This window comes from Cellulosimicrobium sp. GQ32 (genome assembly GCF_059758455.1).
Window position 1 is genome coordinate 1 of record NZ_JCAXEP010000017.1, and the last position, 57306, is coordinate 57306.

At 74.6% G+C, this 57306-nt stretch carries 50 protein-coding genes and 4 pseudogenes (1 of these 54 only partly in view); 37 read left to right on the plus strand and 17 right to left on the minus strand.

Annotated features, from left to right (window positions below):
- The first annotated feature begins 165 nt into the window (after nt 1–165).
- Nucleotides 166–522 (plus strand): iron chaperone, encoded by a 357-nt coding sequence (locus tag AC6CH9_RS19755; protein ID WP_498156419.1) that lies wholly within the window; start codon nt 166–168, stop codon nt 520–522.
- Nucleotides 523–618: 96 nt separating this feature from the next.
- Complete coding sequence (arfB, locus tag AC6CH9_RS19760) at nt 619–1056, plus strand: alternative ribosome rescue aminoacyl-tRNA hydrolase ArfB (RefSeq protein WP_498156420.1); 438 nt, start codon at nt 619–621, stop codon at nt 1054–1056.
- A 111-nt stretch (nt 1057–1167) separates the two neighbouring features.
- Here the strand turns inward: arfB and AC6CH9_RS19765 are convergent, their stop codons facing one another.
- Nucleotides 1168–1797, minus strand: a complete 630-nt coding sequence (locus AC6CH9_RS19765; protein WP_498156421.1) for a putative glycolipid-binding domain-containing protein — start codon at nt 1795–1797, stop codon at nt 1168–1170.
- 62 nt (nt 1798–1859) lie between these two features.
- Between AC6CH9_RS19765 and AC6CH9_RS19770 the strand changes: the two genes are divergently transcribed.
- Together AC6CH9_RS19770 and AC6CH9_RS19775 are read left to right on the plus strand one after the other, a co-directional pair.
- The gene (locus tag AC6CH9_RS19770) at nt 1860–2279 is read left to right on the plus strand and encodes a VOC family protein (protein WP_047233433.1); all 420 of its coding nucleotides are present in this window, start codon (nt 1860–1862) and stop codon (nt 2277–2279) included.
- 53 nt (nt 2280–2332) lie between these two features.
- Nucleotides 2333–2560, plus strand: a pseudogene (locus tag AC6CH9_RS19775) (helix-turn-helix domain-containing protein); the annotation flags it as partial.
- Nucleotides 2561–2814: 254 nt separating this feature from the next.
- Here AC6CH9_RS19775 and AC6CH9_RS19780 read toward each other — a convergent pair.
- The 5 genes from AC6CH9_RS19780 to AC6CH9_RS19800 all read right to left on the minus strand — a co-directional run bounded on the left by AC6CH9_RS19780 (nt 2815) and on the right by AC6CH9_RS19800 (nt 6292).
- Nucleotides 2815–3396 carry a TetR/AcrR family transcriptional regulator gene (locus AC6CH9_RS19780; protein ID WP_498156422.1) on the minus strand — a complete coding sequence of 194 codons (582 nt, stop codon included), beginning with the start codon at nt 3394–3396 and terminating at the stop codon, nt 2815–2817.
- A complete protein-coding gene (locus AC6CH9_RS19785; protein ID WP_498156423.1) occupies nt 3396–3923 on the minus strand; it encodes a dihydrofolate reductase family protein in 528 nt (175 codons plus the stop codon). The genes AC6CH9_RS19780 and AC6CH9_RS19785 overlap by 1 nt, the downstream gene beginning before the upstream one ends.
- 89 nt (nt 3924–4012) lie before the next feature.
- A complete protein-coding gene (locus tag AC6CH9_RS19790; RefSeq protein ID WP_498156424.1) occupies nt 4013–4453 on the minus strand; it encodes a protein-tyrosine phosphatase family protein in 441 nt (146 codons plus the stop codon).
- 386 nt (nt 4454–4839) lie between these two features.
- Nucleotides 4840–5289, minus strand: coding sequence for a DUF1801 domain-containing protein (locus AC6CH9_RS19795; protein ID WP_498156425.1), 450 nt, complete (start codon nt 5287–5289; stop codon nt 4840–4842).
- Between the two features lie 301 nt (nt 5290–5590).
- Nucleotides 5591–6292, minus strand: a complete 702-nt coding sequence (locus tag AC6CH9_RS19800; RefSeq protein ID WP_498156426.1) for a helix-turn-helix transcriptional regulator — start codon at nt 6290–6292, stop codon at nt 5591–5593.
- Nucleotides 6293–6523: 231 nt separating this feature from the next.
- Here AC6CH9_RS19800 and AC6CH9_RS19805 point away from each other — a divergent pair, with 231 nt between their 5' ends.
- From AC6CH9_RS19805 to AC6CH9_RS19870, 14 genes are all read left to right on the plus strand, one after another.
- Complete coding sequence (locus AC6CH9_RS19805) at nt 6524–8350, plus strand: fatty acyl-AMP ligase (protein WP_498156427.1); 1827 nt, start codon at nt 6524–6526, stop codon at nt 8348–8350.
- Complete coding sequence (locus tag AC6CH9_RS19810; protein WP_498156428.1) at nt 8347–8613, plus strand: acyl carrier protein; 267 nt, start codon at nt 8347–8349, stop codon at nt 8611–8613. Before AC6CH9_RS19805 ends, AC6CH9_RS19810 begins: the two co-directional genes overlap by 4 nt.
- On the plus strand, nt 8610–9587 hold the full coding sequence (locus AC6CH9_RS19815; RefSeq protein ID WP_498156429.1) for a 3-oxoacyl-[acyl-carrier-protein] synthase III C-terminal domain-containing protein: 978 nt from the start codon (nt 8610–8612) through the stop codon (nt 9585–9587). The genes AC6CH9_RS19810 and AC6CH9_RS19815 overlap by 4 nt, the downstream gene beginning before the upstream one ends.
- Nucleotides 9584–11071 carry a preATP grasp domain-containing protein gene (locus tag AC6CH9_RS19820; RefSeq protein WP_498156430.1) on the plus strand — a complete coding sequence of 496 codons (1488 nt, stop codon included), beginning with the start codon at nt 9584–9586 and terminating at the stop codon, nt 11069–11071. Before AC6CH9_RS19815 ends, AC6CH9_RS19820 begins: the two co-directional genes overlap by 4 nt.
- Nucleotides 11068–12384 (plus strand): type III PLP-dependent enzyme, encoded by a 1317-nt coding sequence (locus AC6CH9_RS19825; protein WP_498156431.1) that lies wholly within the window; start codon nt 11068–11070, stop codon nt 12382–12384. Before AC6CH9_RS19820 ends, AC6CH9_RS19825 begins: the two co-directional genes overlap by 4 nt.
- Before the next feature lie 72 nt (nt 12385–12456).
- The gene (locus tag AC6CH9_RS19830; RefSeq protein ID WP_498156432.1) at nt 12457–12747 is read left to right on the plus strand and encodes an acyl carrier protein; all 291 of its coding nucleotides are present in this window, start codon (nt 12457–12459) and stop codon (nt 12745–12747) included.
- A 1-nt stretch (nt 12748) separates the two neighbouring features.
- The gene (locus AC6CH9_RS19835; RefSeq protein ID WP_498156433.1) at nt 12749–13696 is read left to right on the plus strand and encodes a hypothetical protein; all 948 of its coding nucleotides are present in this window, start codon (nt 12749–12751) and stop codon (nt 13694–13696) included.
- Nucleotides 13693–14508 (plus strand): acyl-CoA dehydrogenase family protein, encoded by an 816-nt coding sequence (locus tag AC6CH9_RS19840; protein ID WP_498156434.1) that lies wholly within the window; start codon nt 13693–13695, stop codon nt 14506–14508. Before AC6CH9_RS19835 ends, AC6CH9_RS19840 begins: the two co-directional genes overlap by 4 nt.
- Nucleotides 14505–15662 (plus strand): acyl-CoA dehydrogenase family protein, encoded by a 1158-nt coding sequence (locus tag AC6CH9_RS19845; protein ID WP_498156435.1) that lies wholly within the window; start codon nt 14505–14507, stop codon nt 15660–15662. The genes AC6CH9_RS19840 and AC6CH9_RS19845 overlap by 4 nt, the downstream gene beginning before the upstream one ends.
- Nucleotides 15646–17418 carry an MATE family efflux transporter gene (locus AC6CH9_RS19850; protein WP_498156436.1) on the plus strand — a complete coding sequence of 591 codons (1773 nt, stop codon included), beginning with the start codon at nt 15646–15648 and terminating at the stop codon, nt 17416–17418. The genes AC6CH9_RS19845 and AC6CH9_RS19850 overlap by 17 nt, the downstream gene beginning before the upstream one ends.
- Nucleotides 17415–19328: a hypothetical protein gene (locus AC6CH9_RS19855; RefSeq protein ID WP_498156437.1), complete on the plus strand. Its 1914-nt coding sequence runs from the start codon at nt 17415–17417 to the stop codon at nt 19326–19328. The genes AC6CH9_RS19850 and AC6CH9_RS19855 overlap by 4 nt, the downstream gene beginning before the upstream one ends.
- A complete protein-coding gene (locus AC6CH9_RS19860; protein ID WP_498156438.1) occupies nt 19325–20113 on the plus strand; it encodes an HAD-IA family hydrolase in 789 nt (262 codons plus the stop codon). The genes AC6CH9_RS19855 and AC6CH9_RS19860 overlap by 4 nt, the downstream gene beginning before the upstream one ends.
- A complete protein-coding gene (locus tag AC6CH9_RS19865) occupies nt 20110–20877 on the plus strand; it encodes a 4'-phosphopantetheinyl transferase family protein (RefSeq protein WP_498156439.1) in 768 nt (255 codons plus the stop codon). The genes AC6CH9_RS19860 and AC6CH9_RS19865 overlap by 4 nt, the downstream gene beginning before the upstream one ends.
- The gene (locus AC6CH9_RS19870) at nt 20874–22211 is read left to right on the plus strand and encodes a condensation domain-containing protein (RefSeq protein WP_498156440.1); all 1338 of its coding nucleotides are present in this window, start codon (nt 20874–20876) and stop codon (nt 22209–22211) included. The genes AC6CH9_RS19865 and AC6CH9_RS19870 overlap by 4 nt, the downstream gene beginning before the upstream one ends.
- On the opposite strand, the gene AC6CH9_RS19875 is transcribed toward AC6CH9_RS19870, so the two are convergent.
- A complete protein-coding gene (locus AC6CH9_RS19875; RefSeq protein ID WP_498156441.1) occupies nt 22198–23001 on the minus strand; it encodes a thioesterase family protein in 804 nt (267 codons plus the stop codon). The two genes, AC6CH9_RS19870 and AC6CH9_RS19875, sit on opposite strands and share 14 nt — an antisense overlap.
- 154 nt (nt 23002–23155) lie before the next feature.
- Entirely contained in the window at nt 23156–24118 is a 963-nt protein-coding gene (locus tag AC6CH9_RS19880) for an ArgP/LysG family DNA-binding transcriptional regulator (protein ID WP_498156442.1), read from the minus strand.
- A gap of 52 nt (nt 24119–24170) precedes the next feature.
- On the opposite strand from AC6CH9_RS19880, the gene AC6CH9_RS19885 reads away from it, so the two are divergent.
- Nucleotides 24171–24848 carry a LysE/ArgO family amino acid transporter gene (locus tag AC6CH9_RS19885; RefSeq protein WP_498156443.1) on the plus strand — a complete coding sequence of 226 codons (678 nt, stop codon included), beginning with the start codon at nt 24171–24173 and terminating at the stop codon, nt 24846–24848.
- Nucleotides 24849–24989: 141 nt separating this feature from the next.
- On the opposite strand, the gene AC6CH9_RS19890 is transcribed toward AC6CH9_RS19885, so the two are convergent.
- The 3 genes from AC6CH9_RS19890 to AC6CH9_RS19900 all read right to left on the minus strand — a co-directional run bounded on the left by AC6CH9_RS19890 (nt 24990) and on the right by AC6CH9_RS19900 (nt 33918).
- Nucleotides 24990–25250 (minus strand): hypothetical protein, encoded by a 261-nt coding sequence (locus AC6CH9_RS19890; protein WP_498156444.1) that lies wholly within the window; start codon nt 25248–25250, stop codon nt 24990–24992.
- A gap of 317 nt (nt 25251–25567) precedes the next feature.
- Entirely contained in the window at nt 25568–26128 is a 561-nt protein-coding gene (locus AC6CH9_RS19895) for a hypothetical protein (RefSeq protein ID WP_498156445.1), read from the minus strand.
- Nucleotides 26129–26268: 140 nt separating this feature from the next.
- Nucleotides 26269–33918 (minus strand): CLIPPER-2 domain-containing protein, encoded by a 7650-nt coding sequence (locus AC6CH9_RS19900; protein ID WP_498156446.1) that lies wholly within the window; start codon nt 33916–33918, stop codon nt 26269–26271.
- Between the two features lie 349 nt (nt 33919–34267).
- On the opposite strand from AC6CH9_RS19900, the gene AC6CH9_RS19905 reads away from it, so the two are divergent.
- Nucleotides 34268–35887: a helix-turn-helix transcriptional regulator gene (locus tag AC6CH9_RS19905; protein WP_498156447.1), complete on the plus strand. Its 1620-nt coding sequence runs from the start codon at nt 34268–34270 to the stop codon at nt 35885–35887.
- A gap of 88 nt (nt 35888–35975) precedes the next feature.
- Here AC6CH9_RS19905 and AC6CH9_RS19910 read toward each other — a convergent pair whose 3' ends face one another.
- Nucleotides 35976–36845 carry an MBL fold metallo-hydrolase gene (locus tag AC6CH9_RS19910; protein ID WP_498156448.1) on the minus strand — a complete coding sequence of 290 codons (870 nt, stop codon included), beginning with the start codon at nt 36843–36845 and terminating at the stop codon, nt 35976–35978.
- A gap of 79 nt (nt 36846–36924) precedes the next feature.
- Between AC6CH9_RS19910 and AC6CH9_RS19915 the strand changes: the two genes are divergently transcribed.
- From AC6CH9_RS19915 to AC6CH9_RS19930, 4 genes are all read left to right on the plus strand, one after another.
- Entirely contained in the window at nt 36925–37443 is a 519-nt protein-coding gene (locus tag AC6CH9_RS19915) for a VanZ family protein (RefSeq protein ID WP_498156449.1), read from the plus strand.
- A gap of 136 nt (nt 37444–37579) precedes the next feature.
- Nucleotides 37580–38554: a LacI family DNA-binding transcriptional regulator gene (locus AC6CH9_RS19920; RefSeq protein WP_498156450.1), complete on the plus strand. Its 975-nt coding sequence runs from the start codon at nt 37580–37582 to the stop codon at nt 38552–38554.
- 171 nt (nt 38555–38725) lie between these two features.
- Nucleotides 38726–39763, plus strand: a complete 1038-nt coding sequence (gene glsA, locus AC6CH9_RS19925; RefSeq protein WP_498156451.1) for a glutaminase A — start codon at nt 38726–38728, stop codon at nt 39761–39763.
- A complete protein-coding gene (locus tag AC6CH9_RS19930) occupies nt 39760–41400 on the plus strand; it encodes an MFS transporter (RefSeq protein WP_498156452.1) in 1641 nt (546 codons plus the stop codon). Before glsA ends, AC6CH9_RS19930 begins: the two co-directional genes overlap by 4 nt.
- A gap of 5 nt (nt 41401–41405) precedes the next feature.
- Here the strand turns inward: AC6CH9_RS19930 and AC6CH9_RS19935 are convergent, their stop codons facing one another.
- Nucleotides 41406–42566 (minus strand): YihY/virulence factor BrkB family protein, encoded by a 1161-nt coding sequence (locus AC6CH9_RS19935; protein WP_498156453.1) that lies wholly within the window; start codon nt 42564–42566, stop codon nt 41406–41408.
- 162 nt (nt 42567–42728) lie between these two features.
- Here AC6CH9_RS19935 and AC6CH9_RS19940 point away from each other — a divergent pair, with 162 nt between their 5' ends.
- The 10 genes and pseudogenes from AC6CH9_RS19940 (at nt 42729) to AC6CH9_RS19985 (ending at nt 49845) form a co-directional block, all read left to right on the plus strand.
- Complete coding sequence (locus tag AC6CH9_RS19940; protein WP_498156454.1) at nt 42729–43973, plus strand: OmpA family protein; 1245 nt, start codon at nt 42729–42731, stop codon at nt 43971–43973.
- Nucleotides 43974–43998: 25 nt separating this feature from the next.
- A complete protein-coding gene (locus AC6CH9_RS19945) occupies nt 43999–44592 on the plus strand; it encodes a DUF3060 domain-containing protein (RefSeq protein WP_498156455.1) in 594 nt (197 codons plus the stop codon).
- Nucleotides 44593–44633: 41 nt separating this feature from the next.
- Nucleotides 44634–44909: a DUF4190 domain-containing protein gene (locus tag AC6CH9_RS19950; protein ID WP_498156456.1), complete on the plus strand. Its 276-nt coding sequence runs from the start codon at nt 44634–44636 to the stop codon at nt 44907–44909.
- Nucleotides 44906–45640, plus strand: a complete 735-nt coding sequence (locus AC6CH9_RS19955; protein WP_498156457.1) for a response regulator transcription factor — start codon at nt 44906–44908, stop codon at nt 45638–45640. Before AC6CH9_RS19950 ends, AC6CH9_RS19955 begins: the two co-directional genes overlap by 4 nt.
- Nucleotides 45637–46599, plus strand: coding sequence for a sensor histidine kinase (locus AC6CH9_RS19960; protein ID WP_498156458.1), 963 nt, complete (start codon nt 45637–45639; stop codon nt 46597–46599). Before AC6CH9_RS19955 ends, AC6CH9_RS19960 begins: the two co-directional genes overlap by 4 nt.
- 365 nt (nt 46600–46964) lie before the next feature.
- Nucleotides 46965–47234 carry a hypothetical protein gene (locus tag AC6CH9_RS19965; RefSeq protein WP_498156459.1) on the plus strand — a complete coding sequence of 90 codons (270 nt, stop codon included), beginning with the start codon at nt 46965–46967 and terminating at the stop codon, nt 47232–47234.
- Nucleotides 47235–47725: 491 nt separating this feature from the next.
- Nucleotides 47726–48277, plus strand: coding sequence for a DUF5979 domain-containing protein (locus AC6CH9_RS19970; RefSeq protein WP_498156460.1), 552 nt, complete (start codon nt 47726–47728; stop codon nt 48275–48277).
- Nucleotides 48278–48364: 87 nt separating this feature from the next.
- Nucleotides 48365–49036, plus strand: a pseudogene (locus tag AC6CH9_RS19975) (AbgT family transporter); the annotation flags it as partial.
- Nucleotides 49037–49559: 523 nt separating this feature from the next.
- Nucleotides 49560–49625, plus strand: a pseudogene (locus tag AC6CH9_RS19980) (hypothetical protein); the annotation flags it as partial.
- Between the two features lie 97 nt (nt 49626–49722).
- Nucleotides 49723–49845: a hypothetical protein gene (locus AC6CH9_RS19985; protein WP_498156461.1), complete on the plus strand. Its 123-nt coding sequence runs from the start codon at nt 49723–49725 to the stop codon at nt 49843–49845.
- Here the strand turns inward: AC6CH9_RS19985 and AC6CH9_RS19990 are convergent.
- From AC6CH9_RS19990 to AC6CH9_RS20005, 4 genes and pseudogenes are all read right to left on the minus strand, one after another.
- A complete protein-coding gene (locus tag AC6CH9_RS19990) occupies nt 49810–50958 on the minus strand; it encodes an AI-2E family transporter (RefSeq protein WP_498156462.1) in 1149 nt (382 codons plus the stop codon). The two genes, AC6CH9_RS19985 and AC6CH9_RS19990, sit on opposite strands and share 36 nt — an antisense overlap.
- A gap of 68 nt (nt 50959–51026) precedes the next feature.
- A complete protein-coding gene (locus AC6CH9_RS19995) occupies nt 51027–51485 on the minus strand; it encodes an SRPBCC domain-containing protein (protein WP_498156463.1) in 459 nt (152 codons plus the stop codon).
- Between the two features lie 163 nt (nt 51486–51648).
- Complete coding sequence (locus AC6CH9_RS20000) at nt 51649–53022, minus strand: PP2C family protein-serine/threonine phosphatase (RefSeq protein ID WP_498156473.1); 1374 nt, start codon at nt 53020–53022, stop codon at nt 51649–51651.
- 138 nt (nt 53023–53160) lie between these two features.
- Nucleotides 53161–53313, minus strand: a pseudogene (locus AC6CH9_RS20005) (substrate-binding domain-containing protein); the annotation flags it as partial.
- Between the two features lie 162 nt (nt 53314–53475).
- Here AC6CH9_RS20005 and AC6CH9_RS20010 point away from each other — a divergent pair.
- The 3 genes from AC6CH9_RS20010 to AC6CH9_RS20020 all read left to right on the plus strand — a co-directional run.
- The gene (locus AC6CH9_RS20010) at nt 53476–53850 is read left to right on the plus strand and encodes a carboxymuconolactone decarboxylase family protein (RefSeq protein ID WP_498156464.1); all 375 of its coding nucleotides are present in this window, start codon (nt 53476–53478) and stop codon (nt 53848–53850) included.
- A gap of 50 nt (nt 53851–53900) precedes the next feature.
- Complete coding sequence (locus tag AC6CH9_RS20015; RefSeq protein WP_498156465.1) at nt 53901–56135, plus strand: winged helix-turn-helix domain-containing protein; 2235 nt, start codon at nt 53901–53903, stop codon at nt 56133–56135.
- A 197-nt stretch (nt 56136–56332) separates the two neighbouring features.
- Nucleotides 56333–57306: the 5' end (the start) of an arylsulfatase gene (locus AC6CH9_RS20020; protein WP_498156466.1), read on the plus strand. 1393 nt of this gene lie beyond the right edge of the window; 974 of the gene's 2367 nt are visible here — the first part of the coding sequence; its start codon is at nt 56333–56335; its stop codon lies beyond the right edge, outside the window.

The window sequence follows — 57306 nt, forward strand, 5'->3', positions numbered from 1 at the left end:
GAGAGTGTAGACAGGCATGGTTCCTCAGGTTCCTTCCGTCGGTATGCAGCCACGCTAGGACCTCGACCACGGTTGAGGTCAAGGTGGGCGCACTGTGATCTTGCAGGTCGGACGGACCGTTCCGCTCGGCGAGCGGTCCCGCGACGGGGGCGCGACGATGGCGGGATGGGGACCGTCACGGACTACCTGGCCGGCGTCGACGAGCCGGACCGCGCGACGCTCGCGCGCGTCGTCGAGGTCGCGCGCGACGTCGTCCCCGGCGCCACGGAGGGCACGAGCTACGGCATGCCCGCGCTGCTCTACCGCGGCAAGGCGCTGCTCAGCGCCATGGCCTCGGCGAAGCACCTCGCGGTCTACCCGTTCAGCCCGGCCGCCGTGACCGCCGTCGACGCGCGGATCGACGGCTTCTCGCGCGCCAAGGGGACCGTCCGGTTCTCGAGCGACCACCCGCTGCCCGACGACGTCGTCCGCGACCTCGTCGCGGCCCGCGTCGCGGAGATCGACGCGCAGCTCGACCGCTGAGGACGTCGTCGGCGGGCGACCTGCCGGTCGACCGGTGGCGCGCGGTGGGGCACGAATCCGCTGGGCCGAGCAGGCGCCGTCGGGCACGATGGACGGATGCCCGACGACGCCCGCCCCGGCCTGCGCGTGACGACCACCCTGGTCGTCCCCGACGCGGAGCTGTCGTGGCGGTTCTCGCGCGCGTCCGGGCCGGGCGGCCAGGGCGTCAACACGACCGACTCGCGCGTCGAGCTCTCGTGGGACGTCGCGCGGTCGGCGGTGCTCACGGAGTCCCAGCGCGCACGGGTGCTGGACCGTCTGGGCCGGCGGGTCGTGGACGGCGTCGTCACGGTCGTGGCGTCCGAGCACCGGGAGCAGCGGCGCAACCGGGAGGCCGCGCGGACGCGGCTCGCCGCCCTGCTGGCCGACGCCGTCGCCCCGCCCGGGCCGCCGCGCCGCGCGACCCGGCCCACACGCGGGTCGGTCGAGCGCCGGATCGGCGCCAAGAAGCGGCGCACCGAGGTCAAGCGCCTGCGCCGCCCGCCGCAGGACTGAGCCGAGCACGACGTCACCCGCCGTCGAGCACGACCTGACGGACGGAAAGGGCCGGAGAACGACCTCCATGTCGTGTTCGGCGGGAGGGCGGGGGGCCGGGAGCCCGGTGGGTCAGAGGCGGCGTGCGAGGTGCGGGTAGTCCACCACCAGGCCGTCGGCGTCGACGGTGAGGTCTGCCGTGAAGTCGCGCGTGGCGCTCGTGTACGTGACGACCCCCTGCCCGGTCGTGGGGTCGAGCGGCTCGCGCGCGGCGTAGACCTGGTCGCTGCGCAGGACTGCCAGGGACGGCAGGTCGACCCACGCCATGACCAGGCGCGTCTCGCCCGACGGCGGGCGGTCGCCGAGCAGCCCGAGGCGCAGGATCGGCATCGTGTTGGTGACCGGGCACAGCGCGACGTCGCAGTCGAGCGCGCCGTCGAGCGAGGCCGGGTCGGCGATCCCCGGCGCGGCGAGGCCCGACGGCGGCGTCCCCGACTCGCGCACGTCGGCGCGCCACGCGCCGTCGGGCGTCCGGACGAGGTCGAGGTGGCGCGACCACCCGAGCCCGCGCACGGAGACGTCGAGGTGCTCGGTCACCCAGCCGGGACCGGTGCGCAGCGCCCACGCGGTCGCGTACGAGTTCGCGCGCGACGTGCCGAGCGCCGCCAGCCGGTCGTCGCGCACGGTGACGGTCGCGGCCTCCAGGCGGTCCGGGTCGTCGTCCCAGCCGGTCCACGCGACGTGCCTCGTCGATGCGCTCACGCGCGCCAGTCTCGGCCGAAAAGGCGGTGCCCGCGCGGCGAGGGCGTGGCAGGGTCGCGCCCATGACCTCTCGCATCTCCCACACCACGTTCGACGCGCGCGACTCCTACGCGCAGTCCGTCTTCTGGGCCCAGGTCCTCGGGTACACCGACGTGCCGGGCGACCCCAACCTCCCCGGCCACGAGGAGTGCATGATCATCCCGCCGGCCGACGCCGCGACGCCCGTCGAGAGCAGGGGGCACGTCCTGTTCGTCGAGGTGCCCGACGACAAGGAGCTGAAGAACCGCGTCCACCTCGACCTGCGGCCCACGGACCGCACGCGCGAGGAGGAGGTCGAGCGCGTGCTCGCGCTCGGCGCGACGCAGGTCGCGGACCGGCGCACGCCCGACGGCGGGGGCTGGGTCGTGCTCGCCGACCCGGAGGGCAACGAGTTCTGCATCCTGCGCAGCGACGCCGAGCTCGCAGCGGCGGCCGCCCGCTAGGTGTTGGGTCATGACGTTGGTGACGCGGGGCTGGGCGTGAGGAAAGGGTAGGCCTGGATGGACGCCTGCGCTTGATCGAGCGCTGCCAGAGTCGTCCGATCGCTCACGTCGCTGCTGAAGCGGACATCTCGCGCGCTTGCCTGTCGACGTGGAAGCACCGCTATGACCGGCTCGGGGAGGCGGGCCTGCATGACCGGGCGAGCGTCCCGCACCGGTCCCCGACCCAGCTCCCGGACGACGTCGTGGACCGGATCGAGTTCCTCAGCCATGACTCAGCCTGGCACGTTGCGCGGTTGGTGGACGTGAGAACCCGGAACGGCTTGACTTGAGAGTTGGTGGGCGCCACGACTCCTCCGGCGCCCTCACCCCCCACGAGACCACCGTGCATCCGAACGTAGCCGGACACAGCGGCAACACGCAGCCGCGACCTCGACGACGGTCCGCGGCCGCTCTCGAATCCAGTGCAACCAGCTGCACCGTTCGTCGGCGTCGCGCGGTGGACGGCGTCAGGTCGCTCTGGAGGGTCCCGCGGCGCTCAGGCTCGATAGGGACGCAGGAGCTGGGTGAACGCTGTCTCCACGGAGTGGACGAGGTGCCCGTCGCGGTGGATGGCCCAGCGGATCATCGCCCCGTGGTAGGTGATCTCGATGAGTTCGGCCAGGCCGTCGAGGTCGACGTCGGGCTTGAGCTCTGCGTTCGCCGCTGCTTCGCGCAGCCGCTCGAGGATCTTGGCCCGCAGTCGCACCGCACCGTCCTTCGTGGACGCGTGGAACTCGCTGTCCGCCAGGCCGATCTGGAGTAGAGACACCGAGTTGGCCATCTCCTCGCCCGTCATCCTGGGATCCACCGTGTACATGATCCCGGCGACGAGCCGGCCCAGAGCCGATCTCGTCTCTGGCACGGCGTCCATGCCGGCGACCCAGCGCTCGACTGCCCATCGGTCGGCGGCGAGCAGGAGCGCACGCTTCGACCCGAACCGTTGCACCAGCGTCGAGGGCGACAACCCCGTCTGCTTCCCGGCCGCTGCGAGCGTGAAGCGCTCGGGGCCGATCCTCTGCACGAGGTGGAGGACCTCGACCAGGATCGCCTCGTCGCTGATGACCTTGGGCCGGGGCATCAGCGGGTGGGGAACCGATAGACGGACTGCACGGCGCCCTGGTCGGTCGCGTGCGACGCGACCAGCTGCGCCTGCACCGTGCCTGCGAGGCGGCCGAAGAGCGGGATGCCGCCCCCGAGCAGCACGGGAACCCGGGTTACCGTCAGGTCCGAGAGGCGCCCGGCCGCCAGGAACGCCTGCACCGTGCGCCCCCCGTCGGCGTAGGCGCGCTCGATGCCCGCCTCTTCGAGGCTCGCCTGCAGGGCAGGGATGTCGCGGTGGACCTGTACGGGCGAGCGACCCATGTCGGGCCGTACCCCTGGAGCGAGCATGGAGGACAGGACGTGGATGGGCATGCCCCGGTAGTAGTCCGGAGCAGACTCGAGCATCACCTCGTAGGTGCCGCGCCCCATCGCCAGCGCCTGGACCGAGCCGAAGAAGTCCTCGTAGCCCGTGTTGTCGAAGGACGTCAGCCAGTCGAGCTCGCCGTTCGGTCCGGCGATGTACCCGTCGAGACTGCAACCGAGGAATGCGTGGAACGTCGTCATGGGTGCGATAATAACTGCACGTGCGTTTACATACACCGGCGGCGCAGCGCGACAGACGGCGCCTCAGCCCCACAGGTCCGTGCCCACTGTCATGCAACGGTCCGGGCCCCGGTGCGGCGCACCCACCGACGTTGCCACGGCGTCTCGACGGCTCGAGCCCGGAAGTGGGCGCGGACCCAGGCCACGGCGTCGTCCGGGCAGACGCCGCCCCAGACGGCGAGGAGCGCGATCGCCGTACCGGTCCGACCGTTCCCGCCGCTGCACGCGATCTCGACACGCTCGTCCGTGGCCCGCTCGTACGCCTCTCGCAGCACCGCAACAGCGTCCGGCGTGGACTGCGGCAGAGCGAAGTCCGGCCACCGAACCCAGCGCGATTCCCACGCCGTTGCCGGCGGCGGCGTCCCGGTGAGGTAGACGCCGAGCTCCGGCATGTCACCCGGCCCAGTCGTCCCGAACCGGATCCCGCGACCTCGCACCCGTCGCCCGTCCGGCAGCTCGACGACCCCGTCGCCGTTCTTCCACGTTCCCATGCGCTCCTCCCCACCGACAGGTATGCCGACGCGGTGCGCGATCGGCACGCCGAGTGCCTGCGCCCACGCGCGAGCAGCGGCGGCGCACGACTCGGACGACGTACGCGATCCCGAGCAGGCCGACGACGACGCCCTTCTGGTCTGTCCAGATCGAGGCCTCGGTCTGGTGCTTCCGCGCGCCGAGACTGCAGCGGAACAGACGAGCGCGGTGTCCAAGACGCTGCTGCCGCACGCCGTCAGGAGAAGGACGCGCCCGGCGGCCACACCCCTCGACGCCGGCCGGCACCAGCTGCTGACCTGGTACTGCTAGACCGCCCCGCCGCGCCAGGACCCCTCGTCTCCCTCTCCAGGACTCAAGGACCCTCGTGACACTGCAGGGGCACGTCTCAGCCCGCCGCCTGCTTCACCAGTGCGGCGAGCCGCTCCCATGCCTTCTCGCTCACGTCCGTCAGGGCGTACGACGTGGCCCACAGTCCGCTCGGGTCGTCGAGCTTGGCTGCGGCGTTGAACCCGAACGTGGAGTAGCGCTCGCCGTCCGCCTGACCGCTGCGGAAGAAGCAGACGACCTTGCCGTCACGGGCGTAAGCGGGCTGGCCGTAGTACAGCTTCGGGGCCAGGCCCGGGGCCACGTGCGCGACGATCTCATGGACCCGCTCAGCCTGTGCGCGGTCCGGCTCGGGCATCTCGGCGATCTTCGCCAGCACGTCAGCCTCGTCACGTGCCGCCTTGGCCGTGCTGCGGCCTCGCTTGGCCTGGGTCCTGAGTTCCGCAGCGCGGTCCTTCATCGCGGCTCGCTCCTGGGCGGAAAACCCCTCTCCCGTCACGTCCGTCGCCATGTGGTCGCTCCTCTCGTCGGGCCGTGCATGGGGCCGTGTCATGTCGCACTGCGACGCTAGGGACTCTCGCGGCAGCGCTGCTTCTCGATTCCTGACCAGTCCGCCAATCAGCGTAGCCAGACAGATCACCTGGTCAGGAATCGAGAAGCACGGCCCGAGAAGCCGGCCGTAGCGTTCCGGGCATGGACATCAACATCCACACTGCGTTCCTACTCCCCCCGACGCCGAGGCCGCCCTCAGTTCTCTGCCGCGACGCTCTGGGGTTCGAGGGCCGCCCGGACGTCGGCTACGCGGACATGCGCTAGCGGTCGGTGATCCGGATCCAGCCGCGCTGGGCGGCCCGCGCCCCGGCCTCGAACCGGCTCGTCGCGCCGAGGCGCCCCATGAGCCCGGCTGCGTGACGTCGGACCGTCCGCGGCGACACCCCGAGCCGCGCCGCGACGGCGGTGTCGGTCTTGCCCTCGGCGAGGAGCCGCAGCAGCGTGTCCTCGCTCGGGGCGAGCGCGTCGTCGGCCGCCCGCGCCCGGTCCCACTCGGACTCGGCGAGGGCCCGCAGCGCGAGGACGGCGTCCCGGTCGGTCACGGCCCGCGTGCGGTCCGGCCGGGCGACGAGGACGACCGTGTCGTCGAGGGCGACGAGCGACAGGGGCAGCGCGGGGGCCACCCGGTGCTCGACGGCCGGACCGGCGCCCGGCACGTCGCCGGGGGTACCGGAGCGGCGGTCGGCTGCGGGTGGCGGCGCGTCGAGCGGACCGTCGGCGAGAGTGTCGTCCTCGGGCGGAACGTCGTCGGTCGGCCCGACGCGAGGCGGCCCTGCCGGCTCGACCGTCACGACCCGCACGCGCGCCTCGCGGCGGGTCTGCTCGTGCACCCGCGCCCACAGGGGGTCCGGGTCGTGACTGCTGCCGTCGTCGAGCACGAGGACGTCGCGCGCTCGACGCAGCGCGACGGCCCGCGCGGAGCGCCTGGCGCCGAGGACCGGGTCTCGCTCCGACGACGTCACGCGGTGTGACTCTAGTCGACCCCCGCGCGGCGCTCCCGGGCCGTCCCGGCGGGCGGACCGATGTGACGAACGCGGAGATGAGCGGGCATTTGTCCTCTTCCGGACACGTCGGATTTGTTTACACCGCGTCCGTCCGCTGCCAGGCTTCCCCCGGACCGCCGGGTCGGGCTTCGTCCTGCCCGGCGTCCTCCGCGCCGGGACGGTCCCGGCGCCGGTGACGGAGGGGGCCCCATGGGCGCGCAGCCCGACGACCTGACCCTCGTGGACCTCGTCCACGAGCACGCACGCGAGCGGCCGGACCACGCGGCCGTCGTCGTCGTGCCGGAGGTGGGGGAGCGGCGCACGCTGACCTACGCCGAGCTCGACGCGCAGGCGGCGGCGCTCGCGGCCGTCCTCGCCGCGCGGCACGAGCCGGGCGACCGGGCACTGGTCCTCTACTCGGCGACCGCGTCGTTCGTCGTCGGGATCGTGGCCTGCTTCTACGCGGGCCTGATCCCCGTCCCGTCCCCGCTCCCGGGCGGGCAGGCGTACCAGCGCGAGCGCGTGCGCGGCATGCTCGTCGACTGCGACGCCGCCGTCGTGCTCGTCGACCCGACGGCCGCGACCGAGACGACGGAGTGGGCCGAGCCGCTGCGACGCGCCGACGGCGGCCCCGTCGTCGTGACCGTGGTCGACGGCGCCACGGACGGCCCGGCCCGGCGCGGCCGCCCGGGCCCGCAGGACGCCGCGTTCCTCCAGTACACCTCCGGGTCCACGAGCAGCCCCAAGGGCGTCGTCGTCTCGCACGCGAACGTCCTGCACCACCATGACGCCTTCTCGACGACCCTCGGCCTCGTCCCGGAGGACGTCTTCTGCAGCTGGCTGCCGGGGTACCACGACTTCGGCCTCGTCGGGATGCTGCTCGTCCCCCTGGGCCTCGGCGCGACGGCCGTCATCGTCCCCTCGACGGCGTTCCTCAAGCGCCCCGTCCGCTGGCTCTCCGCGATCACCGAGACCGGGGCGACCGTCACGGCGTCGCCGAACTTCGGCTACGACCAGTGCGCTCGGCGCGTGCGCGACGACCAGCTCGCCGAGCTCGACCTCACCCGCCTGCGCTGGGCGCTCGGCGGTGCCGAGCCGGTGGACCCGGCCGTCCTGGACGCCTTCACGCGCCGGTTCGAGCCCGTCGGGTTCCGCGGGTCGGCCCACGGACCGGGGTACGGCCTCGCGGAGGCGACGCTGACCGCCACGTACCCGGACCGCCGGCTCCCGCTCGTCGTCACCGCGGACGAGGCGGCGCTCGCCGACGGCCGCCTGGTCGTGCTCGAGGAGGCGTCGTTCCTGACCGCGCTCCCGGACGCCGCCGCGCAGGGTCGGGGCAGCGTCCCGGGCGCGCGGCTCGTGTGCTGCGGCCTGCCGAGCGGGGTGGAGCTGCGCCTCGTCGACGACCAGGGCACCGAGGTGCCTGACGGCACGGTCGGGGAGGTCTGGCTGCGCGGCGGCACCGTCGCAGCAGGGTACTGGGGCGACGCGGCGGCGGGCGCGACGGCCGAGACGTTCGGCGCCGTCGCCGCCGACGGCACCGGCCCGTGGCTGCGGACCGGGGACCTCGGCGCGCTGCACGGCGGCCAGCTCGTCGTCACCGGGCGCATCAAGGAGCTCCTGATCGTCGCGGGGCGCAACCTGTACCCCTACGACCTCGAGCGCGAGCTGCGCCGCCTGCACCCCGGCGCCGAGGGCCGTCCGGGCGCGGTCTTCGAGGCGGAGGGCCTGCCGGGCACGCTGTGCGCGGTCCAGGAGTTCCGGCCGACGCCGGGCGCACGGCTCGACGGCGCGAGCGCCGAGGACGAGCTCGACGCCGTCGTGCGCCAGATGGCCTCCCACCTGGCCTCCGTCTCGGGCGCCGCGGTGCACGACGTCGTCCTCGTGCGTCCCGGCCAGGTGCCGCGGACCACGAGCGGCAAGATCCAGCGCGGTCGGGCGCGCGACCTGCACGGCCGGGGTGACCTCGCCGAGCTCCACTCCCTGCGCGCGTCCCGGGACCGCGCGCGCACCGAGCTCGCAGGGACCCGCTCATGACCGCACCGCTGCCCGACGCTCTCGACGACCTCGTGCTGCGCCACGTCGCCGCCGCCCTGGGGGTCGCCCCGGCCGACGTCGACCCGACGGGCGACCTCGCCGGGCTCGGCCTCGGCTCGGTCCAGGTGCTGGCCCTGCTGGGCGACCTGGAGGACGCGCTGGGCGTCGACCTGGACCCGGAGGCCGTCGTCGACAACCCGACGCCCCGCGCGCTCGCCGAGCACCTGCGCAGCGTCGTGGACGTCCCCGGGACCGCGGCATGACGACCCTCGTCGACGTCGGCGCGCACGTCCCCGCGACGCGCGTGCCCATCCGCGACCTCGCGGACGAGCTGGGCCTCGACCACCTCGAGCTCGGCGTGTTCGAGCGCTTCTTCGGGCTCCGTGAGGTGTGCACGGCGCCGGACGAGAGCCTCACCGACCTGCTCGTCGCCGCGGCGCGCGCCGTGCCCGGCCTCGCCGGCAACGAGCACCGCGTCCGGTACGTGCTGGGCGCACGGACCATCGCGACGGTCGCCCCGGTCGGGGTCAACCCCCTGCACGACGCCGCGGACCGCCTCGGGCTGGACCACGCGGTCGTGTGGACCCTCACCCAGCACGCGTGCGCGTCCGCGCTGCTCGCCGTGGACGTCGCGGGGCGCCTGCTGGCCGCCGACGGCGACCCCGACGCGCTCGCCCTCGTCCTCACCGGCGAGAAGGCGTTCAGCCCCGGGTCCCGCCTCATCGAGGGCACGACGATCATGGGCGAGGGCACGGCGGCCGTCCTCGTGGCGGCGGACACCACCGGTGGGGTCGCGGCACGGGCGGGCAGCCCGGTGCTGTCCTACGCGACGCGCACCTTGGGCGAGTACCACCAGGTCCCGCTCCCGGAGGACCTGGCCGGGCCGTTCGGCGTCGCGTACACCGAGGTGCTCGCGGAGGTCGTCGTCGAGGCCGTCGAGCGCGCGGGTCTCGTGCTGGACGACCTCGCGCTCGTCCTGCCGCACAACGTGAACCGCGTGTCGTGGCGACGCCTGTGCTCGCGCCTCGGGCTGCCGATCGCGCGCGTCCGGCTCGACGACGTGCCCGTGACCGGCCACTGCTTCGGGGCCGACTCGTTCATCGGCTACGCGGCCGCGCGCGCCGAGGGTCGGCTGCGCCCCGGCGACCCGTTCCTCATGGTGGCGGTCGGGCTGGGTGCCACGTTCTCCGCCATGGTCCTGCGCTACGCGCCCCACGAGACGGAGGAGCCCGCATGACGGTCGAGCAGGTGGCGGAGGCCGCCGCCCCGGACGCTGCCCCGGATGCCCTGAAGGCGGACGGCGCCGAGCCGTTCCTCGCGCGGACCAAGCGCGCGCTCGCGGGTACGCCCGACGCGCCGCTGGTGCTGCTCGGGAACTTCGAGGTCGAGGACGCGTGGGCGGTCGGGGAGGTCGGCCTGCCCTCGGTCGGGGGCGCGTCGGCGACGGCCGCGCTCGTCAACCGCATGGACGAGCTCGCACTCCTCCTCGCGGGCCCGGACGACCACGTCGTGCTCAAGGCCGAGCCCGACCCGGACCACCTCGCCCACCTGGACGCGCTCGGCGTCGGGCTCCCGACCGTGCACGTCGCCGAGTCGAGCGACCCGCTGCGCACCGTCACGCACGACGCGCTCGACTCGCCCGTGCTGCTCGCGCACCTGCGCGACCTGGCGGCAGACGGCGTGCGCCTCCTCGCGCACGGGACGTCGTCGGCGGAGGAGGACCTCGCCGTCGCGACCGGGCTGCGCTCGATGCTCACCGACGCCGCGACGACCAAGGCCGTCAACAGCAAGGTCTACAGCCGCGGGCTGTGCGACGAGCTCGGGATCGAGCAGGCCCGCGGCTGGGCGTGCCGCACCGTCGAGGACTTCGAGCGTGCGTGCGCCGAGGCGGCCCGGCTCGTCGCGGACGGCGCGACCGTGGGCGTCAAGGACGCGTACGGGGTCTCCGGCAAGGGGATCCTCGTCGTGGACGACCCGCGCCGCCTCGACCAGCTCGTGCGCATGGTCACGCGCCGGGCCGCCCGCTCGGGCGACGACCGCCTCGCCGTCGTGGTGGAGGTCTGGGCGGACAAGGCGACCGACCTCAACTACCACTTCACGGTCGCGCAGGACGGCTCGGTCACGTTCGACTTCGTCAAGGAGGCGATCACCGAGGGCGGGGTCCACAAGGGCCACCGCATCCCGTCGCGCCTGCCCGCCGAGCAGGTCGACGCGCTGGCCGCGCTGTCGGGCCGGCTCGGCGCGCGCCTCGCCGCCGACGGCTTCCACGGCCTCGTCGGCGTCGACGCGCTCGTGCGGACGGACGGCTCGCTGCTGCCGGTGCTGGAGATCAACGCGCGCAGCAACATGTCCACGTACACCGTCCCCCTCCAGGAGCGGTTCCAGCCGGAGGGATGGGTCGCGCTCGCGCGGCAGTACCCGCTCGTGCTCGACGTCCCGCTGTCGTTCGCGGCGCTCCACGACGTCCTCGGCGACCTGCTCCCCGGCGCGGCCGGGCAGGCGGGCCTCGTCGTCCAGGGGACGGGCACGGTCAACGCGGGCGCGTCGTCCCCGACCCCGGGCGGCACGTTCGCCGGCCGGCTCCACGGCCTGCTCGTCGCACCCGACGAGGACGCGCTCACCCGCCTCGACCGCGCCGTGACGGAGCGGCTGACGGATCGGCTCGCCCCGCGCACGGCAGCGCGGGCCGCCGCGACCCCGACCGAAGGAGACCCCCGATGACCACGACGCCCACGCGGCCGACGCCCGGGAGCGCGGACCTCGCCGCGGTCGCGGAGGAGTTCGGCACGCCCGTGTACGTGTACGACGGCGACGTGCTCGCCGCGAACTACCGCGCCCTGCGCGAGCGGCTGCACCCCGCGCTGGGGATCTTCTACTCGCTCAAGGCGAACCCGAACGTCAGCATCTGCGGGCTGCTGCACTCGCTGGGCGCGAACGCCGAGGTGTCGTCGCTCACCGAGCTGCGCACCGCGCTCGCGGCGGGGGTCGAGCCGCAGGACGTGCTGTTCCTCGGACCGGGCAAGAGCCGGGACGAGCTCGTGGCGTGCCTCAACTCGGGCGTGCGCGCGATCATCGTCGAGTCGCTCCCGGAGCTGGCGCTGGTGGACGAGCTCGCTCGCGCGACCGGGCGGCCCGCGCGCGTCGTGCTGCGCGTCAACCCGTCGTTCTCCGTCAAGGGCTCCGGGCTGACGATGGGGGGCAAGCCGCGCCAGTTCGGCATCGACGAGCAGCAGCTCCTCGACGCGCCGGACCTGTGCGCCGGGCTGACGACGGCCCGCGTCGTCGGGGTCCAGGTGTACATGGGCACCCGCATCCTCGACGAGGGCACGATCGTCGAGAACACGACGCGCATCTTCGGGCTCGCGGAGCGCCTCGCGGACCGGCTCGGGTTCCCGCTCGAGCTCGTCGACGTCGGCGGGGGCCTGGGCGTGGCGTACTTCGAGCGCGAGCGGGACCTCGACGTCGAGGTCCTCACCGCGGCGCTCAACCCCGTGGTCGAGGCGTTCGTGCAGCGGCACCCCGCGACGGACCTCGTCATGGAGCTCGGCCGCTACCTCGTGGCGCTGTGCGGCACGTACGTCGCCCGCGTGCGCTACGTCAAGGAGTCGATGGGCGAGCGGTTCGCCGTCGCCGACGGCGGCACCAACCACCACATGGCCGCGGTGGGCATCGGGTCGTTCGTCAAGCGCAACTTCCCGATGCGCAAGGTGGGACCGGCGACCGGCGCCGAGGACGTGCCGTGGAACGTCACCGGCCCGCTGTGCACGCCCAACGACACGATCGGCAAGGCCGTCCCGCTCCCGGCGGACCTCGCGGCCGGCGACCTCGTCGCCGTGGACCGGTCCGGCGCGTACGGCGCGACCGCGTCGCCCGTGCACTTCCTCAGCCACGGCTACCCCGCGGAGGTGCTGACGCTGGGCGACGAGTCGTTCCTCGTGCGGCACGCGGACACGCCCGACGACCTCCTGTCCCGCCAGGTCTTCCACGACCTCGGCGCGCGCGTCGCCCCGGCCGAGGCCGTCGCCGCACCCTGACCCGCCGGCCGTCCCGGCCGGCACCAGCCACCCGCTCCCGCGGGCGCCCGACCCACACCCCGGAGGAACATCGTGAGCACCAGCACGAACACCGAGTCCCAGGAGGCCCTCGGCCGCGAGCGCGTCGTCGGCGCGGTCGTCGAGGCGCTGTCGAGCGTCCTCGGGCGCCCGCTGCCCGACGTCACGGACGGGACCCGCCTGTTCGACGACCTCGACCTCGACTCGACGAGCGTGCTCGGCCTGCTCATGGCCCTCGAGGACTCGCTCGACATGGAGGTCGACCCGGAGTCGCTCGAGCAGCACCACCTCGAGAGCGTGGGCTCGCTGACGGACTTCGTCGTCGAGCACTCGACCCGGAACTGACGTGACGCTCGGGGGCGGGAGCAGCGCGGCATCCTGGGCGACGCCCGGCGGCGCCGTCCTGCGGGTGCGGGGCGTCGTGGACGTCCCGGTCGACGACCTCGTCCCCGTCGGGGACGGCACGCGACGGTCGGTCGCCGAGGACCTGCGGTACGTGTACGGGGAGGACCAGCCGACCGACTGGCTGGAGACCGGCCCGGGCCGGGACTACCCGACGATGATCCGCGCGGCGCGGTCCGCGCTCGCGGGCCGCGGCCTGCTCGACGACGTGCGCCTCGTCGTCCTCGTCGTCACCACCCCCGACCTCCAGCACGAGCGCCTGCTCGGCGGGTTCGTCGCCGACCTGTTCGACGACCGGCCGTACACGTTCTGCGTGACCGAGCAGGGGCTGGCCGGACCGTTCACCGCGCTGCGCCTCGCGCACGAGGAGCTCGCGCACGGCGGCCCGCAGGGTGTCGGGCTCGGGGGAGACGCCCTCGTCCTCGTCCTGGAGCAGTGCACGCTGCCCCCGACGACGACGCGCGCCCCCGCGCGGGACCGCGTCGTCGCGCTCGTCGTCGGGCACGACGGCGCGGGGCGGCCGGTCGAGGCGCTGTCGGTCGTGCGTGCGCCTCGCGGGCCCCGTCCGGTTGCCGCGGCGCACGACGTCGCCCCGGAGGCGGGGCGTGCGGCGTCGCCCGGCGCCCGGCGCGTCGTCCTCGGCGTCGACGTCGACGCGGGCGAGGTCCCCGACGCCGACGGTGGCGTCGTCCTGCACGCCGACCCGGGCGCGGCGGCGACGGGCGTCTGGGAGGTCCTCGCCGCGTGCGACGACGTCCCGCACGCGCCGGTCGTCCTGCACGAGCGGTGCCTCGAGCTGGGCTACCGCTGCTCGCTCGTCCTCGGCCCACGCGCTGTCGCGGCGACCTCCCCGGGCGCCGACGACCTGTCCCGAGAGGCGGTGCTCGCATGAGCACGGACGTCGTCGCCCCCGCCCCCGTCGGCGCCGGCGCGGTGCTGCCCGAGGAGGGCGGCGCGGAGGTCCGCGTGGACGGCCCCGCCGACCTCCGCACCGTCGCGCGCGAGCTCGGCGCGGTCGCGGCGCTCACCGCCCTCGGGGGTCTGCTGCCCGTCGCGGCGCTGCCGGGCGAGTGCGTCCTGCTGCCCGACGACGTCCCGCCGCCTGACGGGTGGGCGCGGGTCGGTGAGGTGGCGTCGGACGTCGGCACGCTGCTCGTGTGGCGGGCGCCCCGCGCCGCCGTGGCACCCGGGTCGGCCGCGCGTGCCGCCGAGGTACCCGGAGCTGTCGCACTCGCCGCCCGCGCGGGCGCCGCGACCGGCGCGGCCGACGCCGCCTGGCGCGTCGGGGTCGCGTGGGTCCGGACCGGGCTGTGCGAGCGTCTGGCCGACCGGGCCGTCGAGCGGCTGCGCGGCCGGACGGTCGGCGGCACGGCGACGGTGAACCTGCCGCCCGTCCGTCTCGTCCTCGCCGACGCGGCGCTCGCCCACCTCGAGGCGCAGTCGCTCCTGGGCGGGGTCGCCTCGCGGGACGAGGCCCCGGCTGCCGGATCGCCGGATCGACGCCCCGTGGTCTCCGGGTCCTCGCTCGCGCGCGTCACGGCGGTCCTCGACCGCTCGTCGCGCGCCGTCCACAACCTGTTCGGCGCGTCGGGGTACGTCGACGGCGACGCCGCGCGGCTCGCGCGCACGATCGACCTGCTCGGCCACGCGAGCGGGACGCTGCCGACCGGTACCGCCGGCGGCCGGGAGGGGCGGGACGCATGACCACGGTCGACCTCGTCGCGCTGCGCGACCACCTGCGGCCCGTCGGCGTGGCGCTCCGCGAGCACGCCCTCGCGATCGACGCCGACCCCGCCGCGCTCCAGGTGCTCCTGGACTCCGGTGCCCTGCCGTACCGGCAGCTCGGCGGGTTCCCGCCCGGCTACCTCGACGACCCGCTGCGCGTGCGGGGCGTCCCGGTGCACGTGCGCACGTGCGTGGAGCGCGTCGTCGTCGCCGAGGCGCTCGCGTGGGGCGACGCGTCCGTCGTCGTCGGGGCGCCCGGGCCGTCCATGTCCGGGGTCGTCGTGGACGACCTCGCGGACGACGAGCAGCGCGACCGCTTCTACCGTCGCGTGGCGCAGCCGGGCACGTGGACGTTCTTCGGCCTCACCGAGCCCGACCGCGGCTCGGACGCCGCGGCGCTGGAGACGGCGGTCGTCGAGGCCGACGGCGCTCCCGTGCTGCGCGGCCACAAGAAGTACGTGGGCAACGTCGCGCGCGCGAGCCTCGGCGTCGTGTTCGCGCGGCACCGCCCGGGCCCGCTGGGCGTCGGTGTCTACCTCGTCGACACCGACCGGCCGGGGTTCGACGCCGCGCCGCTCGTGACGACCGGGATGCGCGCGGTGCAGCTCGGCGAGGTGCGGCTGCACGACGTGCCCCTGCTCGCGCAGGACACGCTCGGGCGGCACCTGTCGCCGTCGCGCCGCGGCCTCCTCGGGGCGGTGCGCACCTTCAACCGGCTGCGCCCCGTCGTCGCGTCGCTCGCGGTGGGCGTCACGCAGGCGGCGCTCGACTACGTGCGCGCCGAGCGGTCGTCGTTCGCCGCCGACGAGCGGTGGCGCCTGGAGACGTTCGACGACCGGCTCCACGCCGCGCGCGCCCTCGTGAACCAGGCGGCGCGCGCCGCCGACGCGGACGCGGCGGACGGGACGCTGCCCGCGGCGGCCAAGGCCACCGCGCTCGACCTCGCGGAGGAGGTCACGCACACGGTGCCCGCGCTGCTCGGCCCCGGCGCGCGGTGGGAGCACCCGTACCTCGACAAGCTGGTCCGCGACGTGCCCGGCCTGGAGATGATGGAGGGCACGCGGACCGTCCAGCGGCTCACCCTCGCGCAGGGCTGGTTGCAGGGCAGGGCACGGCATGCCGAGCTCGTCTAGGGAGGCGGCCGCGACCCCGGTCGCGACCGCCTCGCCGCGACCGGAGGCGCTGCCCGTGCCGCCGCCACCGGCCGCGGGGCCGACGGTCGGGGCGCTGCGGCGCCGGGTCGTGCGCCTCGCCGCCCCGATCTGCGCGGCGCTCGTCGTGGGGGCGCTCGCGCAGCTCGTCGTCGCGGCGCTGCTGGGCCACATGGGCGACGACGCGCTCTACGTCCGGTCGCTCTTCGTCCCCGTGACGTTCCTCGTGCTCGCGGTCCAGGAGGGCCTCGACGTCTCGACGCAGGTCGGCTTCGCGCGCCTGCACGGGTCGCGGGCCCGGGCCACGGGCGACGACGCAGCGGACGACGACGGCGCGACGGCTGTGCCGACGTCGGTGACCACCGCGCTGCTCGGGCGGTTCGTGGGCTGGGGCGCAGCGGTGCTGGGCGGGGTCGCGCTGCTCGTGGTCCTCGCCGCGCCGGCGCTCGCCGACGTGCTGTCCGTGCCCGCGCCGCTCGTCGCGGAGTTCGTCGCGTTCGCGCGCTGGACCGTGGTCGCGAGCGTGCTGTCCGTCCCGACGGCGGTCGCGGCCGCCGCGCTGCGCGGGTGGGCGCGCACCGGGGCGTCGGCGACCGTGGCGCTGCTCGTCGCGGGGCTCCAGGTGCTCGTCGTGTGGCTCGTCGGGCTCGTGGGCGGGTTCGGCGCGCTCGCGGTCCCGGTCGCGATCACGGGCTCCACGCTCGTCGGCGCGGCCGTCGCCTGGGCGCTCCTCGTGCGGGCCCGGCTCCTTCCGCGGCCGGGCCACGTCCCCGGGCTGCGCCGACTGCTCGCCCTGCGCCACCACCCCGCGCCGCAGCGGGTGGCCGCGTGGTGGCGCCGGGTGCTCCGGGCGCTGCCCGCCGGCTCGTGGACGACGCCGACCCCGTCCCCACCCTCCACGACGCCGCCCCCGCCCCCACACTCCACGGCGCCGGCCCCGGTCGCGGCACCGTCCGCCCCGGCGGGTGCTGCGCCGTCCGGCCCGCTCTCCGTCCCGCCGGCCGCCGAGCCGACGACGTCGGACGCGCCGCCCGAGGGCGCGCGGGTCGAGCGGGTGGACGTGCGCGGGCTGCTCCTCGGTGTCGGCCTGCCGGTCGGTCTGTCCTACCTCCTGCTCACCGTGACGAACCTCGTCATGGTGTGGGTCCTCGGGCCGTCGGGCACGGACGTCGTCGCGGGGTTCGGCGGTGCCGCGACGGTCCAGACGCTCGTGATCGTGCCGGCCATCGGGCTCGCCGCGGCGGTGAGCATCGTCATGAACCAGCAGTGGGGCGCGGGCGAGCTCGACCTGCTGCCGCGCACGCTCCGCGCGGGCACGGTCGTCGTCGCCGGCGTGTACGTGGTGGTGGGGGCGCTCGTCCTCCTGACCGCGCCGGTCGTCGCGGGACAGCTCGCCGCGGACCCGGACGTCGCCGCGCAGGCGGCGCTCTACCTGCGCGTCGTCGGGCCGTCGTACGCCGGCGTCGGGCTCGTGCTCTTCCTCCTGACCCTGCTCGAGCAGCTCGGGTACGGGCGCGTCGCCGTGACGCTCAACGTGCTCTACCACGCGGTCTCGCTCGGCGTCGGCGGCATCCTCGCCCGTGCGGGCGGCGGTCCCACCGCGCTGTACACGACGATCGCCGTGACGAACGTCGTCGGGCTGGTCGTGATGCTCCCCGTCGCGGTGCGCCTCGTCCGACGGCGGGCCACCGACGTGCCGGCCGAGACGGCTGGTTCGGCCGCGGAGGTCGCGCCGTGACCGCGCGGGGGACGACGCCGCCGGTCCAGGATGCTCCGGCCCGTACCGCCCCGGCCCGCGACGTGCCGGTCCGCGACGTGTCCGTCCGCGGCGTGCCGGGAACGGGCGCGGTCCGGCGGACGGCGGCCGGCCCGGGCTCGGACGCCCCCGAGCCCGTGCTCAGCGTCGTCGTCATGCACCACCCGGCGCGGGGCGACGTCTCGGACCTGGTCGCGGCGTGCGCGCCGCTCGACGTGCGGGTCGTCGAGGACCCCGAGCCCGACGGCCCGCCCAGCCCGTTGCGCACCGCCAAGCGCGCCTGGGCCGCCGTCGCGCCGGGCGCGACGCACCACCTCGTGCTCCAGGACGACGTCACCCCGGTCCCGGGGTTCGCCGAGCTCGTCCTGCGGGCCGTGCGGGCCCGGGACCGGCACGCCGTCGCGCTCTACTCGAACTGGAACAGCCCGCGCAACGCCTACCTCGTGCGCGCGGCGGCCGCCGCCGGACAGGCGTGGGCGCCGCTCGGCCACGACGAGTGGGTGCCCACGCTCGGCCTCGTCCTCCCCGCGGACGGCGCGCTGCGCCTCGCCGCCCACCTCGCGACCCTGCCCGACGACGAGCGCGACGACGACGAGGCCGTCGTGACGTTCTGCGCGCGCGAGGGGTACCCCGTCGTCGCGACGCTGCCGCACCTGCTGGAGCACGGCGACGGCCCGAGCCTCGCGGGCAACGACGCGCACGGGGCCCGGCACGCGACCGTCCCGGCGGGCGACGCCGTCGACCCGGACGCGTGGGACCGGCCCGGCCTCGACCGCGAGCCGTCGCGCTCGCCGGCGACCCTCCGGCCGGTCGCGGTCACGCTCGAGCGCTCGCGCTGCACGCTGCGCGTGCTCCGTCCGAACGTCGGCGAACCGCTCGAGCACCCGTTCGGCTGGGGCTGGGACGCGTGGTCGTGGTGGCTCGGCGTCGACCCGGCGACCGTCGCGCACGACGTGTCGCTGCTCGTCGCGGGCGCGTCCGCGGAGCTCGGCCGGGTCTCGCGCGACGCGCTCGTCGAGCTCGGCGCCGCGTGCTGGCTGCTGGGTCACGACGTCGCCCGCACGGCCTGGCCGCCGCCCGCCGGCCCCGACGCCTCGGTGCACCGGGCCGCTGCCGTCCGGACGTGGGTGCTCTCCGGCCTCCTCCCCGCCGACCGCCCGGAGCACGCGGTCGACGAGCTCGTCGCCTTCGCCCTCGACGCGCTGCGCGCGGGCGAGACGCAGATCGGCACCCCGCCGAACCCGGGGTTACGTGCGGATTCGACGCCGGGGTCGCCCGCAACCCCGGGTTCGGCACCGGTCGTCGGGGGCGCGCTCGCCGCCGCGTGGCTCCTCGGGGAGCGCGACGCCGAGGTCGTGTGCCGGGCGGCGGGTCCCGCGGTGCCGGTGCGCGTCGTCGTGCACGACTGCTCGGCGTGCGGCGCGCGCGCCGAGGACGCGGTGCGTCGCCACAGCGCCCAGGTCGACCTCGACGGCGCCGCCGAGCACACAGCCGACGGGCCAGACGGCCGCGCCGTCGTCGAGGTCCTCGCGTGCGAGCACGTCGAGACGCGTGGGCTTCTCGGCGTCGAGCCCGGCGGGCGTTACGTCTCGCGGGGGCTGTGGGCGGCGCGCAGGACGGCGGCCGCACCTCCGCGCGCGACGACGGGCGGGCCGCACGAGGCCCCGGCGCACCTGGCCGACGTTCCGGCCCGCACCGCGGCGGACCTCCTGGTGGCGCTCGCGAGCGCCGGCACCGCGCACGTGCTCCCGGTCGTGACGCGCGCGGACGGGGACGCGCCGGGCCGGCCGAGCCCGGCCGCGCTGGGCGTGCAGCACGCGGCGGGACCCGTGCAGCGGTACGCGGACGTCCACGCCGCGGCGCGGCTCGCGCGGGCGGAGACGCTGCTGTGAACGCGACCCCGACCACCCCGTCGGACCGTGCCCCGTCGGACCGTGCGTCGGCGGGCGCGTGGGCATGGCGTGGCGCGGCCCTGCTGCTCGATCTCGACGGGACGCTCGTCGACTCGTCCGCCGCGATCGAGCGGCACACGCTCGCATGGGCAGCCCGGCTCGGGCTCGACGGCGACGCGGTGGTCACGGCGTCGCACGGGCGTCGCGACGTCGAGGTGGTCCGCCTCGTGGCGCCGGACGCCGACGTCGCGCGCGAGGTCGAATGGCTGCACCGCATCTCGTGCGACGACACCGAGGGCGTCGTGGCCGTGCCGGGCGCGGCGGTCCTCCTGGACGGCCTGGACCCGCGGGCCTGGACGGTGGTGACCTCGGCGGCGCGCGAGGTCGCGCTCGCGCGCCTGACGGCCGCCGGCCTGCCCGTGCCGACGCGGTTCGTCTGCGCGGAGGACGTGGCGCGCGGCAAGCCCGACCCGGAGGGGTTCCTCGCGGGGGCGCGGCTGCTCGGCGTCGACCCGCGCCACTGCCTCGTCCTGGAGGACTCCGCCGCGGGAGTTGCTGCGGGCCGGGACGCGACGGCGACCGTGCTCGCCGTCGGCCCGGACGACCTCCCCGGAGCGCACCACCGCGTCGCGGACCTGCGCCCGGTCGTCGTCCGCGCGGTCGACGGCCAGGTGGAGGTCGTGGTGACGGCGCGGGACGGAGGTGCTCTCGAGGTTCCGGCCGAGGCCCCGTCCGCAGAGTCGTTCGACCGGCTCGGCGACGCCCTGCCGGAGCAGGTCGCGTGAGCGCGGTCGACCCGGAGCCGGAGGTCGAGCTGTGGTTCGTCGACACGACCCCGCCCCCCGCCGAGCACGACATGAGTGTCGTTCTGGGCTCCATTCCGACAGCAAGGTCGTGCTCGACGGCGGGTGACGCCGTGCTCGGCGCCGACGTGCTGGACGCGGCGGAGCGCGACCGTGCCCGCCGCTTCGCGTCGCCGGCCGACGCCGCGCGGTACGTGCGCGCCCACGTCGCCGCGCGCGAGATCCTCGCGGCGCGCACGAGCCTGCCGCCCGCGCGCGTGCGCTGGGAGGTGGGCGCGCACGGGAAGCCGGGTCCCGTCGTCGGGCAGCGGTGGAACCTCAGCCGCAGCGGCGACCACGCGCTCGTCGCGCTCGCCCAGACGGACGTGGGCGTCGACGTGCAGGTGCGCGACCCGCGCGTGGACGTCCACCGCCTCGCCGCACGGTTCCTCGCGCCGGCGGACGCGCGGTCGGACGCGGACGGGGACCTGTGGCGGCGGTTCTCGCGGCTGGAGGCGTGCGCCAAGGCGGTCGGGGGGCGCCTGCTCGACGTGCTCGGGCTCGACGTCCGGGCGCCCGGGATCGTGCGGGCCGACGACGGCCCGTGGCGTGGGCAGGAGTGGTGGGTGAGCGACGTGGCGGCACCCGCCGGCGCCGTCGCGGCCTGCGCGACGCCGGGGCCGCGGCCGCACGCGCTCCGCACCCGGGTCTGGGGCGTGGAACGGCCGTCGCCCACGGCGCGGTTCGGCGGGGGAGGTGCGCGGTGAGGGTCGTGCACCAGCTCGAGGTCGGCGGGCGCGCGGGCGAGGAGCCCGCGACGTGGGGCCAGACCGCGATCCGGCGCGCGCTCGCCGCGCTCGAGCCGCTGGACCACCAGTTCAACCTCGTGTGGGGCGGCCCGCTCGACGTGCCGGTGCCGACCGAGGCCGCGACCGCCGTCGTGCGCGCGCTCGTCGAGCGGCACGACTCGCTGCGGACGCGGATCCACCCGCGCGGCGACGGGTTCGTCCAGGAGCTCTGCGGCTCCGGGACGGTCGAGGTCGTCGAGGAGCGGGTCGCCGACGTCGGTGAGGTCGCGGCGTGCGGCGCGCGGCTCCGCGACGAGCTCTGGAGCCGCGCGTTCGCCTACCCCACCGAGCTGCCGGTGCGGGCAGGTCTCGTGACGGTGGACGGCGCGGTGCACCACACGACGCTCGTCGTCGCGCACACCGCGCTCGACGGTTGGGGGCTCCCCGTCCTCGACGCCGACCTCACGGCGCTCGCGGCGGGCGGCGCGCTGCCGGACCCCGGGGCGTGGACGCCGCTCGACGAGGCGGCCTGGCAGAGGTCGGACGAGGGGCGACGGCACGACGCCGCCGCGCGCGCCCGCACCCTGCGGACCATGCGCGCCGCCCCGGCGCAGGTCTTCGCGCCGCGCGCCGCCGAGGCGCCCGACGGCACGCCGCGGTACCGACAGACGGTCCTGCGTTCGCGACGTCTGGGGCCGGCGGCCGAGCGCGTGGCCGCGCGCTGGCGGACGAGCGCGTCCGGCGTCCTGCTCGCGGCGTCGTGCCGGGCGCTCGCCCGCGCCGCGGGCCGTGACGACCTCGCGCTCCAGGTCATGGTGAGCAACCGCTTCCGCCGGGAGCTCGCGGAGGCGGTCGTGACGACGGCGATGGAGGGCCTGCTGCACGTCGACGGCCTCGACGCGCCGTTCGACGAGGTGGGCACGCGGGTCTGGCGCGCGGCGATGACGGCGTACCGGTCGGCGTACTACGACAAGGACCGGCTCCAGGCCGAGGCCGCGGCCGACCCGTCGACCGCCCACGACGGCACGTGCTGGTACAACGACCGCCGCGGCACCGGTCCCGACCGGACGCTGCGCGCCCGCCCCTCGCGGTCGCGCCGGCTCGCGCGCGCCGACGCGTCCGACGAGCAGGGCGGCGTCACCCTCACGCTGCACCTCGTCGACGCCCCGGGCGGGGGCATCGACGTCGTCCTCACCGCCGACACGACGCGCCTGGACGACGCGACCGCGGAGCGAGTCGTGCGCGACCTCGAGCGCTGCGTGCTCGACGCATCACGCGCGGGGAGCCCCGGCGGGACGGTCACGCACCGGTAGGTGCCGTGCCCTCCGTCGGGACCAGCGAGCGGACGACGAGCGACTGGGCGAGCGTCCCGAACGGCCCGTCCTCGTCGTGCAGCGTCGCGTGCGTGACGCCCGTGCCAGACGCCCCGAACACGACGGTGGTGTCGAGGCCGACCCAGCCGCCCAGCGGGGCCCGGAACAGGTGAGCGGTGAGGTCGACGTTGGGGAACGCGACCTCCCGCGGGTCCGCGCGCACGGCCATGCCGTTGGCGGCGTCGAGCAGGCCGGCGGTGCGCGGGAGCGGCCCCACCTCCTCGTCGGCGACGAGCGGGACGTCGGTGCGCACCCAGACCGTCGCGCGCCCCGGCTCGACCGCGGTGCGGCGGACCTCGACGGAGTCGATGAAGCCGCCGGGCCAGACGGTCGCGGGGTCCCAGGGCGGCGTCCGGTCGGGGCCGGGCACGGGTGCCGGCGTGCCGCCGGCGAGGTCGGTGGTGTCGCCCGCCCGCGCGAGCCACGCCCGGAGCGAGACGGCGCAGCGGCCCGCGCACCAGAGCGTCGCCTCGACGAGCTCCACGCCCCGCCCGGGGCGGAGCACCTGGACTCGCGTCTGGACGTCGCCGATCGGGAAGACGCCCCAGATGTCGTAGGCGAGGCGCGAGACGGCGAGGTCGTGGCGCGCTCGGGCGACGCGGTCGGTCTCGACGACGTGCGCGAGCAGCCCGAGCGCGGGCGCGACGTGCTGCTCGTCGGTGCGCCACGCGCCGCCCACGTGCGGGCTCGCGCGGAACGTCGTCGCGCCGGTGCGGAAGAAGTACGCCATCGTGCTCCTCGGTACGGGTGGTCGCTCGGCTCTGCGAGCGGGGACCCCACGAGTGTGCCCCGTGCGGCGGCGTCCGGTGCCCGGGGGCGGCACCGACGCCTCCGTCGCCGTGCGGGCCCTCGCGGGCGCCTGAGGGACGGGCTGCAGCCGGACGTCAGGGAGCGCCGAGCGCGGCACGAGCGGCACGCGCGACGGCGGCCGCGAGGCGGTCGAGCGACGTGGAGTGCAGGCGCCACTGCTGCCAGTGCTGCGGCACGTCCGTCGCTCGGGCGTCGTCGAAGCCCACGAGGCGCCCCGCGCGCTCGGCTCGGGCGCTCTGGAGGTCGGGGAGCATGCCCCAGCCCATGCCGAGCTCGATCGCGCGGCGGAACTCGTTCGACGCGGGGACGTGATGGCGGGGCGGGTCGATCGCCGCCTCCGCCGCTGTCCCTGCTCCTGTCCCTGCTGCACGCTGCGCGCGCAGCCTCAGGTAGCGCTCCTGGAGGTCGTCCTTGCGGTCGAACGCGAGGACGGGCGCGCGGGAGAGCGCGACGACGGTCGGGCCGTCCGGGAACCAGCGCGCGACGAACGCGGGGCTCGCCATGGGGCGGTAGCGCATGTGGCCGAGCAGGGTCGAGCGGCAGCCCGGGACGGGCTCGGCGACCGAGGTCACCGCCGCGACCGCCGTCCCGTCGCGCAGGAGGCCGATGGAGTGCTCCTCGTCCTCGCGCAGCACCTCGAGCCGGGCCCACCCCGACGCCTCGACGAGCGCGGGCAGCGCCCAGGTGGTCAGGGCGTCGCCGGAGACCACGAGCGTGACCTCGGGCAACGGCGCGGCGGCGTCCTCCGCCGGGTCGGGTGCGGTCCGCTCCGCGGCCCCGATCCCCAGCTCCGCGAGCACGTCCGCCTGCTGGAGCGCGAGGTGGCGCGCGTGCCGGACGAGCACCCGGCCCGGGGGCGTGAGCTCGGCGGGCTTCCCGCGTCGGACGAGCACCTGGCCCACGGCCGACTCGAGCGCGCGCACGCGCTGGCTCACGGCGGACGGGGTGACCCCGAGCCGGTGCGCGGCGGCCTCGAACGTCCCGGCGGCGGCGATCGTGGCGAGCGTGCGGAGCTGGTCGGGCTGAAGGTCCACCATGAAGCAGATCTTAGGGAAGTGCAGAATCTTTCGCTGTACTTCACACAGGCTGGTGCCTACCGTCGAGGGCGTGCTCGCCGCTCTCTCGCCCCTCGCCGCCGGTCTCGCCGCCGGGTTGTCCCTCATCGTCGCGATCGGGGCGCAGAACGCGTTCGTGCTGCGCCAGGGCCTGCGCCGTGAGCACGTCCTGCCCGTCGTGCTCGTCTGCGCGCTCTCCGACCTCGTCCTCATCGCGGCCGGGACGGCCGGGCTCGGCGCGCTCGTGACCGGAGCCCCCGCGCTGCTCACCGTGGTGCGCTGGGGCGGCGCCGCGTTCCTCCTCACGCTCGCGGTCCTCGCCGCACGGCGCGCGCTGCGGCCCGGCGGGCTCGACGCAGCGTCCGGCGAGGTGTCCGGCGCCGGCGCGACGAGCGCCCGCTCCGCTGTCGGGACGTCGCTCGCCCTCACGTGGCTCAACCCGCACGTCTACCTCGACACCGTGCTGCTCCTCGGGTCGCTCGCGGCGGGCTACGCCGCCGCGCACGCCGGGGGAGAGGTCGACCCCGACGCCGCCCGGTGGCTCTTCGGGGCGGGCGCGATGGTCGCGAGCGTCCTGTGGTTCACCGCGCTGGGCTTCGGCGCACGCCTGCTCGCGCCCGTGTTCGCCCGCCCCGGTGCGTGGCGCGTGCTCGACGGCACGATCGCCGTGGTCATGGCGACGATCGGGGTCTCGCTCCTGCTCGGCGGCTGAGGCGGCGCGTCCTCAGGACGTCGCTCCGACCCCGACTCGTCGCCGCTCGGGTCGAGGAGGTGGAACCGCCGGCCGCCGGGGAGCTCGTGGGCTCTACGCAGCAGACGGTTCGTGGGCTGCAACGTCGCCGCACGTGGAACGTCAGCCCGTCAGGCCCGGCTCACCGCCGTGGTGCTTGTGGCGCAGGGTGTCGATGAGGTGCCAGGTGTCCTCGTCGTCGAAGGTGGTGACGTCGCCGACGAGGACGAGGGTGGTGAGGTAGAGGGCTGCGTCGCGCAGGAACGCGGTGCTGTCGCCTCGTCGGGTGACCATGGTCATCGCCTCGTCCACGACGACCCGTTGCTCGGCCGTCATGGGGCCGAGCGAGTCGATGTACGCGCTGAGGTCGAACTGTTCGCCCACGTGCCCTGTCCCCCCCGAGATCGCCACCGCCACGACAGCAGATCCTGTCCGACCCCGGATGTGCTCACCGGGCTCCGTCCGCACGACGACCGCTCGCCACACCTGCACGCGAGCCGTCACCGGTGGATGGGGCGCGTGCCGGGTGCCCGGCTCACCGTGCTCCGAACGGTATACCGCCGGACGAGCGTCCAGAGGTGCCCGGGTGGACGGTCGATGGGTCGTCGCAGGTCGAGAGAGGGATCGGTGCGGTGCCGTGATACGAGGCACGGCACGACGTCGCCGACCTGGTGCTCCTGGCGGGTCCGTCAGCTCGGTGGTCAGGCCTGGTCGAGGGCGTCGGTCGTGCTGGCGCGCTGGTCGAGGATCAGGTGGTGGAGGGCCGTCGCGGCGTGGAGAACCTGGGCCAGGTGGTGGTCGCGTGCGGCGTAGACGGCGCACCACACGAGCTGGCGGGCGAGGGCTTCCTTCTCCTTCGTGAGGTGGGCGTCGTCGGCGCGGCGCATGGAGCGCACCAGTGCAGCGAACGCGACGTCGCGCGGCGCGGGTGCCGGGCACAGCCGGTGCACCGTCAGGGCCGCCGTGGTCCGCACGTCGACGGCGTGGTCCAGCATCTGGCGGCGGCCGGCGGCGGCCGCCGCGGTCCGGGGTCGGCGGCGGTGGGCTGGGAGTAGCCGGAGCCGGGCGTGGAAGTCCAGAAGCTCGCCGGCGGTGATGTCCGGGGGCAGGACCGTATCGATGCGTTGCGTGGTCCCACCGATCAGGTGGGCATCGTCGTCGAAGGCCCCGGCGAGGCCCAGGGGGTGGGTGTCTCCGGCGCGGACGAGGGTGGCGTAGCCGAACAGGGTGGGGACGATGATGCGGTGGACGTCACGGTGCATGGTGACCTCGCAGGCAAGAGGTGCGTGTCGACGGTGGCTGAACCGGGTCTCGGACGAGGCCCGTCCGCGGTGGTGGTGGGGTCGCACGACGTCAGCCGGTGAGCGGCCGGTCGCCCCGTGTCGGGGCGACCGGCCGCACCTCAGCCGAGGGTGGTGCGGCGGTTGCGGGCGAGGACCAGGGCGAGCGTGCCGATCAGCATCAGCAGCGCTGCCCCGCCCGCGACCCACGCCAGGGTCGCGCCGGTCGTGGCCAGCGACCCACCAGGCTTGCCGGGCGTCCCGGGGTCACCGGGCTCGTCCGGGGTGTCGCACGCCTCGGCGGTGTCGGTCAGGTCGTTGTGACCGATACCCGCGGTGTTCGCGAACCCGCCGGGCTCACCCGAACCCGGGTCGGGGCAGACGAACGTCGACTCGTCGGCCGCGTCCTGGTCGAGGTTCGCGAGGACCTTCACCCGGTAGGTGTGCGTGCCGCCCGCGGCCAGGCCCACGCCGGTGGCCACGACGTTGACCGGGTCGCCCTCGGCGCCCTGACCGGTCCACGTGCCCGACGCCGACACGCCCTCGGGCGTGGCCGTCACCGTGGCCGACTCGACCTCGATGCCGGCGCCGTAGCGCAGGCGGTCGGTCAGGTCGTAGACCCCGGTGGCGGCACCGTCGTTGACGACGGTGATCGCGTAGGACACCGTCCAGGTGCCGTCCTCGCCGCGGACCGGGTCGCCGTCCATGACCTTGGTGATGTCGATGGAGGGCACCGGAGCGCAGTCCGTGTCGGTCTGCGTCCCGCCCGTCTCGTCCGTGAGCGTGGCCGCGTTGTTCAGGCCCTGCTCCAGGGTGTTCGACCCGGCGGGAACGGTGCAGGCCGGCGCACCGGTCCCGTCCTGGCCCACCTCGTCGGAGGCGAGGTGCAGCGGCACGTTCGCGACGACGGTGACCCGGTAGACGTGCGGGGCGTACCCGTCGTCGTCCAGGCCCGCGATCGACACGTCGGTCGCGATCCGCTGGTCCGTGGCGCCGTCGAACCCGTCGTTGACGGTGATGCCCTCGGGCCCGGTGACCGTGACGGAGTCGACCGTGATGACCGGGGCGAACAGCAGCTCGTCGTCCAGGTCGTAGGTCGTGACCTCCCCGCCGACGTTGCCCACGGTCAGGTCGTAGACGACCTCCCACTTCCCCTCGCCCACCGGGCTGGCGGAGACCAGGGCCTTGTCGAGGGTCGGCTTACCGGGGCGCACGCACTCCTCGTCCTGCCCGGGGACGGCGTTCCAGTCCACGGCCGCGACGTTGTTCAGCCCGCCGGGCACCGTGCCGCCGTCCGTGGTGCACACGTCCGTGTCAGGGATCTCGACGTCGGACAGGTCCGCCGCGTACCGCACGGTGACCGTGTAGGTGTGCACGACCGGGCTCGTGCCGGCGCCCGCGATGGGCTGACCGGTCACGATCCGGACGTCCTCGAGGCCGTCGAAGCCCTCGTTGACGCCCACGGACTCGGGCGCGTCGGTGACGACGCCCTGGATCCCGACCACCGTCACGCCCGCACCGGGGGCGAGGGTGTCGTCCAGGTCGTACTCCCCGGCGCCCGGACCACGGTTGGTGACCGTGACCTCGTACACCACGTCGTACACGCCGTCCTCGCCCTCGACCGGCGTCACCGCGCCCGAGAGGGACTTGGTGATGTCGATGAGCGGCAGGGTGGCGCACACGTCGTCGTCCTGCGTCTCGCCGTTGTGGGTCAGCGCGCCGGCGTTGGCCAGACCACCGGTCTCGCCGGAGCCGGGTGCCGGGCACGCGAGCGTGTCCGGCGTGACCACGGCCTGGTCGAGGGAGACGACGACCTGCACCTGGTAGGTGTGGGTCGCGCCTGCCTCGAGCGTGACGCCCGTGGCGACCACGTTCTCGTCCGAGCCCGGCGCGCCCTGACCGGTCCAGCCGGCGTCGGGCTCCACACCGTCCGGTGCCGAGGCGACCTCGGCGGACTCCACCACGATGCCCTCGCCGTAGAGCAGCTGGTCGACCAGGTCGTAGTCGCCAGCAGCCTCACCGGCGTTGGTCGCGACGAGGTCGTAGGTGATGGTCCACGTCCCGTCACCGTTGCCCGTCGGGCCTGCCGAGATCGACTTGTCGAACTCGATCAGCGGCAGCGAGGCGCACACCTCGTCCTGGGTCACGATGCCGTTGTGGTCCAGGCTGGTGGAGTTGGCCAGGCCGCCGTTCTCGCCTGAGCCGGGCGGCGGGCACTGCAGGTTCACCGGGTCGATCGTGGCCTCGTCCATCTGGACGGTGACCTCGACCTGGTAGGTGTGTGTCGTGCCCGCGGCCAGCTCGACGCCGGACGCGACGAGGTTCTCCGGGGCGGAGGTCTCGTCCCCGAGCCCGTTCCAGCCGGCGTTGGTCTCCACGCCGTCGGGTGCCGTGACGACCGCGGCGTCGAGGATCTCGATGCCCTCGCCGTAGTGCAGGCGGTCGAACACGTCGTACTCGCCCGTCGCACCGCCGACGTTCTCCGCGACGATGTCGTAGACGATCGTCCACGTGCCGTCACCGTTCGGCGTCGGCCCGGCCGAGATCGTCTTGTCGACCGTGATCGCCGAGATCGTCACGCACGCCTCGTCCGAGTCGGGGATCCCGTTGTGGTCGATCCCCGCGGAGTTCGACAGACCGCCGTCCTCTCCCGTTCCAGGCGCGGCGCAGTCGGTGACTGCCGGTGCTCCCTCGCTGCCTTCGGCGAGCGAGATGACGACCTGCACCTGGTACGTGTGGGACTCGCCGGCGGGCAGGTTCACTCCCGTGGCGATGACGTTCTCCGGTGCGCCCTCGGCGCCGAGCCCGGTCCACGACTCGTTCGGCTCGACACCCTCCGGCGTCGAGACGACCGACCCGGAGACGACGGTGATGTCGCCGTCGGCCGTCATGCGGTCGGTGACGTCGTAGACGCCGTCGGCCTGACCGGAGTTCGTCGCGACGACGTCGTAGGTCACCGTCCACGTCCCGTCACCGTTCGGCGTCGGGCCCGCGGAGACCGTCTTGGTGACGTCGACGAGCGGCAGGGTGGCGCACACGTCGTCGCCCTGGGTCTCACCGTTGTGCGTGAGCTCGGTGGCGTTCGCCAGCCCGCCGTTCTCGCCCGAGCCGGGCTCCGGGCACTGCAGCGTCTCCGGAGTCACGACCTCCCGGTCGAGGGAGACGACGACCTGCACCTGGTAGGTGTGCGTCGCGCCCGCGTCCAGCGTGACGCCCGCCGCGACCAGGTTGTCGGCCGAACCGGCCGCTCCTTGACCGGTCCAGCCTGTCTCGGGCTCGACGCCGTCGGGTGCCGAGGTGATGGCGGCCGACTCCACGACGACGCCGTCTCCGTACTGCAGGCGGTCGACCACGTCGTAGTCGCCCGCGGCCTGGCCCGTGTTGGTGGCGACCAGGTCGTAGGTGATGGTCCACGTCCCGTCACCGTTCGGCGTGGGACCGGCGGAGATGGTCTTGTCGATCCCGATCAGCGGCAGCGAGGCGCACACCTCGTCCTCGGCCACGATCCCGTTGTGGTCCAGGCTCGTGGAGTTGGCCAGGCCACCGTTCTCGCCTGAGCCGGGCGGCGGGCACTGCAGGTTCACCGGGTCGATCGTGGCCTCGTCCATCTGGACGGTGACCTCGACCTGGTAGGTGTGCGTCCCACCCGCGGCCAGCTCGACGCCGGACGCCACGAGGTTCTCCGGGGCGGAGTCCTCGGCACCCAGGCCCGTCCAGTCCGCGTTCGTCTCGACACCGTCCGGAGCCGTGGTGATCGCGGCGTCGAGGATCTCGATGCCCTCGCCGTGGTGCAGGCGGTCGAACACGTCGTACTCGCCCGACTCGCCGCCGACGTTCTCCGCCACGACGTCGTAGACGATCGTCCACGTGCCGTCACCGTTCGGCGTCGGGCCCGCGCTGATCGACTTGTCGACGACGATGTACGCGATGGCCACGCACGCCTCGTCGGAGTCGGTGAGATCGTTGTGCTCGATCCCGGCCGCGTTCGACAGGCCGCCGGGCGAGGTGCCCGGCTCGGCCGAGCACGGAGTGATCACCGGCGCACCCTCGACGCCCTCGGCGATCCCCAGCACGACCTCGACCTGGTAGGTGTGCGTCCCGCCCGCGGGCAGGACGACGCCGGAGGCGATGACGTTCTCCGGGGCGCCCTCGGCGCCCAGACCCGTCCACGCCCCGTTCGGGGTCACACCGTCCGGGGCCGTGACGACGGCGCCCGAGCGGACCTCGAGGTCACCGTCGGCCGTCATCCGGTCCGTCACCTCGTAGGTGCCGTCGGCAGCGCCCGCGTTCGTCGCGACGACGTCGTAGGTCACCGTCCACGTCCCGTCACCGTTCGGTGTCGGGCCCGCGGAGACCGTCTTCGCGATGTCGATCGACGGGATCGGTGCGCACGCCTGGTCCTCCTCCGTCTCGCCCTCGGGCCCGGTCAGCCCGGAGGTGTTGTTGAACCCCTGGTCCGCGTCCGACCCCTCGGCGGGGCACGCGGTCGGGGCGTCGGCGCCGGAGCCGGCGTCGTCGAGCTGCAGCGGCACGTCGGCGAGGACGGTGACGCGGTAGACGTGCGGGGCGTAGCCCTCGTCGTCGTTCCCGGCCAGCGGGACGTCTGCGGCGACCAGGGTGTTGCCCTGGCCGTCCCACGCCGGGTCGGCGAGGACGACGCCGTCGGGCGCCTGCGTCACCGTCGCGGAGACGATCGTCGCCTGGTCGGTGAAGTGCAGCTCGTCCGTCAGGGAGTAGGTCGTCGACGGGGTCTGCGTGTTCGACACCACGACCTCGTACACGACCTCCCACCGACCGTCACCGACGGGGGTGGCCGAGACGATCTCCTTGGTGTGCGTCGGCGTGCCGACCACCGTGAACCCGGCGGGGTCGCAGTTGATCGTCGGCTCGACGCCGGAGTCGGCCGGGACGTCCGCGTCGGCGCACGCCGTGTTCACGACCGAGTCCGCGACGGGCTCGGTGAGCTCGATCTCGAACTCGTGCGTCTGGACCTCGCCCGGGGCGAGGGAGTCGATCGTGAACGAGCCGAGCTCGGGCTGCAGGTCGTCGGACACCACGACGTTCGTCAGCGTGCCCTGACCGGTGTTCTCCACCGCGATCCGGTACCGGACCGTGTCACCGACCCGGAACTGCGGGTAGTCCAGCGGTTCGTTCGCGTCGCGCCACTCGCCCTCGGCGTCCTGCACGTACTTCTTCAGCGACGCCGAGTAGTAGTTCGCGATCGACGTCGACGCCGAGGTCCGCATGACCAGACGCGTGTTCTCCGCGCGCCCCTGCGACCGGTTGACGAGCTCGTCACCCCCGACCATGCCGTCGGTCACGACGGGCACGTCGATCGTGAGCTCACCACGCGCCACGAGGGTGCCGGTGATGACGCGCACCGCGGTGGCGTCGGGGGTGTACGTCGTGCTCCACCCCACGGTGTTGCCCGCGACGTCGCCCGCCGCGCCGTTCGTGGCGTCGGCCGGGTCGTCGGTGAGCGTCGCCGGGTCCGCGGTCGTGTAGTAGACCGTCCCCCCGATCGACGACGTCACCGGGCCGTCGAGCTCGTAGGAACCGGAGAACGCCGTCCCGCGGCCGTCACCCACGTACGGGAGGATGTCGATCACGTCGACGAACTCCTGGGGCAGCGGGTCCTGCGAGCGCACCAGGATCGTCCACGACCCCGCGCCCGCGCCGTCGCCGGCGAGGTTCGGGATGAACGCCTGGTCCGCGGTCTTGATGATCCGCGTCAGCCCGGACTCGTTGACCACGACCGTCGCGGTCGCGGGGTCCGACTGCACACCCTCGGCCGAGGCGGTGACGGTGTTGACCAGCCGCTCGCCGCCGGCGACGTCGTCGGGGTACGTCACCTGGTAGGACAGGGACTGCGGGGTGTTCGTGGGCACTCCGTCGAGGGTCCACGTGAGGACCTGCTGACCGGAGCCGTTCGTCGTGGCGACCGGTTCGGGGGTCGACGAGCCCGGGACGTACGTCGTGCCGAGCGGCAGCGTGTCCACGAGCTGGTAGTCGTCCACGGTCGGAGCGACCGCCCCGGTCCCGTTCGCGGAGTAGCTCAACGTGTACGTCGCCTGCCCGCCCGGGTCGACCGTCGTCGGAAGGACCGACTTCGTCACGTCCGGCGTGACGCCGACGATCCGCACGATGTCACGACCCGACTGGGCGAACGGGTAGCGCGCGTCCGGGGTCAGGGTCGCAGCCGGCCCGGCGTCCGACGGTGACGTGCCTCGCTGGGGGTTCACCCACGCGTTCGTGGCGGACACCGGGTTGATGTACGAGCCCCAGGTCCACACGTCCTGGCCGACGGCGGTGGTGGGCAGGAGTCGCTGCGTCGCCTGCAGGACGAGCTCGCGCTGCCAGCGGGCCGCGGTCATCGTGTACGTGGCGCGCACCGCCTTGACCGTCGCGAGGTCGGGGGGCGGGGTCGTGCTCCAGCCCGTCGTCCCGTCGCACGTGAAGGCGTTCGGGTTGTACGAGGTGCTGTCCGGATTCACCAGCGCCGACGTGCCGGTGTAGTACGCGACGGGGAGACCGGCGGGCTCACCCGACATCCCGTTGTCGAACCGGGTGAGAGCGCCCGTGAACTCCACGTACTTCGTGTCCAGCACCAGGCAGAGGCCACCCTGGGTGGCGTTCTGGTTCTGGACGTTCGGGTAGATCACCCGCACGGCCGAGCCGAGCTCCGACTCGGGGGCGACGCGGTACGTGTCGGTCCACACCGTCGCGCTCGAACCCGTGTAGGCGGGCTGCCACGCGTGCGACCAGATCCCCGTCGTCCAGTTCTTCCCCGTGGTGTTGTTCGCGGGGTCGTCGTTCGTCGTCTGCCCGTCGACCGCGGTGTAGGTCGGCGCGCTCGACGTGACCGAGACCTGCCCCGCGCCCGCGGTCGTGACGACCCGCAGCTGGATCTGCCCGGACGCGACCGCCACGCGGTCCGTCGGCAGCGGGTTCCCGGCCGAGTCCGTCGTCGGCACCTGCGCGTGGCTGTAGTCGATCCCGGCCAGCGTCAGCGTGTACGACGTCGAGCTGTTGCGCGTGAGCGTGCAGGAAGCGACGGTCGGCGCCACCTGGCTCGCGTCGTGCGTCCCGCCCGACCACGGGTGGCCGGTGGCCGTCCCGCTCGTGAACGCCGAGCACGCCTGCGGCCCGATCTGCGTGACCGCTCCCAGGCTGTTGGACACCGTGAGGTCGTAGCTGACGGGGTCCTGCCCCGCGGGGCTGTTCGTCCCGTGGAACAGCGTCCAGTTGAACGTGAAGTCGCGGGACGTGTCGTTGCGCGTGCTCCCGGAGACGCTCTCCACCCAGTGGATGTCCTGCACGAACCCGTTCTGTACGGGCAGCTCGGGCAGCGACGTCTGCTGGTCGGCGATCGTCGCGCCCGCGCTCACGGTCTCCCCGGTCACGGCCGTCACGCGCATCGGCGTCGTCAGCGAGAACGCCGTGCCTTCGTCCTGCGTGCCGACGTTGCACACCAGCGTCGTGCCGTCCTCGGAGATGCTCGACGCCGGGTCCACGCCGTCCACGAGACACGCGGGCGGGATCGAGTCGAACACAGCGCCCTGGCTCGTCACCGTCACCGTGACGTTCTCCACCGGCTCGTTGCCGGGGGCCGCGGCGTCGTCGTTGAGGTTGAACCGCCACGTCGCCGACACCGCGTCACCGGTCTCGAGCGAGGCCGGCGTGCTCTGGGCCCAGGACCCCTCGAGCTCGTAGACCGTCGCCGCCACAGCCGGGAGCGCTGTGGAAGCCGCGATACCGGTGCCGGCGGTCACGAGCGCGACGGCACCGGCAACGGCGCGCTTCCACGGGCTCGTCCGGTGTCGTGCTCTGGCGTGGCGCGCCGTCGTCGTCCCGGCGCGAGACCCGCGCCGACGGACGCCGCCGGCGCCGGCAGCACCCCGTGAGTGTGGTCGCATGAGTTCCCCATCAGTTCCGTGGCGCACGCCCCTCGCGCGCTCTCGTCAACACCCCATGTGATCCAGGTCGCACCGATCGGTGACGGGAAAGTGATGGAACTTCATCAACGAATTCATCAATCCGGTTGCACTTTCACCCGTACGGCTGGGTATTCCCCGTCGAGCCTGTGCGCGCTCACATGCGTCGCTGGGCAAGATCCATCAGGTGAGCCCACCGCCCCACGAGTCGTCATCACCGAGCGATGAGACGATCCGCGAGACGATCGCCACCGGCACGCTCGATGACATCGAGGACCTGTCCGACCTGCTCTGGTACGACCTGCCCGGACGCTTCGCGCGGCCGATCATGAGAAGGGTCCGCGGCCTGGACGGCACGGAGCTGGAGAACAGACCACGTCTGCTGTACACGGCGTTGCTCGCCTATCACCGCGCCGAGATCGATGAGCGGGACGGCGAGCTGAGGAAGGTCCTGAACCTGTTCGCCGCCCAGGGCCGCTCCTACGCCACCCGACTGACGTCCTTCACCCGCCCGAGCGACCTCGTCACCGCCGGCACGATCGCCGTCGTCTCGGCGCGCCTGCGCGGGGCGTACGAGGAGTCTGAACGTCTGGGGACGTGGATCGACAAACAGCTCGTGCTCACCGGAGGCGGACACACCCTGCCCTGGACCCCGGCTCACGTCGCGACCAAACCCGGCTGGCTGTCAGCCGAGCGCGGCACCACCGCGATGCTCGCCGGGAGGCTCGACCGCGCCGCGAAGCTGTACACCCGGGCCCATCTCGAGGCAGGCCCGCCCCCGTACGCGCACCACGCCGGCGCGAACGCGTTGGCCAACCTCGCTCTCGTCACCGCCTACCGAGGGCACCTCGACCTGGCCCGCACGTGGCTCGCTGCACTCGACGACAGTGCCGCTGGGCCGCGATGGATCGAACGCCTGACGACCGTCGGGGCCACAGTCGCCCGCGCCCTGGTCGCGATCGAGGAAGCCGACCCCGACGAGGCTCGGCATCACCTGGACGCCGTCGGACCGGCAACCCAGAGCCTGGAGCTGTGGCCGTTCATCGCCTACGCCCACTCCAGCCATGCGGCGCTGTTCGACGACCCGTACGCTGCCCTCGCCCATCTCGACGAGGCCCGCACGCGCCACGGCGCGCTCGAACCCGACCCCACCACCCTGGCCGGTCAGCTCGTGCTGCGCTCCGAGGCCAAGCTCCTGCTCAAGGCGGCCGAAGGGAACCGGCTGCTCCAGCTGGTCGATGCCTACCCCGACGTCGCGTCCTTGCGCCAGCACGCTGCCTGGGCGCACCTGCTCGCCGGTCACCCGCACGAGGCCATCCGCGCCACAGCCCAAGCCCTGCACCAGCTCCACATCCCCGTGCCGGACATGATGGGCATGCACCTGGTCATGGCCGTGGCCCACCTGCGCACCGGCAACAAGCACCACGCCGCCACCGCATTCCGCAAGGCCGTCAGGCTGCGCACCAGCGACAACCACGTCAAACCGTTCCTTGCTGCCGACCCGGACGATCTCGATGACCTCGCTCAGCTCGCCGACGTCCCCAACCCTCTGCTCAACCGGCAGCTGCGACGTGTGAACATTCCCCGGGGAGTCGAGGTCGTACGCCTGTCGCCAAGAGAGAGGGCGGTCCTCGGTGCCCTGGCCGCCGGCGATACCGCGGAGCAAGCCGCCACACGCTTCGGCGTCTCGCCGGCCACCGTGCGCACCCAGGTCCGCAGCATCTACCGAAAGCTCGGTGTCTCACGCCGCGCAGCCGCCCTCGCTCGCGCCGAAGAGCTCGGCCTCTTCGACGACACCACCGTCTGAACCGGGTCTGTCCCCACCGCGGTGGGGCGAAGGTGCCCGCTGCGGTTCCGGAGTCGAGGGACGGTGCCCGGTCGGGGCGACAGGCCGGTCAGGTGAGGTGGTCGAAGTCGCCGCGCACCCAGGCGGCGTGGCGCTGCGCGGAGCGGAGCACGACGTCCCGCGCGTCGGTCGGGATCACGCCCTCGAAGTTGTTGTAGAGCCGCTCGAACGGGCGCCGCGCCACGCGCTCGGCGACGCGCAGCACGACGGCGGCGGACAGCGGGATGCGGTTGGGGTAGGACCGCATGAAGCTCACGGACGTGCGGTCGGGGTTCGCGAAGATCGTGTCGCCGGACAGCAGCACGCCCCGGCCCTCGGCGCCGGCCGCCCAGTGCACGACGGCGCTGCCGGGGAAGTGGCCGCCCGGCTGTGACAGGACGACGCCGGGCAGCACCTCGCGCTCGCCGGTCCAGGTCTCGATGACCGGGTCGGGCCGCGCGACCCAGTGCGCGTCGGCCTCGGCGACGAGCACGGCGACGTCACCGAGGGCGCGGCTCCACGCGACCTGGACGCCGAACATGTGGGGGTGGCTCGCCGCGATCGCGACGACCGGGCCGAGCGCGCGCACCCGGGCGACGGCGTCGTCGTCCACGTAGCCGGGCGGGTCCCACAGGAGGTTGCCCGCGGGAGTGCGCACGATCTTGGCCTGCTGCCCGATGCCGACGCTCGGCTCGCTCGACAGGCCGAACAGGTCGGGCTCGAGCTCCTCGAGGACGAGGCGCTCGCCGGCCGCGGCGAGCTCGGCGAGCGTGGTCCATGCCTGCCCGGTCGCGGGGACCCACTGGCGCTCGTCGGCGCAGATGGCGCACACGTCGGGTCGTTCGGCGTGCTCGACCGCGCACGTGCGGCAGATCCACCATTCCTCGGGGGAGACAGTGGCGGCGGGCGCGAGGGGCTGGGGGGACGGCGTCGTCGTCATGGGCACAGGTCTACCGCGACCCGCCGACACACGTCACCCGGCACCCCGCACCCCGCCGACCTGCGAGACTGGCGCCCCCATGATCTCCACGCTCCTCGTCGCGCACCCCTGGCTGTCGCCGCTCGCCCTCCTCGTCCTCGCCGTCGCCGGACCGCTCGTGGGCGCGTGGCTGGCGGGCCGCCGTCCGCTCGCGTGGGTGCTGTTCGGCGTCAGCCTGCTCCCCGTGCTCCTGCTGACGCTCGTGCCCGTCGACCGCGAGCTCTTCGCCGTCTGCACCGTGAGCTGGTCGCTGCCGACGCCGGGGCGGGTCGAGCTGCTCGCGAACGTCGTGCTGTTCGTGCCGCCGGTGCTGCTCGCCGCGGTCGCGCTGCGCAGGCCGCTCGTCGCGCTGCTCGGCGGCGTCGCCGCCTCTGCGCTCGTCGAGGTGGTCCAGGCGCTCGCCCCGGCGCTCGGGCGGTCGTGCGACACGAACGACTGGCTCTCCAACTCGATCGGCGCGCTGCTCGGCGCCGGCCTCGCCGTGGTGGCGCTGCGGCTCGCGGCCCGCCGGGACCGCGCGGCGAACCCGGGCTCGGTCCCCACCGCGCGGCGTCCCTGAGGGGCGACCCCGGGCACGACGCCGAACCTGGCCTCGACACGACCGTGGGAACGCTTCCACCGATGGCCCTCCGCGGGTTAGCGTGGTGCTCCGGGCGCCGCCCGTCACCGCCGACAGGACTCGCCAGGAGATCGCCATGCCGCCCACCACGCTCGACGACGTCGCCGCGGCGGCCCGCGTCTCGCGGTCCACGGCCTCGCGCGTCGTGCGGGGCACGGGTCCCGTGTCCGACGCGGCGCGCCGCGCGGTCCTCGCCGCCGTCGAGGAGCTCGGGTACGTGCCGCACCCCGGGGCGCGGTCGCTCGCGAGCGGGCGCGGCGAGCGGGTCGTGGTCGCGGTGGGGTCGCCGTCGGCCGACCTGCTGGGCGACCCCTACGTCGCGCGCGTGGTCGCGGCGGCCAGCCGCGCGGCCGACACCCAGGGCGTCGGCGTGGCGCTGCGCTGGCTCGGGCGCGACCCGCGTGACGAGCTGGCCCGGCTCGCGCGCGACCCGGGCGTGGGCGGCGTGCTCCTCGTCGACTACTCGGCCGAGGTGCTCGCGAGCGTGCCGCGCACGCTGCTCTCCCGCGTGGCGGCGATCGGCCCCGCCGACGGCCGCGTGCCCTCCTACGACATCGACGCGGCAGCCGGGATCGCCGCGCTCGTCGAGCACGTGCTCGCCGCCGGGCGGCGCGACGTCGTCATGCTCACCGGGCCGGGCTGGCTGCCCGGCGCGCAGCGGGCCGTCGAGGCGTACGACGCGGTCGTGCGCGCCGCCGGCGTCCCGCGCCGCGTCGTGGCCGCCGACCTCACGGCCCTCGCGGGCGCGGAGGCGGCCCGCGAGGCGCGCCGCCGCTGGCCCGGCGTGGACGCGCTCGTCGCGATGAGCGACACGCTCGCCGTCGGAGCGATGCGCGCGCTCGCGGAGGACGGCGTCCGCGTGCCCGACGACGTCGCCGTCACCGGGTTCGACGACCAGCCCTTCGCGGAGCAGGCCGGACCGGGCCTGACGACCGCGACCCACCCCGTGGAGCGGATCGCGGCCGCGGCGACGGCAGCCCTGCTGGACCGCCGCCGCCGTGACGACGAGCGCACGTTCCCGTCCGTCGTCGTCCGCCGCACGAGCGCCTGAGGCGCGGGCGGTCTCGCGCGACCGGGCGGCACCGCTCGCCGGGTCGCGGTCGGACCCGCACCGGCGATGCGCGGACACGGTCCGCCCGCGTCCACCTCGCCCTGCGCCCCGCGGGGGGACGTGGCAGCATCGCGCGTGGTCGTCTCGGACGATCCGGACGGAGGGGACGGGATGAGGCTGGGCGTCGACGGTGTCGAGCAGGAGGTCGCGACCGGGTCGCTCCCGGGCTGGGACCGCGTCGAGGAGCACGTCCACGCGGCGCACGAGCGCTACCGCGGGAACGACGACGGCGCGGTGGCCGACTACATCCCCGTCCTCGCGGAGGCCGACCGGTCGCTGTTCGGCGTGTGCGTCGCCGAGTCGGGCGGAGCGGTCCACGCCGTGGGCGACGCCGACGTCGAGTTCTCCGTCCAGTCGATCTCCAAGGCGTTCGTCTACGCGCTCGTGTGCGAGGCCTACGGGCACGAGGGCGTGCTCGAACGGGTCGGGGTGGACAACACGGGCCTCGCCTTCAACTCCGTGATGGCGGTCGAGCTCCACGACGGCCACCCGCGCAACCCCATGGTCAACGCCGGGGCGCTCGCGACGACGGCGCTCATGCCCGGTGCGTCGTTCGCCGAGCAGTGGGAGAACGTGCGCACCGGGCTGTCCCGGTTCGCCGGCCGACCGCTCGAGCTCGACGGCGTGGTCTACCGGTCGGAGTCGGCGACGAACATGCGCAACAAGGCGATCGCCCGGCTCCTGGAGAGCTACGGGCGCATCGAGCTCGACCCGCTCGAGGTCGTCGACGTCTACACCAAGCAGTGCGCGCTGCGCGTGAGCGCCCGCGACCTTGCCGTCATGGGCGCGACCCTCGCGGACGGCGGGGTCAACCCGGTCACGGGCGAGCGCGTGGTCTCGGCGCAGGTGTGCCGCGACACGCTCGCCGTGCTCGCCTCGACCGGGTTGTACGAACGGTCGGGGGAGTGGCTGTTCGAGATCGGCCTTCCTGCCAAGTCCGGCGTGGCAGGGGGGATCGTCGCCGTCGCACCCGGCAAGGGGGCGATCGGCACGTACTCCCCGCCCCTCGACCCGGCCGGGAACAGCGTGCGCGGGCAGCGCGCGACCGCGTACCTGTCGCGGACCCTCGGCCTCAACCTGTTCGCGTCGTCCGCCCAGGTCCCCGTGACCCCCACCCGCCCGACCGAGAGAAGGGACCCGGCCTCGTGAGCACCCGAGACGCCGTCGACAGCAGCGCCGCACCCGCGACCGAGGACCGCCGGTCGTGGGTGCCGATGGTCGGCCTGTTCCTCGCGCAGGTCCTCATGTCGTTCAACGTCGCCGCCCTGCCGGTGTCGCTGGGCGGCATGGTCGAGGACTTCGGTGTCCCGCCGACGGTCGCGAGCACGACGATCGTCGTCTACGGCCTCGCGGTCGCCGCGCTCGTCATGACCGGGGCGAAGCTCGGGCAGCGGATCGGGTGGGTCGCGATCTTCCGGGTCGTCGTCGCGACGTTCGCGGCGTCGGCGCTGCTCATGATCCTCTCGCCGACCGTCGCGTGGGCCATCACGGGCCAGGCCGTCGCCGGCGCCTCGGCCGCGATCATCGTGCCCGCGCTGGTCGCCCTCATCGCGGAGAACTACCGGGGAGCCCAGCAGGCGACGGCGATCGGGTCACTCGGCTCGGCCCGCGCGGTGTCGGGCATGAGCGCGTTCTTCATCGGCGGCGCGCTCGGGACGCTCATCGGCTGGCGGCCCACCTTCGCGATCGTCCTGGCGCTCGCCGTCGCGGTCTTCGTCCTCAGCTTCCGGCTGCGGTCCGACGCCGGCGACCCCGGCATCCGGATCGACCTCGTGGCCGCGGTCCTCATCGGCGCGGCCGTCGTCGCGCTCACCCTCGGCTTCAACAACCTCAACGCCTGGGGGCTGTTCTTCGCCGCGCCGGGTGCGCCGTTCGACCTGGTCGGGGTCTCGCCCGCGCCGCTGCTCGTGCTGCTCGGCGTCGTGCTCGGGCAGACGTTCTTCTGGTGGACGCGGCGCCGGACCGCCGCCGGCAAGGTGCCGCTCGTCGACCTGTCCGTCCTCGCGCGCCCGAGCGAGCGGGCGGCGGTGTACGCGATGTTCGTCGTGGTCGCGCTCGAGGCAGCGCTGAACTTCACCGTCCCGCTGTACATCCAGATCGTGCAGGGCCGCACCCCGTTCGACACCGCGCTCGCGATGATGCCGTTCAACCTCACGGTGTTCGTCACCGCGACGCTCGTCGTGCGGTTCTACCGGCGCTACCCGCCGCGCACGATCGGGGTCTTCGGCTTCACGCTGACCACCGTCGCGCTGCTCTGGCTGTCGCTCGTCGTCACCAACAACTGGGAGACGCTGCCCACGATCCTCGGCCTCGTCGTCTTTGGGATCGGGCAGGGCGCCCTGGTGACGCTCGTGTTCAACGTGCTCGTCACCGCGGCGCCCAAGACCCTCGCGGGCGACGTCGGCTCTATCCGCGGCACGACGCAGAACCTCGCCTCGGCCGTCGGCACCGCGCTCGCCGGGGCGCTGCTCGTGACCATCCTGTCGTTCAGCGTCGGGCGCGCCGTCGTCGAGCACCCCGAGCTGCCCCCGTCGCTCGTCGCCCAGGTCGACCTGGACACCGTCAACTTCGTGAGCAACGACGACCTGCGCACGGTCCTCGCGGGCACCGACGCCACGCCCGCCCAGGTGGACGCGGCCGTCGCGCTCAACGAGGAGTCGCGGCTCGGCACCTTGCGGATCGGACTGCTCATCCTCGCCGGGGTCAGCGCGACGGCGATCCTCCCCGCGAGCCGCCTGCCGCGCTACCGGCCCGACGAGATCCCGGACCCCGCGCCTGCGCGGTAGCCGCGCTACGCGTCGCGACGGTCGGCGTCGTCCCCCGCCGTGTGGTCTGACCCACGACCGGTCTCGCGGGCTGGCCCACCGTCCCGGTCGGCGTCGGCCGAGCGCCCGCCGCTCTCGCGGAGCGCGCGCGCCTGCTCGACCGCCTCGTCGCGCTTGGCCGCCTTCTTGTCGCTCGCCCGCGTGTCGCGCGGCGGGAGCTGGAGCCGCTCCTCTGCGGCGATCCCGCCCTGCAGCTCGCGGCTGCGCTCGACCTCCGCGTCGAGCTCGGCGCCGAGCAGCAGGGCGAGGTTCGTGATCCACAGCCACAGCAGGAAGATGATGACGCCGGCGAGCGTCCCGTACGTCGCGCCGTAGCTGCTGAGGCCGCTGCCCAGGTAGAGCCCGAACGCCGCGGAGGCCAGCGCCCACACGAGGATCGCGAGGAGTGCACCCGGGCTGACCCAGCGGAACTTCGGCTGCTTCACGTTGGGCGTGAGGTGGTAGAGCAGCGCGACGAGTACCACCACGAGGAGGATCGCCACGGGCCACTTCGCGACCTGCCACACGGCGATCGCCGTGTCCCCGAGGCCCACGAGCTCGCCGACCTGCCGGGCGATCGGGCCCGACAGCACGAGGCTTGCGACGACGAGCGCGGCGAGGACCACCACCACGACCGTCACGCCGAGCATGACGGGCCGCAGCTTCCAGATCGGGCGGCCTTCCTCGACCTCGTAGATGCGGTTCATCGAGCGGCTGAACGCCCCGACGTAGCCCGAGGCGGACCACAGGGCCAGCACGACGCCGACGACGAGCGCCCACCCGGCCTTGTCGGTGTTCGCGGCCTGCTCGACGAGGGGCTCGATCATGCTCAGCGTGGTGGACGGCACGACGCCCTCGACGCTCGTGAGGACCGAGTCGACCGCCTTCTCGCCGTCGCCGACGAGGCCCAGGATCGACACGAGCGCCAGGAGCGCAGGCGCCGCCGCGAGCACCGCGTAGTACGTGAGCGCGGCGGCGAGGTCGGTGCACTGGTCGTCCATGAACTCGCGCACCGCGCCCTTGAGCGCGAACCCCCACGACGGTCGGTGCAGGTCGGTGGGGGAGCCCGGCTTGCGCGCCGAGTCGGACGCCGGACGCGCGTCCGGCGTGGGGTCCCCGTCGGGCGCGGGGCGGGCGCTGGCAGTCATGCGGCCTCCTTCGTCGGATCGCTTCCAGGCTCCGCGGACCCAGGGTCGCTCGCAACCAGCGCGCCACCGGCCGCGGCATGTCGCAGCACATGTCGCAGCACTGCGACAGGACCGCGACAGCCCTGCGGCCACACCGCGACACGCGCTCCCTAGGTTGGTCGCATGCCGACGACACCTCGACGTCCCTCCCGACCGACCACCGTCCCGTCCGCCCCGGTCTGGGCCGCGCTGCCGCTGCTCGCGCTCCTCGCGGCCTGCGGGCAGGGCGGCGACGCGGGACACACCGTCCCGTCCGCCGCCCCGACCGCCGCGGCGGACGCCGAGCAGGAGTCCACGCCCGAGCCGGCCGAGGAGAGCGCCGCGGCGGTGCCCACGGTCCCGGGCTACGCACCGGGCGACGTCCCCCCGGTGCCGCTGTTCCAGCTCCCCGACCTGTCCCTCCTCAACGACTCGGCCGACGCGTTCACGGTCGACGTCGCCCGCGACGTCGAGTCCGTCCCCGGCGTCACCGTGACGCCGGCGCACTGCGGCGAGGACGGCGCGGTGGTCGCGTCCGACGGCGCCGTGCTCGCCTACGGCGGCGGCGGTGCGGCGAGCGTGGACGGGTCGTCGAGCGTCACGAACGACGGCGACGGGTCGGGCACGTACGTGGACGGGTCGACGAGCATCACGAACGACGGCGACGGGTCGGGCACGTACGTCGACGGCACGACGAGCATCACGAACGACGGCGACGGCTCGGGCACATTCGTCTCCGGCGACCTGTCGATCACGGTCGAGGCCGACGGGTCGGGCACCTACGTGGACGGGACGCGGAGCATCACGATCGAGGCCGACGGCTCGGGCACGTACGTCGACGACACGATGAGCATCACCAACGAGGGCGACGGCTCGGGCACCTATGTCGACGAGACCGTGAACATCGTGAACGACGGCCAGGGCACCGCGCTGGTCAACGGCGTCGACGTGCCCGCCGACCCGCTGCCGCCGGTCCCTCGTCTCGGCGCGTTCCCGCCGGTGGAGGCGCTGGCGCCCGTGGAGTCGTGCGGGACCACGATCAGCCTGGACAGCGGGGTCCTGTTCGACTTCGACCGTGCCGAGATCCGCCCTGACGCGTCCGCCGTCCTCGACGGCCTCGCGCGCGTCCTCACCGACGCAGCGGTACCGACGGCCGAGATCTCCGGCCACACCGACTCCGTCGCCTCCGACGACTACAACCAGGACCTCTCGGAGCGCAGGGCGGCCGCCGTGGTCGCCGCACTGGCCGACCGCGGGGTGCCGACCGGGCTCGACGCCGTGGGGTACGGCGAGTCCCGACCGGTCGCGCCGAACGAGGTCGACGGGCAGGACAACCCGGCCGGACGACAGCTCAACCGCCGTGTCGAGGTCTTCGTCCCCGCGTTCTGACCTCCCGCTCTGAGAGGCTTCCACCGTGATCACACGAGCTCGTCACCGTGCCGCCGCACTCGTCCTGTCCGGGGGCGTCGCGCTCGGCCTCGCCGGGTGCAGCGCCGAGATCGTCGACGACGCAGCCTCCTCGCCGGGGACCGGCGCCGCGGAGAAGGCGGCCCCGGGCGCCGAGGGCACGCCGGCGGCGCCCCGACCGGCGGACCCGGCCGGCGCGACCGACGACGACTCCCGGGACGACGTGGCGGACGACGCCGCGGACGATCCCGAGACCGGCCCGGCGGCCGGGGAGACGGCCGTGCTCGACCGTGCCGAGATCGAGGCCGCCGCGACCACGCACCTCTCCTGCGGCGGTGGCGAGCTCGAGCTCGCCACCGCCGGCGAGGTCGTCGTCGTCACGGACGACTGCGGCGTCCTGCGGGTCACCGCGGCCTCCGTCGTGGTCGCCGCGCAGGACGTCGACGACCTCGTCGTCGAGGCGGCTGCGACGCAGGTGCTGGTCCACGAGGCCGGCACGCTCACGCTGGTCGGTGCCGACAACCTCGTCGCCTACGAGGCAGGGAGCCCGGCCGTCTCGCAAGAGGGCGCACGGAACCAGATCCGCCCCACCCGCTCCTGACCACCGGTCCGCAGCCGAGCCCGTACGACGAGGAGACCCGCATGCACCAGCCGGCGTATCCGAACCACCCCCCGTCCGGCGCCGTGCCGGCCCGTACCAACGGCCTGGCCGTCGCGTCTTTCGTCCTCGGTCTGTGCGGGCTCGCGATCCTCCCGGTCGTCCTGGGCCACGTCGCCCTGCGCCAGATCCGCACCCGTGGCGACGGGGGCACCGGCTTCGCCGTCGCGGGTCTCGTGCTCGGGTACCTCGTGCTCGTCGCGTCCGTGCTCCTCGTGGCGGTCGTCGTCGGGCTCGGCGTCTGGGGGGCCACCCGGTGACGGGAGCCGACCGCGAGCCGGCCAGCGTGCTCCTCGTCGACGACGAGGAGGCGATCCTCGTGGGCCTCGCGCCGTTCCTCGAGCGGTCGGGCTTCCGGGTCCGTACCGCGTCGGACGGGGAGGAGGCCCTGGCCGCGGTCGCGGCGGGCCGCCCGGACATCGTCGTGTGCGACGTCATGATGCCGCGCCTGGACGGACGCGCCGTCGTGCGCCGGCTGCGTGCCGCGGACGACTGGACGCCCGTCGTCCTGCTCACCCAGGTGGGTGAGTCGAACGAGCGCAGCGCGGCCCTCGAGGAGGGCGCCGACGACTACCTCAACAAGCCCTTCGACCCGCAGGAGCTCGTGGCCCGTGTGCGCGCGGTGCTGCGGCGCGCGGTCCCCGGGCAAGCCCCGCTCTCGGCGGCGGAACGCCTCGTCGCGGGCGGCCTGGTGCTCGACCGCACCGCGCGCCGCACCTGGCTCGACGGGCGGGAGGTCTACCTCACGCCCAAGGCGTCGCTCCTGCTCGACTACCTCATGTCCCACCCGGGGGAGCTCCACACGCGTGAGCGGCTGCTCTCGGCGTTGTGGGGGTACGACCTGCCCGTGAGCAGCCGCGCCGTCGACCACCGTGTCGCCGAGGTGCGCCGGGTCCTGGCCGACGACGCCGCGGCACCGACGTACGTGGAGACCGTCCAGTCGCTCGGGTACCGCTTCTGCGCGCCCGTCTCGCGCGGGACGGCGCCGTGACCCGGCCGACGACGCGCGGGATCGTCCTGGCCGTCGTCGCGCCGGTGGTGCTGGGCGCGCTCGGCGCCGGGGCGCTCCTCGCCTCCGGGCGCTCGCTCCGGCTCGTCGTCGGCATCCCGCTGCCGCTCCTCGCCGCCGTGGTCGGTGTCCTCGCGGGAGGGGTCGTGCTCACGGCGTGCCTCACGTCGCGCGCCGTCGCGCGGGCCCGGGCAGCGGGGTACGACGCCGGTCGCGCGGTGGAGCGGGCCGCGCACCGCCGGTTCGTGGCACGGCTCGACCACGAGCTGAAGAACCCGGTCACCGCGGTCCGCGCGGCCGTCGCCGGGCTCGCGTACGAGGACGCCTCGACGCGGGGCTCGGCGGGGAGCGTGGCGGTCGACAGGACCGCGCTGGTCGCGACCGCCGACGCGCAGTCGGCCCGCCTCGCGACGCTCGTCGCCGACCTGCGCAAGCTCGCCGAGCTCGAGACGGGTCCCATCGAGGACGAGGAGGTCGACATGGCCGACGTCGTCCGCGAGGCGGTCGCGGACATCGAGGCTCAGACGACGTCGCGCGGGGCCGGGGCGGTCGTCCGCGTCGTCCTGCCCGAGGTGCCGTGGCCGCTCCCGCACGTGCGCGGCGACCTGGACCTGCTCTATCTCGCGGTGCACAACCTGCTGTCCAACGCCGTGAAGTTCTCACCGGCAGGCGCGTTGATCGAGGTGCGTGGGGCGGACGAGGACGGGACGGTCGTCGTCGAGGTCGCGGACTCCGGGATGGGGATCCCGCCCGACGAGGTCGACTCGGTGTTCGACGAGCTCGCGCGCGGCTCGCAGGCCCGGGGGCTGCCCGGGTCCGGCCTCGGCCTCGCGCTCGTGCGCGTCGTCGCGGAGCGGCACGGCGGGTCGGCGACGTTGCGGTCGCGGCCGGGCCAGGGCACCAGCGTGCGGTTGAGGATCCCGGCGGCGACCAGGGCCTGACGCCGCGTCCTGCGGACGCGCACGCGGCGCGTCGAGCGCCCGACGGGTGCTCCGCGGACGGATCCGTGATCCCGTCCTTCCGGACACCGGCCCCGCCGGAGGACGACGGCTGCGGTGGCCCGGTCCGTCTGCGCGTCGTGCGTGGACCGGGGTGAGTTTTCGTCGCGAGGCGTCATGATCCTTCGAGGCCGCGTGTCCTGTCGGGTATGAGCACGCTCGACCCTGGCCACCCGCTGCAGCTCGTCACGCGGCGCTCTGGTCGCCCTCTGCGGGACGCGACGACCGGATACGTGGCCCGAGCGAGCCGCTGCCATGGCGGTGATCCCTCGCCGTTCGCACGCGGTGTGATGAGCGTGGTCCGGCAGATGTCCCTCGCGCTGGCGTGCAGCGCCACGCCGCGCGAGCTCCGTGACGCGCTCCTGTGGGTGTTCGTGCAGGGACTCGCGGAGTCGGAGGGCCGCAGCGGACTGTGGTGGGCGGGGGTGAGCGCGGTCATCGGTGACCTCGAGCTCGCCCTGCTCGGATGGGGAGAGGAGCACGTCGTCGACCGATGGGCCGCCCAGGCGTTCCTGACGGCAGCGGAGTCACCCTCGGAGTGCGTGCTCGTCGACGCCGTCGTCCCGTGCGACCGGTGACCGTGCCCGTTGGGCTGCCCGAGTGGGGCTCTCTCGACGAGTGTCGCGCCGTCCTCAACGACGGAGGCGAAGCCCGGCATCGTCACGCGGCGTCGGGCGCCGCTCCCGACGTTCAGACCGGCCACGCGCCCGATGGGGGCGAGACGCGTGGCCGGTCCGTGTGCGGGCACCGGTGGGTGAAGCCGCAAGCCACAAGCTTGCGGGGGCGGGCCCGCACACCCGTCAGGACCCGAGTCGCGGGCTGCGATGACGGAGCCGGCGACGATGCGTTCTCGCGACATCCCCGGTGGCCAGCCGTGTCGGGACGTGCGGAGGGGTGAAGCCGCTCCGGAGTCCCCGCAGGCGACGGAGGCGCCGGACCACGGTGCGGCCGGACGCGACGATCCGGCCACGCCGCGTCACCACAGCGTCCCTCGTGTGTCCCGGTGGGTGTCCGACTCGTTCAGAAGACAGGAGATTCCTGTTGCCGTCCGTCCGCACCCTGTCGAGCCTTGCGCCGGCCGCGCGACCCGGCGTGCTCGGCGGCGGCAGGGCTGGTCCCCGAAGCCGCCGAGTACACCGTGGCCTACTCCTACGAGGGCGCCGACGGCGTGACGCGAGAAGGGGACCTGACGCTCGGCGACGGCTCGACGGCGGGGCTCGGCGACCTCCCGGCAGGCATCGTCGTCACCCTCTCCGAGGCCGAGCCGGCCGCGGTCGACGGCGTGACCTGGCGCGCGCCCGTGTTCACGGGCGAGGGCGTCGACGTCCAGCCGGACGGGACTGCGCGCGTCACCATCGGCGACGGCGCGACCGTCTCGGTGACCGTGACGAACCAGGCGGAGCCGGCCCCTGGTGCGTCTGCCCCCGGCGACGGCCTGGCGGTGACCGGGACGGGCCTCGCCACCGCGGCCGTCCTGGCGTCGCTGCTGGTGGCGGCAGGAGCCGCCGTCGTGATCCTGCGGCCTCGCCTTCGCGCGCCGATCGCGCGCGTCCCCGCTACCGTCACGACCACGAGGTCTGCCCACCCGGGCGTCACGACCGGTCGTGTGCCAGGAGGCTGAGATGAGCGAGGCCGTGATCGAGAAGAGGTCCGGGCTCCAGCGGGGCTGGACGCCGTCGAGCGAGCGGGGAACAAGGTCCCGCACCCGGTGATCATCTTCCTGGTCCTCATCGCGCTGATCATCGTGCTGTCGCACGTGTTCTACCTCGCGGGAAGCTCGGTGACGTTCGAGCAGGCCGCGGTCTCCGAGCAGGTCGAGCCGAGCGGCGAGGAGCTGGTCGGCGACGAGGCTTACCAGAGCCCCGACCCGGAGGTGGAGCAGGTGACGGTCGAGGCGCAGAGCCTGCTCTCCGCCGACGGGATCCGGTTCCTCTTCACCTCGCCGGTGGCGAACTTCAACGGGTTCGGCGTCGTGGGTCTCATCATGGTCGCGATGATCGGCGTGGGGCTGGCCGAGGAGGTCGGCCTGATCGCGGCGTTCATCAAGCGGCTCGTGAAGGTCACGCCGCGCCGGTTCATCACGTTCAGCATCGTCCTGCTCGGCGTGCTGTCGTCGATCGCGACCGACGCCGGGTGCCTCGTGCTCATCCCGCTCGCGGCGGCCGTCTTCCACTCGCTCGGGCGGCACCCGCTGGCCGGTCTCGCGGCGGCGTTCGCGGGCGTGGGCGGCGGGTTCGGCGTGAACCTGCTCATCACGCCCGTCGACGGGATGCTCGCCGAGATCACCAACGAGGCGATCGCGGACCCGGCGCAGCACGTGTCGATCACCGGCAACCTCTACTTCTCCATCGTGTCCACGCTCGTCGTGGCCGTCGTCGCGACGATCCTCACGGAAAAGTTCGTCGAGCCGCGCCTCGGTCCCTACCGCGAGGACGAGGAGCTGCCCGACGGCGTCCCCGCCGAGGCGGCGGGTGTCCCCGTGGGCGCGGAGCCGGAGGGCGACGCACGCGCGGGTGGCGGCGGCGGCGCGGTGACCACGGAGGCGAGCGGCGGCGGGGCGGCGTCGGGCGAGCTCACCGCCGCCGAGCGGCGCGGCCTGCGGTTCGCGTTCTGGGGGTTGCTGGGCGTCACCGCGCTCGTCCTGCTCCTGACCGTCCCGTCGTGGGGGCCGCTGCGGAACCCGGAGACGGGCAGCCTCATCGAGGACTCGCCGCCTGGCCGAGGGGGACACGCTGCTCGTGCACGGCACGTGGCCCGCGGTCGAGGAGCTCTCGCGCGACGACGACGTCCTCGTCGTGGACCGCCCCGAGCTCGTGCGGCGCCAGACCGTCGCGCTCGGCCCGACGGCGCCCCGCGCACTCGTCGTCCTCGGCGCGACGGTCGCGCTGCTCGCCTCGGGCCTGGTGCCGCCCGCGGTGGCGGGCCTGCTCGGTGCGACGGCGACGGTGCTGACCGGGGTCGTGTCCGTGCCGCAGGCCTACCGCGCCGTCTCGTGGCAGACGGTCGTGCTCGTCGCCGTGGCGGGCGCGGTGTCGTTCCTCACGCCCCTCGCCACCCCCGGCCAACATGATCGTCATGGGTCCGGCGGGCTACCGGTTCGGCGACTACCCGAAGCTCGGCCTCCTGACGATGGCGTCATGGCTCGTCGTCGCGCTACTCCTCGTCCCGGTCGTCTGGCCCTTCGCCTGAGGGCCCCGCGAGCGCGACGGCAAGGTCGCCGCCCGCGCCGGGGACGTCGTCGGGCTCGGGCGGCGTGCGCAGGGCGGAGAACACCGCCCACGTCACGCCGATCACCGGGATGGCGACGATCGCGCCGAAGAGGCCCCCGACGATCGTGCCCGCGCTCACGCCCACGCCGATGACGAACGGGTGCAGCCGGGCGTGCCTGCCCATGACGAGCGGCTGGATCAGGTGCCCCTCGAGCTGCCCGACCAGCGCGATCCCGACGCCGACGAGCACGGCCTTCCACACGCCGTCGGACGCGAGCGCGACGAGCATCGCGACGGTCATCGCCGCAGGTGCCCCGATGAGCGGGACGAACGAGCCGACGAACACCAGGACGGCGAGCGGCAGGGCGAGCGGCACGCCGAGACCCAGCAGCACGAGGTATCCGAGCCCGCCGACGCACGCCGCGGTGAGCACCGCACCGCGGGTGAACGCCCCGAAGAAGCGCCACGCCACGTCCCCTGCGGTGCGCCACGCCGGGCGCACGCGCGCGGGGAGCTGCGCGACCGACCACGACCACATGCCCTCGCCACCGATGAGGAAGCACACCGCGCAGAACACGCCGAGCGCGACGACCATGAGCGACACCAGCAGCGTCCCCAGCCGGGTCGCCGCCGCGCCGGCGAGCGTCGTGCCGTGGGCGCGCAGCCAGTCGACGACACCCGCGCTCCACCGGTCGAGGTCCGCGTCGGTGATGGTGACGGGCAGCCCGCCCGACCGCGCGGCGTCCAGGAGCTCGCCGACGCCGTCGCCGACCCGGGCGACGACGTCGGGCCATTGCTGCGCCACCCCCGTCACGGCGAGCCCGACCACCGCGACCACGACCGCCACCCCCGTGAGCAGCGCGAGGACCGCTGCGACCGCCGGGTGGGAGAACCGGCGGTAGCGCAGCGTCACGGGTCGCAGCACGGCAGTGAGGACGAGGCCCAGGAACAGCGCCACGACGACGAGGCGGAGCTGGGAGAGCACCCACAGCACGACGCCCAGCACCGCGGCGGCGAACAGCAGCCGCCAGGACCAGGCGCCGACGCGGCGGAGCCAGAGCGGGGCGAGCACCGAGGCGTCGTGGTCGGTCACGCGCCGATGCTCCCACGCGGCGCACGACGGCCGGGGACCGACCCGCGGGGCGCCCGGCGGGCACCGGTCTACGGTGCCGAGCGCGTGCGGTCCGCGAACGGCGCGAGGACGAGGTCCCAGCCCCCCTCGTAGCGCTCGCGGGCCCCGGCGCCGTCGCTCCGGGCGGACCAGCCGGAGTGCGTGAGCACGACGTCGGTCCCCTCGCCGGCGGTTGCGAACGTCACCTCGACGTCCGTCGCGGCGTCGGCGCGCTCCCCGGGGTGCCAGGTGAACGCGACGGCGTGCGGCGGGTCCCAGCGCGTGACGCGTCCCCAGTCGGTGGCCGTCCCGTCGGCGAGCGTCTCGACGAGGCGCGTCGCCCGGCCGTCCGCGTCGCGCGTGAACGCGGCTGTCGAGGTCTCCCCGCCCACGGAGAACGCGCCGAGCGGCCACCACGCGCCGAGCTCGTCGACGAAGACGGCGAACGTCCGCTCCGGCGGGACAGGGACGGTGACGGTCTTGACGAGCGGTGCTGTCGTGGCGGTCATGATTCCTCCCGAGGGGTGCGTCCCTCGACCGTGACCCCAGGGTCGGGAGCCCGCAACGGCGGCGACACGGGAGCGGCCGGGTGATCGCGACCCGCACGGTCGCCCAGACCGTTCGCGCTCGGCGCGCCGCCCGCCGATCTCGAGCGTGCGACGTCCGTGCGGCTCAAGACCCGGTCGGTGCGCGGGGCACGTCGGGAGGCACCTGCTGCGGTCCGGCCTCGTCGGGGCGAGGTCGGTCCTGCCGGTGGAGGCGGACGGCGATCAGGGCGATGTCGTCCTCCCCGGGGCCGGCGGGGAGCTCGGCGAGGAGCGCGTCGGTGAGGTCGTCCGCCGGGAGCTCGGCGTGACGGGCCAGTGCGTCGTGCAGCTCGGTGAGGCCGTCGTCCACGGAGCGCGTGCGTCGCTCGATGAGGCCGTCGGTGTAGAGCACGATGGTGGACTCGCGGTCGAGGGTGATCTCGTGGTCGGTCCGCCGACGGTCGGGCATGAGACCCAGCAGGGGGTCGTTCGGTGGTGCCGGCAGGGCGAGCACGGTGCCGTCGGGGTTGATCACCATGGGTGGCAGGTGCCCGGCGTTGGTCCACCTCATCCGGGTGATGCCTCGCGCACGCTCCTCGCGCGTCTGCTCGATGCGCGCCACGACGAGGGTGGCCATGACGGGGATCTGCAAGGTGCGGACGGCGGCGTCCAGGTGCTCGACCACCTCGGCCGGGCTGCCCTGGGTGACGACCGAGACGGCCCGGAGCATCGACCGCAGCTGCGCCATGAGCGCTGCGGCCTCGATGTCGTGGCCGACGACGTCGCCGATCACCAGGACGGTCGACCCGTCGGGCTGCATGAAGGCGTCGTACCAGTCCCCTCCGACCCGCGTCGCCTCCGCCGCGGGCTGGTAGCGGGCGGCCACGTGCATGTGGTCCGGTTCGACCGGCGCTGTCAGCAGGGAGCGTTGGAAGGTGAGGGCGACGTCGCGCTGCTGGCGGTACAGGCGGGCGTTGTCGAGGGCCAGGGCTGCTGCGTCTGCCAGCTGGGACAAGACCGTGAGGTCAGCCGGGGTGAGAGCGCCCCGCCCTTCACCCATGAACAGGGTGAGCGCGCCCAGGGTGCGTCCCCGGGAGTGCAGCGGGACGACGGTCAACGACGTCGGCGCCAGCTGCTCGGCCAGGTCCCGGGCGCGCCCGGGGACGAGGACCTCGTCGAGGGCGTCGAGCGCGTCGGTCGGGACGTGCACGAGCCGCAAGGAGTCGATCGAGTCCATGAGCATCGAGTGCTCGCGCAACGCGCTGATCCGCACCGCCGCGTACTCGGCGAGCGTCGCGCGGCGAGCGGGGTCGCCGTGCCACCACCCGATGTCGCTCAGGTGGCGGTGCGGTGTGCGGGACTCGTCGTCCGCGACCAGGGTGACGATGCACCAGTCGGCCGCCTCCGGGACCAGAAGGCGAGCGAGCCGACGCACCGCCTCGTCGATGTCAGAGGTCTGAGCCAGCTGGTTCACGATCTCGGAGACCAGCGGTCGCAGGCCGGTGGTGTGCTCGTCCACGCTGCCGTCCTTCGGTCGACGTCGCACGTCTGGTCGCATGCCACGGGTGGACGACAGTAGTGGCAGCGCGTGGACCGCGCCCCCGGGGGCGTCTGCGTGACGAGAGCCCGCGCAGCGACGGATCTCTCGTGAGCGGGAGGCGGGCCCTGGCGAAGGGTCCAGCGCGTCGAGGAGCAGGTCGGCCGCCGTGCGTCCCTTGAGCGCGGTGTCCTGCGCGACCGTCGTGAGCGGCGGGTCGACGTACCGCGCGATCTCGGCGTCGAACCCCACGACCGACACGGCGTCCGGCACCCGGACGAGCGCCGGGCCTGCGTGGGATCACCGTCATGCGTTCTGCGTGACGACCGCGCGCCGTGCCGTCGTCATGCTGGCGGGGAGGGGCGATCGGGCAGGGGGACAGGCCCGGGCCGGCCGGTCCCGGCCGCGCCCGCGCCGGAAGGGTGGGTGGTCGGCGTGGACCATGCGGAGGTGCTCCGGCGGCTCACGATCAACGACGAACGCGTCGCCGACGGCGCCGGGCTCGGGGACGACGCGCTCTCCGGGCGCGACCGGGCACTGGTGCGGATCGCGGCCGCCGTCGCCGTCGGCGCGTCGGTCCCCACGTACGGGGCGGAGATCGACGGGGCGGTCGAGGCCGGGGTCGACCCGGCGGAGGTGGTGGGCGTCCTCGCGGCGGTCGTGCCGGTCGTCGGGCTGCCGACGGTCGTGGCCGCCGCGCCACGGGTCGCGCTCGCCCTGGGTCTCGAACCCGTCGAGGGGTGGGACGACGCGGACGGGCCTGTGGACGACGGCGCGTCCTCGGGCGGCGCGCTCCGGCGTCCCGGGTGATTTCCCCCGCTCCGGTTGAGGGCCCCGGGGGCCGATCCTAGGCTGCTCGCGTGTCCGACGGGAGGCGCCAGGCGGTCACCGCGCGACCGGATCTCAGCACGGCGCTGCTCGCGGGCAAGGTCGAGCCGCCGGCGCCGCGCCGCGGTGCGGTCTCACGGCGCGCGCTCGTCGACAGGGCCCGGCGGGACGACGCTCGGGTCGTCGTGGTGACGGCCCCGCCGGGCTACGGCAAGACGACGATGCTCGCCGAGTGGGCGAGCGTCGAGGACCGTGCGGTCGCGTGGGCCAGCCTCGACCGGCTCGACGACGACCCCGGCGCGCTGCTCACGCTCCTCGCGCTCGCGTGCGCGCGCGTGTCGCCCGAGGTCGCCGCCGTCGCGGCCGAGATGCGCGGCACGGGCGCGGCGATGCTCGGCCGGTCGGCCCCGCTGCTCGCGTCGGCGCTCGCGCGCACCGGCACACCGTTCGTCCTGTTCGTCGACGACCTGCACGAGGCCGGCTCGGCAGCGTGCCGGGACGCGCTCGAGGTCGTGCTCGGCGGCGTCCCGCGGGGGTCGCAGGTCGTGGTCGCGAGCCGCCGCGCGCCCGGTCACGACGCGCGGCGGCGCGTGGAGGGGGACCTCGTCGAGATCGGTCCCGACGACCTGCGGGTCGACGTGGCCGGCGCGCGCGCGATCTTCCGCGCGGCGGGGGTCGAGCCGGGCGAGGCGCTGGACCGCGTCGTCGAGCGGTGCGAGGGCTGGCCGACGGGCGTCTTCCTCTGCGCCCTGCTCGTGCGCGAGGGCGAGGACCCGTCGTCGCTCACGGGCACGGACCGGTTCGTCGCCGACTACCTGTACCGCGAGTGCATGACCCTCCTCCCCGCGCAGACCCAGCACTTCCTGCGGGCCACGGCCGTCCTCGACCAGCTCTCGGCGGCGACGTGCGACGCCCTGCTCGGCACCACCGACGCCGCGGAGCGGCTGCGCGAGCTCGAGGACGCGAGCCTGTTCCTCGTCCCGCTCGACCACCACCGCGGCTGGTTCCGCTACCACGCGCTGTTCCGCGAGTTCCTGCTCGCGGAGCTCGACCGGGTCGAGCCCGGCGACGTCGCGCCGCTCCACCGACGGGCCGCCGCCTGGCACGTCGAGGAGGGGCTCGAGGCCCGGGCGGTCGAGCACCTCCTCGCGGCGGGCGACGTCGAGGAGGCGGCCGTCCTCGTCGGGCGCCTCGCGCTGTCGACGTACCAGGACGGCGGGGTGGCCGTCGTCACGCGCTGGCTCGACACCCTCGGCGACGCCGTCGTCGAGGCGTTCCCCGAGCTCACGGTCGTCGCCGCGTGGCGCGCGCTGCTGCTCGGCGAGTCCCCGGCGGCCGAGCGGTGGGCCGCCGTGCTGGAGGGCTTCGACGCGTCCCTCCTCCCGGACGACGACCGCGTCGCGCTCGAGTCCGCCCGGTGCCAGGTGCGGGCGGCCATGTGCGTCGACGGGCCGGAGGCGTCCCTCGCGTGCGCGGCCTACGCCGTCGAGCACGAGCCCGCGTGGAGCCCGTGGCGGGACCAGGCGCTCCACCTGCTGGGCTCGGCCCACCTGCTCGTGGGCGACCGGGACGCGGCGCGCGAGGCGTTCGTCGAGGCGGTGGCCTGCGGGACCGAGGCGGGGAACCCGGACTCCGTGCTGCTCAGCGAGGCGGAGCTGGGGATCCTCGCGCTCGACGACGGCCGGTGGGACGACGCCGAGCGGCACGCGCGCGCCGCGGTCGACACGGTCGACGCCCACCACATGGAGGGATACTCGACCACGGCGATCGCCCTCGCCGTGCGGGCCCGCGTCGCCGCGCACCGGGGCGAGCACACCGCCGCGGAGCGGTTCGTCGCCCGCGGGATGCGCGCCCGGGTGCCGTGCACGTACGTCATGCCGTACCTCGCGCTGCGCGTCCGGCTCCAGCTCGGGTACGCGTGCCTCGCCCTCGGGGACCGCACGACCGCGACCCACCTCGCCGCCGAGGCGGCAGAGCTCCTGCGCCGCCGTCCACGCGTCGGGCTCCTGGCGGCCGAGGTCGCGGCCTTCCGGGCCCGGCTCGAGACGGTCGCCGCGACGCACGGCACCCCGCCGCTCACCCCGGCCGAGCTCCGCCTCCTGCCGTACCTCCAGACCCACCTCACGATGGCGGAGATCGGCCGCCGGCTCTTCGTCTCCCGCAACACCGTGAGCACCCAGGTCGGCGCGATCTACCGCAAGCTCGGCGCGACGACGCGCGGCGCCGCGGTCGAGCGCGCCGTGACCCTCGGTCTGCTGGGGAGCTGAGCGGCGCCGCGGCTCCGAGGGCCGCCGCACCGTCGTTCGCGCGATCTGCGTGATGCCCTCCCGGTGGCGGTGGACCTACGGTCGACGCGTCGTCGGGCCGCTGGGCGCTCCCCACCTGCACGACGGTCCGGCGACCTGAGCCGGTCCGCCAGCGCCGCCGCCGGTCCGTGACGTCGTGGACAGACAGGAGAGGCACGATGAGTGACGAGCCCCGCCGGACGGTCGTCGGACCGCCGCTGCCCGCCGAGCGGTCCCTGCCGTTCCCGCCCCGCCGGTCCGGGAGCGTCGCAGGGCGGACGATCCAGGAGTCCACGTACTCCCCGCGCCCGCCGGAGCGGCACCTGCCCGCGGACGCGCCGAACGTCGTCGTGATCCTCGTCGACGACGCCGGTCCCGCGCTCCCGACGACGCTCGGCGGCGCCGTGCGGACGCCGACGCTCGACAGGGTCCGCGCGGGCGGCATCGGGTACAACCGGTTCCACACGACGGCGATGTGCTCCCCGACGCGCGCGTCGCTGCTCACCGGGCGCAACCACCACCGGGTCGGCAACGGGCAGATCGCCGAGCTCGCGAACGACTGGGACGGGTACTCGGGGCACATCCCGAAGAGCAGCGCGACGATCGCGGAGGTGCTGCGCCAGTACGGGTACGCGACCGGCGCGTGGGGCAAGTGGCACAACACGCCCGCGGAGGAGACGACGTCGTCCGGACCGTTCGACCGCTGGCCCACCGGGTACGGGTTCGAGTACTTCTACGGGTTCCTCGCGGGCGAGGCGTCGCAGTACGAGCCGCACCTGGTGCGCAACACGACCCCGACGCTGCCGCCGAAGACCCCGGAGGAGGGGTACCACCTCAGCGAGGACATCGCCGACGACGCGATGCGCTGGCTCCGCGACCACAAGGCGAACGCGCCGGACAAGCCGTTCTTCGTCTACTGGGCGACGGGTGCGCTCCACGGGCCGCACCACATCATGAAGGAGTGGGCGGACAGGTACGCCGGCGCGTTCGACGACGGCTGGGACGTCTACCGGGAGCGGGCGCTCGCGGGCGCGAAGGCGGCGGGCTGGGTGCCCGAGGACGCCGAGCTCACGCCGCGGCCCGAGAGTCTCGCCGGGTGGGACGACGTCCCGGACGACCAGAAGGCGTTCCAGGCGCGCCTCATGGAGGTCGC

Coding starts and splice junctions, on each gene's coding strand:
- AC6CH9_RS19755 (WP_498156419.1), top strand. CDS start 166: ATGGGGACCGTCACGGACTACCTGGCCGGCGTCGACGAGCCGGACCGC.
- arfB (WP_498156420.1), top strand. CDS start 619: ATGCCCGACGACGCCCGCCCCGGCCTGCGCGTGACGACCACCCTGGTC.
- AC6CH9_RS19770 (WP_047233433.1), top strand. CDS start 1,860: ATGACCTCTCGCATCTCCCACACCACGTTCGACGCGCGCGACTCCTAC.
- AC6CH9_RS19780 (WP_498156422.1), bottom strand. CDS start 3,396: ATGCCCCGGCCCAAGGTCATCAGCGACGAGGCGATCCTGGTCGAGGTC.
- AC6CH9_RS19785 (WP_498156423.1), bottom strand. CDS start 3,923: ATGACGACGTTCCACGCATTCCTCGGTTGCAGTCTCGACGGGTACATC.
- AC6CH9_RS19790 (WP_498156424.1), bottom strand. CDS start 4,453: ATGGGAACGTGGAAGAACGGCGACGGGGTCGTCGAGCTGCCGGACGGG.
- AC6CH9_RS19795 (WP_498156425.1), bottom strand. CDS start 5,289: ATGGCGACGGACGTGACGGGAGAGGGGTTTTCCGCCCAGGAGCGAGCC.
- AC6CH9_RS19805 (WP_498156427.1), top strand. CDS start 6,524: ATGGGCGCGCAGCCCGACGACCTGACCCTCGTGGACCTCGTCCACGAG.
- AC6CH9_RS19810 (WP_498156428.1), top strand. CDS start 8,347: ATGACCGCACCGCTGCCCGACGCTCTCGACGACCTCGTGCTGCGCCAC.
- AC6CH9_RS19815 (WP_498156429.1), top strand. CDS start 8,610: ATGACGACCCTCGTCGACGTCGGCGCGCACGTCCCCGCGACGCGCGTG.
- AC6CH9_RS19820 (WP_498156430.1), top strand. CDS start 9,584: ATGACGGTCGAGCAGGTGGCGGAGGCCGCCGCCCCGGACGCTGCCCCG.
- AC6CH9_RS19825 (WP_498156431.1), top strand. CDS start 11,068: ATGACCACGACGCCCACGCGGCCGACGCCCGGGAGCGCGGACCTCGCC.
- AC6CH9_RS19840 (WP_498156434.1), top strand. CDS start 13,693: ATGAGCACGGACGTCGTCGCCCCCGCCCCCGTCGGCGCCGGCGCGGTG.
- AC6CH9_RS19845 (WP_498156435.1), top strand. CDS start 14,505: ATGACCACGGTCGACCTCGTCGCGCTGCGCGACCACCTGCGGCCCGTC.
- AC6CH9_RS19850 (WP_498156436.1), top strand. CDS start 15,646: ATGCCGAGCTCGTCTAGGGAGGCGGCCGCGACCCCGGTCGCGACCGCC.
- AC6CH9_RS19875 (WP_498156441.1), bottom strand. CDS start 23,001: ATGGCGTACTTCTTCCGCACCGGCGCGACGACGTTCCGCGCGAGCCCG.
- AC6CH9_RS19880 (WP_498156442.1), bottom strand. CDS start 24,118: ATGGTGGACCTTCAGCCCGACCAGCTCCGCACGCTCGCCACGATCGCC.
- AC6CH9_RS19895 (WP_498156445.1), bottom strand. CDS start 26,128: ATGCACCGTGACGTCCACCGCATCATCGTCCCCACCCTGTTCGGCTAC.
- AC6CH9_RS19910 (WP_498156448.1), bottom strand. CDS start 36,845: ATGACGACGACGCCGTCCCCCCAGCCCCTCGCGCCCGCCGCCACTGTC.
- AC6CH9_RS19915 (WP_498156449.1), top strand. CDS start 36,925: ATGATCTCCACGCTCCTCGTCGCGCACCCCTGGCTGTCGCCGCTCGCC.
- AC6CH9_RS19920 (WP_498156450.1), top strand. CDS start 37,580: ATGCCGCCCACCACGCTCGACGACGTCGCCGCGGCGGCCCGCGTCTCG.
- glsA (WP_498156451.1), top strand. CDS start 38,726: ATGAGGCTGGGCGTCGACGGTGTCGAGCAGGAGGTCGCGACCGGGTCG.
- AC6CH9_RS19935 (WP_498156453.1), bottom strand. CDS start 42,566: ATGACTGCCAGCGCCCGCCCCGCGCCCGACGGGGACCCCACGCCGGAC.
- AC6CH9_RS19940 (WP_498156454.1), top strand. CDS start 42,729: ATGCCGACGACACCTCGACGTCCCTCCCGACCGACCACCGTCCCGTCC.
- AC6CH9_RS19950 (WP_498156456.1), top strand. CDS start 44,634: ATGCACCAGCCGGCGTATCCGAACCACCCCCCGTCCGGCGCCGTGCCG.
- AC6CH9_RS19965 (WP_498156459.1), top strand. CDS start 46,965: ATGTCCCTCGCGCTGGCGTGCAGCGCCACGCCGCGCGAGCTCCGTGAC.
- AC6CH9_RS19985 (WP_498156461.1), top strand. CDS start 49,723: ATGATCGTCATGGGTCCGGCGGGCTACCGGTTCGGCGACTACCCGAAG.
- AC6CH9_RS19995 (WP_498156463.1), bottom strand. CDS start 51,485: ATGACCGCCACGACAGCACCGCTCGTCAAGACCGTCACCGTCCCTGTC.